The organism is Pseudanabaena sp. BC1403 (assembly GCF_002914585.1).
In the GTDB taxonomy this organism is placed as follows: Bacteria; Cyanobacteriota; Cyanobacteriia; order Pseudanabaenales; family Pseudanabaenaceae; genus Pseudanabaena.
Genome location: NZ_PDDM01000010.1, coordinates 1 through 57,671 on the forward strand (window position 1 = coordinate 1; position 57,671 = coordinate 57,671).

Below are 57,671 nucleotides of genomic sequence, written 5' to 3' on the forward strand. Positions count from 1 at the left end.
TTGAAAAGCGATACTAAATTGCTGTTTGAAGTTGAAGTACTTGAAGCTTATATGCTCTTGGGTATGGTGCAAGCTGCGATCGTCTCCCTTGATATCCCAGAAAATCTAGAAAAGTTTGGACGGAAATTTATTGGTGCATTTTGCGATCGCTATCGCATCATGTTTCCTGATTTAGTCAAAGTGTTTGAGCTTGGATGGACAGTCACCTGCACATCAGAAGAATTTAATGACCTGATTGACTCTGATGATGAAGAGCTAAGCGTTGAAGACTTCATGAATAGTGATGTTTTGATTTATGCTCCTGACTTCGTGATGCCTGAAACACCAACAGTTTGGGAGGACTAGACGACTCAGCAACGGACGCGGCGATTAATCACCGCGTCGTCTGCTGAGTGTGTCCAAAGCACTCGGTATAGAGAGACGGTTTATATATAGAAGAAAGCCTTGCTGCTTCACTGCTTCATAAACCGACTCTCTATCAACCTACAGAAAGAATTAAGCCTGAAGCGCTTCTGGGTGATTCCTAGGTCTATATCCACATAATCACTCGTACAACATGAATATCATCGGTCTAGACGTTGGTCGTAACAACGTCACAGCCTGTTTGCTGTCGGAATATCCCGAACAGCCGCTTAAGCATTTCCAGAATATCAAAAAAGACATTATCAAATGTCAAGCCGACTCAATTGGAGTTCAGAAATTACTCGAACTAAAACCTGATGCTGTGGTGATGGAACCAACAGGAATTTGGTATAGCAATTTCTGGAAACATCTCGCAGACTTTCACAAGATTCCGATCTATTGGATTGGTCATGGAGACCTTGCAGCACAACGCGGGGCTTATGGATTTAAGAATAAAACTGACCCTGAAGATGCATTTTGCTTAGCTCTAACCTACTTTGATGAGCGCTTTGTAGATATCCACGGGGACAAGCGATATTTGGACTTTGAGATAGGCAAAGTCTCACTTGTGCGCGATTGGTTCTTTGAATGCGAGCAGCTCGATAAACTGCTGAACTCATTGATTAATCAATGCAGGCAACGCTTAACAATGGAGTTTCCAGAAATTGCACAGATGCGCTCAAACGTATCCCCAAAATTAGGCTTTTCGCCTATGTGGGGATATGTAGCGGGAATATATGAATATGCCTATATCAAGAAACTACACGCTAAAAGCGTCGCCCGTGCGATCGGGATTGAGATTAGCGAATACACCAAACAACATGCCAAGAAAATTTGCGAACTCCAAAAACAACTCGATCAGAAAGAGCGCGATCTAGCCTTACTCATGCAATCCGATGAGTTCGCACCATACCTAAAAGTGTTTAAAAACTTTGGGTTCGGACTTCGCAACCAAGCGCTGCTGCTGTGTCAGTGCTACCCGTTTGACCGCTTCCTGCTAGACGGCAAACCATGGGTCACATATGATGAAGGCGTGAACAAACAGGGAATACCCACATCCCAGAAAAGACACCGATCGCTTAGAAGTTTCCAGTTGTTCCTGGGGTTAGGCTATACCGAAAAACAATCTGGCGATAAAAAGGTCAAAGCCCTTGGAGGGTCTGACATTACCAGAGCTAGCCTCTATGCATGGACATTAACATCAGTTCTACCAGAGAGGCGCGAGACATCGTGGCTAGGGAAGAAACTAAGTGAAGTTCATGACGATGGCTGGACGCTCAAAGGTTTGAAAGAAAGCAAGATTTCTGGAAAACAGAAGATCATCAGGATTTTATTCAAAGTTACCCGTATGCTGTTCTACGAGCTATATAGGGAAACCAAGTAATGATTTATGCGATCGCAACCCTGCGATCGCATATTTTGAAAGCCAAGAAATATACTAGAAAGAAGCAGTGACTTGCTCTGCATCTATATAGTTGATTCCGCCATGACTAGTCTATCGAAATTGTCTCTTGCTACTCCAGCAGTGCGCGATCGCCTCCAAACCTATCCCCTGAGCATCGCGCCGATGATGGATCGCACCGATCGCCATTATCGCTATTTCATGCGCCAAATCACGAGGCGGACTTTGCTATATACGGAAATGGTCACCAGTGCGGCGATTAAGCATGGCGATAAAGAATATCTGTTAGGCTTCTCTCCGATGGAAAATCCCCTCGCGTTGCAAGTGGGCGGCGACAATCCTCAAGACCTAGCCGAATGCGCGAGGCTTGCTGAATCGATGGGTTATGACGAAATTAATTTGAATGTGGGCTGTCCTAGCGATCGCGTTCAGAGTGGACATTTTGGGGCTTGCTTGATGAAAACCCCTGATCGCGTAGCGAAATGTATTGAAGCCATGATCGCCGCCGCCACAATTCCAGTTTCAGTTAAGCATCGCATCGGAGTCGATGATTTAGATCACTACGAAGATATGCAAAACTTTGTGCGGATTTTGTCAGAAGCAGGTTGTCAGCGCTTCTCAGTTCATGCAAGGAAAGCATGGCTACAGGGGCTAAGCCCCAAAGACAATCGCGAAGTTCCACCTTTGCGCTATGCCGATGTGCATCGCTTAAAGAAAGAATTTCCGCATTTATTTATTGAAATTAATGGTGGATTTACAACCCTTGAGCAAGCCCATGAACAGTTGCAATATGTCGATGCCGTGATGATTGGTCGTGCTGCCTATGACAATCCCTATCTATTTGCCATATGCGATCGCGAGTTTTTTGGCGAAGAGACTCCTATTCGTAGCCGTGTTGAAGTTGCCGAAGCGATGATTGAATATATTGATCAATGGACAGCCAAAGGATTGAGGTTACATAAAATCACTCGTCATATGCTTCAATTGTTTCATGGTCAAGCAGGCAGTCGGATCTGGAAACGAATTCTTACAGATAAATCTTGTGTTGTTGGAGCAGGTTCCGAAGTAATTCGTGAAGCGATCGCTGCGGTTAGTGGTTTATACTAAGTCACAAAAGTGTCGCCATACTTTTGTGACTTAAAAAGCAAACCTAAGAAGGGTTTTAGAAACACAAAATGGCTACGCCATTTTGTGTTTCGGTATTACTTCAGACCAAAACTCTGGATGTTTGGTGAGCGAAGGGGAATTGTAATTAGAACCTCAGTAAACTCGTTTAGTTCGCTATTAATCGCTAATGTGCCTTGATGTTGCTTAACGATAATGTCATGGGTAAGAGAAAGTCCAAGTCCAGTTCCTGCCCCTGGCGGCTTAGTTGTGAAGAAAGGATCAAGGACTTTAGAGCGGATCTGAGGGGCAAGACCACAGCCATTGTCACGGATGCAGATTGCCACTTTTTCTCCATCTAGTTGAGTGGAAACCGTGAGGCTAGGTTTGTATGTGTTAGGCCGCAATGTATCATCTTCATTTAACTGAATCTGTTTAGAGCGCATCGCATAATAGGCGTTATCGATTATATTAATGAAAGCTCTCATTAGGGTATTAGAAATTGCGTCAACTAGATCTAATTCTGGATCATAGTTGGTGTGAATAGAAACATTGAAGTTAATATCTTGCACCCGTTTGCTATGACAGGCAAGTTTCACAGCTTCATCAAGCAAAGTATTAAGTATTGTCGGCTGCATAGGAGCAGGTTCGCTACGGGAATGTTGCATCATACTATCAATGATCTCTGCCGCGCGGAGGCTATGCCGATGGATCGTAGCGGCATTCTCCTGTAAGTCGTTGATGAGAGCTTCGATCAAGGATGCAGTTTGTGGTTCTTGAGCCAAAAAAATTGGGCGCAGAGTCTCTAGCAGTTCTTGCGACAGTTCAATGGAGCCTTCAGCATAGTTCTTGACGAAATTGAGAGGGTTACGCATCTCGTGAGCGATGCCCGCAGTAAGCGTACCTAAAGAGGCAAGCTTTTCTTGAGCAATAATCCGTTCTTGAGCACTTTTGAGTTCATTAGTGCGTTCTTTTACTCGCTGCTCAAGAGTTTGAGAGTAGTCTTCGAGTTGATGATTAGCTTTCTCTAGCTTGCTATTCAATTGAGATAGTTCTTTTAAAAGCCGATCAAGCTCTAGTTCAGCTCGCTTGCGATCGCTGATATCAGTATGTGTTCCCAACATTCGTAATGGCTGGCCATTATCGTCCCATTCCACAATTTTGCCAAGAGAGAGAATCCATTTCCAGTCACCATTTTTAGTGCGATGACGAAACTCTACCTTGTAATGATGAAGCTTCCCATTAACATAATCTCGATAGACTTTTGTAACTGTTGCCAGATCATCTGGATGGAGTCGTTCAATCCACTTAGATCGAGTCTCTTGTAACTCCCCAGGGCTGTAGCCTAACATAGTGGAATATTCTGGACTGACAACGGTTACCCCAGTCTGAGGATTAAGATCATAGAGTCCTTGATTGGCTGCCGTTAAAGCAAGGCGTAAACGCTCTTCACTGTCTTGCAGCGATATCTCTGCTTCTCGACGCGCTGTCACATCTCGGTTACTAATCACCACACCTGTGATCGTGCCATCAACTTCAAAATAAGGAGAATAGGTTGCACTGACAAATCGATTACCCGCCTTCTTAAAATAAAACCAATCCCCGAAATCAATTGTTTCACCCGCAAGACATCGATCAAACCTTGGCTTGACAACGTTTTTAAATGTGTCATCACCCATAATATCTTGCATAGACAATCTAACAATCTCTTCCAATTGCCGCTCATTGTGCTCTAAATAGGTTTGATTTACCAAGCGATAAATGTAGTTATGGTCAACTAGCGCCATGCCAGCTGGAGCGATATCCACCATCCGTTTATATTGTCTCAAGACAATTTCAGCTTGTTTGCGATCAGTAATATCACGCGCGACTCCGACCATTCTTAATCCATTTTCATCATGGGTTTTAACAACTTTTCCATTTACTGCTATCCAACGCATTTCTCCATCATTGCGGTTAATGCGATATTCAATATTGTAAGGTGACTGTGTAGTAAAGCTATGATTGAGAGATTGAAACACTCGTTCACGATCTTCAAGATGAACTAGTTTTAAAAAGGCTTCGTAATCGCCAGAAAACGTCCCAGGCTCATAGCCAAAAATGGCTTCGGTCTTTGCCGACCAGAGCCATGTATCCAAGTTGCACTCCCAAGTTCCCATCTCCATCGCTTCGAGAGCCAATTGTAAACGCAGTTTCTCTGACTGAAGCTGTTGTTCTGAGCGTTTACGATCGCTAATATCTTGAATAATACCAATAAAATATTGCGGTTCTCCATTCAGGCTTCGCGAAAGCGAGACTGCCAAATTCGCCCAAACAATCTGCCCATCTTTGCGGATGTAACGCTTTTCCATCGTAAAGCTTTGTAGCTCTCCTTTGACTAAAAGCATAGCTTTTTCATCGTCTTTTGCAAGGTCATCAGGATGAGTTAATTCGGTAAAAGATTTAACTAGGAGTTCTTTTTCTGAATACCCCATAATGTCACATAATCTCTGATTGATTTGCATGTATTTCCCATCCAAGCTATTTTGGCAAATCCCAACAGCAGCTTGATCAAAAGTAGCTCGCAAACGTTCGTTAATCTCTCCTAAAGCTATTTCAGCTTGTTTGCGATCGCTAATATCTTCATAACAACCGAGAACTCCGATCACCTCTCCTTGAGAATTTGTTAAAGGGATCTTGCTAGTAAGAATCCAGATCTGTTCACCATTTAAATTGCTAGTGATTTGTTCATAGCCCAATTTTGGAATTTTAGTCTCTATGACTCTAGCGTCATCAGCACGATAGTGGTCTGCCCACGCGCTCCAAGGCATCTCAAAATCAGTTTTGCCGATAATTTGCTCCTCAGTGAGTTGATAGTCTTTAGCAAATGCTGGGTTACAACCTAAAAAACGTGACTGTCGATCTTTCCAAAAAACACGTTGGGGAATAGTATCGAGCACCAATTGCAGCATGTTACGAGATTCTTGCAAATCTTGAGTTCTTTCTTGTACATGCATTTCTAGGGTTGAATTCAATTGTTGTAGGTTTTCTAGGGTCTGTAATCTTTCTAATTCAGCCCCAGCCCTTGCTGCAAAAATTTTTAGTAATATCTCAGCGCGTTTGGGGTTAGCGATGGGCTTACGACTGAGAATATTAAGAACACCAATCAGTTCACCAAATTCATTTTTGAGTGCAAGACCCAGATAACTATCAGCTTTGGTTTGGACAAGAAATTCATCCAGTGGGAAACAGGCTTGAACATTTTTGGGACAGTAATATCTACCCTGCTGGATTGCTTCTGCGCATGGGGTATTCGCAATTTTATAGATTATATTTGGCTGAAATTGTTGGTCAGCATAGACTGCTAATGTTTCGAGACTTTCCCCGACCTTTTTGCTAATACAGATATGAGACACATCTAGAGCAATGGCAATTTTCTCTGCTAAACAGAAAAAGAAGTCTGCACCAGTTACCGAAGCTGTACCTTCCATCAAACTCTGTAGGGTTAGTTCTGACTGTTTGCGATCGCTAATATCCATTGCAATTCCAGCCGTTCCTATGAATTCATTGCGATCGCTAAAAACTGGCGTTTTAAATGTCTCAATCCATTGAATTGTTCCATCTGCTGTAATTAATTCTTCCTCAACCCGTTTTTGTTTGCCAGATCTCATCACCTCAAAATCATCTCTGCGATAGGATTCAGCTAATTCTTGATCCCAAACATCTAGATCTGTCAGTCCAACTAATTGTGAAGAATCATAACCACAGGATTGAGCAAATGAATCGTTAACTGCCAGAAATCGCCCATCTCGATCCTTTAACCAAGCAATATGTGGAATGTTATTCAGTAGTGAATAGACCTGACTGTTTCTTTGCAGTACGAGATTTTCTAAGTTAACATTTAATAACTCTAGTTGGTCGTTAGCTTGCTGTAGAGATACCTGCTGCTGGACAATCTTCTTTTCTTGTTCGTAGCACCGCACAGCTTCTGACACTGTCAATTTGAGATCGAATTCATTCCAAGGTTTTGATATAAAGCGATAGAGATCCCCCCGATTGACCACATTGGCTATAGCCTCTGCGCTTGCTTGACCAGTCAGCATGACTTTCAAGATCTTAGGATGTCGAGCATGAAGTTCAATCAAGAATTCATCTCCTTGCATATTCGGCATAATCTGATCAGAAATCACTAGGGGGATTTCTATGCCGTTAGATACTAGCTCCTCAACCAATGTTAATGCTTCATCTCCGCTTTCGGCGACCTCGATCTCATAGTCGGGGAAATAACGTATTAATTGATTTCTGAGGGTGCTCAGAACATTGTGTTCGTCATCCACGCAAAGGATTGTAATTTTGTTCATTGTTTCATCACCTTGCGGGGCTAGGGTGTACACACAAGTCTTGATAGCAGATTGACTGCGTAATTCTTACAAGTATAAATTGATTAAATCCTCTGAGCAATGCGTAACTTCGCCGAACGCGCTCTAGGATTTGCACGATTTTCTTCATCTGTAGCTATGATTACTTTTTTGGTGAGAACCTGTAAGCGCTCATCTTCACGAAATGTATGCTTAACAATGCGATCTTCCAAACTGTGGAAAGTAATTACGGCAATTTTACCACCTGTTTTTAGCCAATTAGGAGCTACAGCTAGCCATTTTTCGAGGCTTTCTAATTCACGATTTACAGCAATTCTTAGGGCTTGAAAAGTTCGCGTAGCGGGATGGATTCTGCCATGCCGATAACTAGCGGGAACGCAAGCAGAAATGGCATTGGCTAGTTCCAATGTGGTTTTAAAGGGACGCTTCTCCACAATTTGACGAGCAATTCGTCGAGAAAGCCTTTCTTCTCCCAGTTTAAAAAACATATCCGCAAGTTCAACTTCTTTATAGTGATTGATAATTTCCGCAGCAGTCAGAGTTTGACGATTATCCATCCGCATATCAAGATCTCCTGACTCTCGGAAGCTAAACCCTCGCTCGGCGACATCAAACTGTGTTGAACTTACACCCAAATCAGCAAGGATGCCATCAAATTTCAAATCTGACGAAGGTTTATATTCACAAAAGTTGCCACGCCAAAAGGTCACTTGATTTATATATTCGGCAAGTTTTTCGGTTGCTGCTGCGATCGCCATTTCATCGCGATCGATCGCAACTAAACGCACATTTTCTGCCCCTTGCAAAATTAACGAGCTATGTCCACCACCGCCAACTGTGCAATCGAGGTATATACCACCTGAAATAATCTCTAAACCTGCGATCGCTGGCTCGGCAAGTACGGGAACATGATGAAACTGAGCAGTCATATTTTTGAAGTTTGAATATATTACCTAAGAGGGGCGTGAAGCAGCCCCCTTAGTTTTGAGAGCAAAGCACCTAAATCGTTATCAATATGTATCTTGATAATCGCAATAAGGTAACCAAAGTCATTAATATAGTCTACTGTGCTGTTTATTTGCCGAATTTGTCACCATGAAACATACTCTCTCCGTTGTCGTCCAAGATGAGGCAGGCGTGCTGACCCGCATTGCTAGCTTGTTCGCCCGCCGAGGTTTTAATATCGAGAGCCTTGCGGTCGGGACTGCCGAGCAAGATGGATTTACGCGCATTACGATGGTGGTCTCTGGCGACGATCACACGATTGAGCAAATCACGAAGCAGTTGCATAAACTGATCAATGTGATCACAATTCTTGACTTTACCGATATTCCTTGTGTTGAGCGCGAACTAATGCTCGTTAAGGTAAATGCTGCGCCAAATGTGCGATCGGAAATTATTGAAATATCTCAGATTTTCCGCGCCCGTATTGTTGACGTAGCTGATGATTTCTTGACAATCGAAGTGGTCGGCGATCCTGGGAAGATGGTGGCTATTTTGAAGATGTTAAACAAGTTTGGCATTCGCGAAATTGCGCGTACTGGCAAAGTCTCGTTAACTCGCGAATCGGGGGTTAATACGGAATACCTGAAAATTTCCAAACATAGCCTAGGCAGCGCTATCTCTAATTTCTAATTTTTAGCGATCGCGCTTTACACAAACCTATAAATATTAAAAGCCTCGCAAAATAGCAAGGCTTTTAATATTTATAGGTCGGTCAACTTTTTGTCAGGTCTCGACTAAGAATATTACTCAAAAACGCTACGTTAATATAAAATCAATCACTAATCTTAAGTAATTACGAAATATAAAATTAGAATTTGTAGCGCGGCTCTGCCGCCCTACAAATTCTCTTATAGGAAATGACTCGTCTGAAATTATGGCTTTGTAATGGAGTGATTGATAGAAAGAGTTTCAAGGCTCTGACTATAATATGAAATATGAGAACTTAGTTCGCAAGGTAGGTAGACAGCAATGGTTCAAGCTATAGCTAAGACTGAATTGGTAACTTTTGCGGAATTTGCCGCATGGAAGCCAGAGAATAGACTTTATGAACTTCATGATGGAGTAATTGTTGAGATGCCACAACCTGTTGGAAAACATGAGCAAGTGAAGGGCTTTTTAACCATAGAACTTGCTTTTCTGGTTAGACAAGCAAATCTTCCTTACTTTTTGCCTAGTCAAGCTTTCGTGAAAGTACCTGAGGCTGAATCGGCTTATTTGCCTGATGTCTTAATTTTAAAGACTTCTAATTTAGTAAATGAGCAATTGTGGGAGAGTCAATCTACAGTCACTCAGGGAGCATCTGTTGTCATTGCGATCGAGGTGGTGAGTACTAATTGGCGGGTTGATTATTTCACTAAGGTTAAAGATTATGAGGAGATGGGGATTCCTGAATATTGGACTGTGGATTATTTGGGAATTGGCGGTCGGCGGTTTATTGGCAATCCTAAGCAGCCAACAATTTTAGTGCATGAGTTAGTTGAGGGGGAGTATCAAGTAACTGCTTTTAGAGGAGATGAGCGAGTTATATCGCCAACTTTTCCAGAATTGAATTTGACGGCTAATCAGATTTTTCAAGCGGGTAATTAACAGGGATATGAATCAACTTAACGATACGGATTTTGGGCAAAAGATTAAAGAGTTGATTGATAGCCTCAAGGGGATTTGTGCTGCCTATGGGTTAGGGAATGATGGGAATGAATTTAAAATCATTACTAAGGTATTTCTGTATAAGTTGATGAATGATAAGTTTGCTTATGAGGTGAAGCAAGCAATACCAAAGGCGATCGCACTAATGGACGGACAAGCTAGCATTAAATAAACCTAAATCAAAATAAAACCATGCAACTAATCGACATCACCCACGCCCAAACCCAACTTCCCCAACTCATGCAAATCGCCTTGCAAGGCGAAGAAATCATTATCACTCGTAACAATCAACCAATTCTCAAACTAAGTCAAATATCCTCCACACCAAAAAGAAGACACAGAGGTAGTGCCAAAGGACAAATCAAAATCGCGCCCGATTTTAATGCGCCCCTTGAAGATTTTCAGGAGTATATGACATGAAAATAATCCTTGACACACATACCTTTCTTTGGTTTATCAATGACAGCACTGAATTAAGCAACAGTGCAGCCGAGCTAATAGAATCCGATGTCGATTTATGGATTAGCATTGCTAGTCTCTGGGAAATTTCGATTAAAGTTAATCTCAATAAATTGGACTTACCCGATGACTATGAAAAATTTATTCCACATCAAATAGCCATAAATAACATCGAAATCTTACCTGTTAATCTTCAGCATTTAATAGTTCTGACAAAATTACCATTACATCATCGAGATCCATTTGATAGATTGCTAATCGCCCAAGCGATCGCTGAAGAAGTCCCCATTATTAGCATTGACAAAAAATTTGATTTATATGAAGTTGATCGCCAATGGTAAACAGAAACTAATCTAAATTGGCGATCGCTTGTTGATGAAGGTAGCGATCGGGCAAGTTAGAGTTAAGTAAAATCACTGCGATTCACACAATATTCATGTAGAGGCAAAGCATTCCTGCCACAATTTATTAATTTTGCGATCCACACAATACAGGAATGCTTTGCCCTCAACCTCACAACGCAGGGACAATTTATCTGTAAATAGCCAAGAGGGTTCAGCATTTGCGATTTAAAATTGTCGTGAGGAGTATCAAAATATTGGCGCAAATGCTAAACCCCTACAATCGCTACAATGGCAAATAGGGGGAAATAAGAATATGCGATCGCCTGTTGATGATGGTAGCGATCGCGCAATTCAGCGTTGAGTAAATATTTCTTTAACTGGAGAAAAAATATGACAGTTACTTTAATCAATCAAACTTACACATTTGACGAATATTTAGCAATGGAAGAACTTGCCATTGCTAAACATGAATATAAAAATGGAGAAATTATTAGCATGACAGGTGGCACAACAGACCATAACAAAATCGCCTTGAATTTTGCCGCAAACTTAAAATTTTCCCTCAAAAAACAAAACTATAATATCTTTATCGGTGATGTTAAGCTCTGGATTCCCGCTTACTCAGAAGCAACCTATCCTGATGTCATGCTGATTGAAGGTGAGCCAAATTATTACGGCACTAGCAAAACAACCATCACAAATCCCTCTTTGATTGTTGAAGTTCTATCAAAATCAACGCAAAATTATGATCAAAGCGAAAAGTTTTATTATTACCGCTCAATTCCTGAGTTCAAAGAATATATTTTAATTAGCCAATACCAATATTATGTAATGCAATTCAATAAAACAAATCAGGGTAAATGGATATTATCTGAATATCGAAATGATAATTCAGCATTATCTTTACAAACAGTGAAATTTGACATTTCTTTTGAAGAAATTTATGAAAATGTCAACCTCGGCTAATTTGAAAGTCAATAACTATTCCAGATCCGCGATCGCTTGTTGATGATGGTAGCGATCGCGCAAGTCAGCATTAAGTAAACTTTCCTTTACACAATTACCCTAGCTATGAGGATTTGACTTTTTACTTGTATAGGAGATTACCTGCCATAGTATGATGCTGTCAGCCCATAGCCAACGATTCCGTACAGTCATCACTATGCGTATCGCCATATTTACCGAGACATTTTTGCCAAAAATTGATGGCATCGTTACTCGCCTCAAATATACCGTCGAATATCTGGTCAAGCTCGGTAACCAAGTATTGGTGTTTTCGCCCGATGGTGGACTTAAAGAATACTGTGGCGCAAAGATTTATGGCGTATCAGCCTTTGACTTCCCGCTATATCCAGAACTAAAAGTAGCTCTCCCACGTCCTTCGATTGGCTATGCGCTAGAGGAGTTCAAACCCGATATTATTCATATTGTAAATCCTGCTATTTTGGGCATGGCAGGTTTATATTATGCCAAATCGATGAATTACCCGCTTATGGCTTCCTATCACACGCATTTACCCCAGTATTTGCAGCATTACGGATTGGGGTTTCTTGAGGGCGTGATGTGGGAATTGGTCAAAAATACTCACAATCAAGCAGCACTGAATCTTTGTACTTCGACAGTGATGATCGATGAATTGCGATCGCATGGTGTCGAGAGGCTTGATCTTTGGCAGCGCGGTGTTGATACCGTGCAGTTTCATCCGAGATTTAAAAGCGCGGAAATGCGATCGCGCCTCACCCAAGGGCATCCAGAAGAAGTTTTATTCCTGTATGTTGGTAGACTCTCCGCCGAGAAAGAGATTCAGCAAATTTTGCCAGTACTAGAAGCGATCCCCAATAGTCGTCTTGCTTTAGTGGGAAATGGCCCCTATCGGCAAGAACTGGAGAAGATTTTTGCGGATACTAAAACTAATTTTGTGGGCTATTTACGTGGGGATGATCTTGCCGCAGCTTTTGCCTCAAGTGACGCTTTTTTATTCCCATCGCGCACTGAGACTCTGGGCTTAGTTCTGCTCGAAGCAATGGCGGCTGGTTGTCCAGTTGTTGCCGCAAATTCAGGGGGAATTCCTGACATTGTCACCAATGGCATTAATGGATATTTATTTGAGCCTAATGACAGCAATGGCTTGACCTTAGCAACTCAAAATCTTTTGCAAAATCGTAATGAATATATGTGCATCGAAGCCCGTTTAGAAGCTGAAAAGTGGGGGTGGGATGCTGCCACGCGACAATTGCAAAATTATTATGAACAGACAATAGAGGCTTGTAAACCTGTTTTAAGTGTTTAAATACGCAAGAGTGCGCCCAACAGGGGCGCACTCTAAAAATGAACCCAAAAATTGTTACAGCGAGCATAGCCGCTGCAACAATTTTGGGGTTCATTTTTAAAGAAGTATTGCGATCGCGCTCTCAAGCGGTATTCCTTCACAGTACAATGGCGATCGCTATCATTCTGTCGTAAGCATAAATACTCTTTTGATTTCCCTTGAATCTGTCACCGAAATTTATAATAAGCCCTTGCTGTCTCTAGTTTTTGAGGCGCAATCAGTACATCGGCAATATCATCAAACTGATGCTGTACAGATGTGCACTCTATCAAATATCAAATCAGGTCGTTGTCCTGAAGATTGTAAATATTGCCCTCAAAGTGCTCGCTATCCGACAGGAGTAGAGGCTTATCCCCTTTTGCCACTAGATGAAGTGATTAGCCAAGCAAAAGAGGCAAAACAGCATGGGGCAACTCGTTTTTGCATGGGAGCTGCGTGGCGCAATGCACCTGATGGGGAGGAGTTTGAGCGGGTTTTGCAAATGGTCGAAGCCGTAGCAGGGATGGAAATGGAAGCCTGTGTAACGATGGGAATGTTGCGCCCAGATCAAGCTCAGCGCTTAGCCAAAGCAGGCTTGACAGCCTATAACCATAACCTCGATACTTCCGAAAGTTTCTATCCCGAAATTATCACGACACGTACCTATCGCGATCGCCTCGAAACGATTCAGCATGTCTCCGAAGCGGGTATTCAAGTTTGTTGTGGCGGCATCGTCGGCATGGGTGAGACTGACAGCGATCGCATCGATCTTTTGCATACATTAGCAAACCTTAATCCACAGCCTGAGTCAGTACCAATTAATGCATTATCTCCCGTTGCAGGAACTCCATTTGGGGATCTTGATGCGATCGATCCTTTGGTTTTAGTGCGGATGGTCGCAACCGCGAGAATCCTGATGCCCAAAGCAGTTGTGCGACTTTCCGCAGGACGCGATCGGCTCAGCGTTTCCGATCAAGCTCTCTGCTTTCTCGCAGGTGCAAATTCTATCTTCTCTAGTGAGAAACTACTCACTACTGCAAATCCAGACTGGCAAGATGATGCGGAGATGTTCCAGAAATTAGGTGTTAAACCGAAGGAATTCGCATAATAAGAAAGGCTCCCTTTGGGAGCCTTTCTTATTATGCGAATTCAGGTCGCCCTTGCGACATGAAATGCTTTTGTGAACTCATTTCAGGCTCTCCATCCTTAGGAACTCTCTGAATGTAGGTTCCATCTGCTTTAAGATCCCAAGCTTGGCGGTTATCAGCTAGGATAATTTCGAGAATCTGCTTAAGTTCTTTGATCAGAGAGCCTTCCTCAACAGGGGTAATCACCTCAACTCTTGCATCAAGGTTTCGGGGCATCCAGTCAGCACTACCAATATATACCTGCTCTTCGCCGCCATTACTAAAGTAAAAGATGCGTGAATGTTCTAGAAAGCGCCCGATCACGCTGATAACCCTGATGCGATCGCTTAATCCCTTGACCTTGGGACGGATACAGCAAATACCACGAATGATCAGATCGATATTTACACCGACTTGCGAAGCCTCATATAGAGCCGAGATAATCTCAGGATCAACTAATGAATTCATTTTGGCAATGATGTAGGAAGGATACCCCTGCTTTTGATGTTCGATTTCGCGATGGATCAGTTTCAGGAACTTCTCGCGCATGTTCACAGGCGCAACTAGAAGCTTGCGATAATCACGCTGACGCGAATAGCCAGTCAGGTAGTTAAACAAATCAGTCAAATCCGCGCCCAAATTATCATTACAGCTAAAAATACCAAGATCGCTATAAAATCTAGCTGTTTTTGGGTTGTAATTGCCAGTACCAATGTGAACATAACGAACTAAGCGATCGCCTTCTTGCCTTACCACTAGAGCCGTCTTAGTATGGGTTTTGAGATTCTTAAACCCATAGACCACATGCACTCCCGCATTTTCGAGCTTCTTCGCCCAGAGAATGTTATTCGCCTCGTCAAATCGAGCTTTTAGCTCCACTAATACCGCTACCTGCTTGCCATTCTCCGCCGCCCGAATCAAAGCATGGACAATTGGTGAATCTCCAGATGTGCGATATAGAGTTTGCTTAATTGCGAGTACATCATCATCATTTGCTGCATCTTCGATAAATCGCTGCACTGTTGTTGTGAACGACTGATAAGGATGATGGACTAAAAAATCACCTTCGCTGATGATGTCAAAAATGTTCTTGCCGTCTTCATCCCCTTGCTTCAATCGAGGATGAGTTACAGACTTCCAAGGCTTATCCTGATGCTCAGGCATTGGCAAAAAAGCGATCGCCATTAGCCCTCCTAAACCAATTAGCCCAGGGATATCATAAACATCTGCCTCGGTAATCCCTAATTGCTCAATCAACTCTTTACGAATTTCTGGCGGGATATCACTAGCGATTTCCATTCGCACGACTGAACCAAATTTCTGCTTGCGTAACTCTTCTTGCAGAGCCGAAATCAAGTCGTCTGCTTCTTCTTCTTCGATGTCAAGCTGAGCATCACGAGTAATCCGAAATGGATAATAACTTAGAATCTCCATTCCTGGAAATAATGCCTCAAGATTATGGGCAATCACTTGTTCCAAAGGTACAAAGGTATGCTCATCGGTCTCAGGGATTTTGACAAAGCGTGGCAATACATTTGGAACTTTGACCCGCGCAAAGTTTTTTTCCTTAGTGTCGCGATCGCGCACGATCACCACCAAATTGAGGCTGAGATTAGAAATGTAAGGGAATGGATGTGCAGGATCGACGGCTAATGGCGTAAGAACGGGAAATAGCTTATCTTGAAAATAGGTTTTGAGATATCGCTGATGTTTCTTATCGATATCCTTATAGTCTAAGAGCTTCACTCCGTGGTTATGTAATTCTGGACGTAGGATATTCTCAAAAAATTCATGCTGCATCGTGACCAATGGTACAAGAGCCTCACGAATTGCTTGTAACTGCTTTTCTGGATTAAGTCCATCATCGGAGATAATATCCAATTGCTCTGCAAATTTTTTCTTTACCCTAGCCACTCTAACCATAAAAAACTCATCAAGGTTAGTGCTAAAAATTGCAAAGAATTTAGCTCTTTCTAGTAATGATGTGCGCGAGTCAATCCCTTCGCTTAAAACTCTTTTATTAAAAGCAATCCAGCTTAGTTCACGATTAAAGAAATACATGGCACGATCAACTGACTTTTCATCTTGCTCGTCAATTTCTTCTGGGATAGATTCTGAGATTCCTATCGACTCAGTAATCGTTTCAATCATGTCAACTTCTAGATCTTTTTTGGCTAAATCTCTTTTTATTCTGGTCATAGGAGCAAAGATATCGGCTGTTGTAAAATCACTTGACTACTAGATTACCGAAGTATAGGTCATTACTATGTGAGCTTAAACACTTCTAAATAAAAAAAGAGCGGCACATAGTACCGCCCTTTTTTTCAAAACTTAGCCCAAAAGTGCTTCGATATCTTTACGTAGTGCTGCATCTTCAGGTGCAACGCTGGAAGGATAGTATTTCACGACTTTACCTTCTTTATCGACTAGAAACTTGTTAAAGTTCCACTGCACTTGGCTACCTGTGGTTTCAGTAAGATACTTATAGGTGTCAGCGATACCACTGCCACTTACCTTCACCTTGCTGAACATGTCAAAGGTGACATCGTAGGTGAGAGAGCAGAAGCTTTTGATTTCTGCTTCAGTCCCTGGCTCTTGTGCGCCGAAGTCATTACTAGGAAACCCGAGAATTTCAAAGCCTTTGTCTTTGTATTCACGATAAAGAGATTCTAGTCCCTTGTATTGTTTAGTGTAGCCACATTTAGAGGCAACGTTGACAACCAAGGCAACTTTGCCTTTGTACTGAGCGAGATCGACTGGTTGACCATCGATGTTAGTAATCTTGAAATCGTAAAGTGTGGACATATTTTCGTTTTTAGGGTTATTTGAGGATTATTTGCATCATCAGCAATTTTAGGATTTTCGGCACTACAGGTGTTGCAAATCCTAAAATTGCTGCATAGTTAAAAACTTAACTTAGCTTTTTATCGCGATCGCATGGCAAGTGTAATTATCCTGATTGGTGTACCCGCGAGCGGCAAATCTAGCCTCGCTGAGAAGATGTTGCGTGCTTCTAATCAGACTTCTCATCAGAATAGTAGCAGCCTCACCCATGGGCAAACCCAATTAATCAGCCCAGATCGCATTCGAGCATCACTCTATGGATCAGCCGCCAAACAGGGTGATTGGTCAGAAATTTGGCAACATGTACAGCAAGAATTTGCCAACGCCGCCAAATCGCAACAATCTGTAATATATGATGCCACAAACTATAAGCGCGAATATCGTAAAAATATTATTGACCTTGCCAAAGAGCATGGATTTAAGCCAATTACAGGAATTTGGCTAGATGTACCGCTCTGGATTTGTTTGTCACGAAATGATATGCGCGATCGCGTTGTCCCTGAAGATGTCGTAGTAGAAATGTATCGAACACTAGCCTATAGCCCACCTACCCTCAGCGAAGGATTCGATCGCATTTTGCTTCGCGATCAAAAGCTAGACAACGAGTGGATCGACTGAGCGAATAAAAGTTGGGCTTTGGGCAATGGCTCACTAAATTAGTGATATTAAGTTGCAATCTATAGCAATGATTGAGTTATACCAATTCATACAGCAATTTGCTTTCAAACCCGCCACAAATAAGAATATAAAACCCATTGCGGGGCTTCGCCCTGCGACCCTTCTTGTAGTGGGTTTGCTCGAATACTGCTGTAAAAGATTGCCGACACTTTTGTGAATTAAAAACTAAATCCAGTAAGGGTTTTAAAAACACAAAATGGCTTAGCCATTTTGTGTTTTGGTATTAGCGAGGGCAATCCTGAATCCAAAAGAGTAATGGCGGCGCGAAGCGCCGCCATTACTCTTTTGGATTTTGATTTGAGTAGCTCTATTTCGTGATTTCTTGTGGAGATAGAGGATCTTGGTGTTCAACATTCACTGAATTTAGTTCTTCTTGTATGGGCATGAAATGATATTTACCAGAACCAATATGCTGGGCTCTATAGATACCAGCATGACCTGAAGCAAGGTAGCTCATAGTACAGGCGATCGCGATAAATACTCCAGATTCCATACCAAAAAGTTCAATTCCCATTAACGTCGCTGCGATCGGAGTATTGGCAGCGCTACCAAAGACTGCCACAAACCCCATACTGGCTAATAAGGGTGCGGATAATGGCAAGATTAATGACAAAGCATTCCCCAAAGTCGCACCAATAAAAAATAGAGGAGTTACTTCACCACCTTTAAAACCTGCTCCCAATGTCAATGCCGTTAAACCAATTTTGGCTGCAAAATCCCAAGGTGTTAGCTGCATCTCAAAGGCATTCACGATTGTTGGAATCCCCAGCCCAATATATTTAGTCGAACCTATTGCCCAAACAATCAAAGCAACAATGACACCACCGATCGCAGGACGTAAAGGAGGATAAGATATTTTGGATTTAAATAGGTGACTAATTTTATGAGTTGTTTTCGCAAAAATCATCGCTGCGAGTCCGAAGGCTATACCCGCCAAAATTGCGTAAATTATCTCCATTAAATTTATAGCAGGAATCAACGAATCATGACGATATGCGGTATGGTGCAATCCTAAACTTAATGTAATGCGATCTCCGACGATGGCTGCAATTAGGCAAGGAAATAGAGCGTTATGATTAATCTTCCCAATTGCTAAAACCTCTAAGCCAAAGATTGTCCCTGCTAGTGGAGTCCCAAATACCGAAGAAAATCCAGCGCTAAGACCTGCCATTAATAAAATTTGGCGATCGCGTGGTTGGAATTTAAATATTTTTGTCAATTGATCAGCAAGGGAAGCTGAAATTTGTAGAGCTGTGCCCTCTCTACCTGCCGAGCCCCCAAATAGATGGGCTAGAGTAGTTCCTAATAACACCAAAGTAGCCATTCTCAAAGGAATAATATTCTTGGGATTGTGAATCTCTTCCAATAAAAGATTATTGCCACCTTCCACTGTTTTTCCATAGTTATGATAAAGCCAACCGCTCAGGAATCCTCCAAAAGGAAGTAAGGCTATTATCCATAAATTTGATTCTCTAAAATCAGTTGCCCATTCTAAAGAAGCAAGTAAGGCAGCAGAACCTATCCCTGAGAGAATTCCCACAGAGCAAGCAATAAGAAACCATGTGCTAAGTTGAGAAAAGACAATAAACTGTTTAAGCTTAAGAATGAGTTTCATAATGTCACGTTGAAGCTAAATCAATAAACGTGACTTGTAAAGGAAAGATCGATTAGGCATTTATATACTCCCACTCTCCCACTACAAGTCGGAATAAGTAGGAGCCATCAGCCTTTAAACGTTATAAAAATCTACAACGCAAAGCGGTTTTGGCAAGCTCCATTGCCATCCCTACTTTTATACCATGCTCTCACCAAAGTTTATAGGGTTTTGCAAATGACTGTACAAGTATAGCTACAGTCACTTGTCTTAGGAAAAATCAAAACCCAAGAATTGATGGCGGCACTCTGCGCCGCCATCAATTCTTGGGTTTTATGTCCTAGTAAACTTGGCGACAGCTATGCTTACTCATTTACAAAACAGAAACAATCATGTTAGGTATGGCAGGATTTTATCCTTGAGGTTACCTGCTAGAATTGCAGCAGTTTTCGATCAAATTAAATACAGCAAATCCCTAAAAGTGTTGCTTTGCAACACTTTTAGGGATTTGTTGGTTCAGGTTTGAGCGCAAAGTGTTGTAATTCTCAATTCGCGATCGCTAATGAAAAAAAAAGATGGGTGGTTTCATATTGCACTGCGGTGGAAAGGCTCAGTATTACCTGAAGTATTGCCGCGATCGCTAATGTGTGGATTGTTTGGCATTTTTATTTACATTCTTTATCTCTATCAGGTTAAAGTTTCCTTACCAGTTCTAGGTGTTATTATTCCCAATATCGTGTTAGGTTTGCTACTCGTATTCCGAACCAACACTGCCTATGAACGCTTTTGGGAAGGTCGCAAAGCATGGGGGATTCTAGTCAACACATCACGGAATTTATCTCGTCAAATCATAGTAGCAATTGTAGAAAAAGAACCAAGCGATCGCCTAGCCAAAATTGCTGCTGTCAAGCTATTGCCAGCCTTTGCGATCGCTCTAAAATTGCATTTGCGAGCAGAGCCAATCAATGCTGAACTCGAAGCGAATCTTTCAGTAAAACAATTTGAGCATCTCAAAACGATGCATCACCCACCTCTTGAAATAGCATTTTGGATTAGCAGCTATCTCCAAGATCAGTCCATCCAAGAAAAGCTTGATCGCTATCAACTAAACGACATGATTCAACTTTTGCACCAAATGGTGGACGTTATAGGCATTTGTGAACGTATTCTCAGAACTCCAATCCCTCTCGCTTATTCCATTCATCTGAAGCAATTATTAATGATTTATTCATTGTCACTTCCTTTTCAAATGGTTGATCAACTGCAATGGATGACAGGGCCAATTGTGGCGCTAATTAGCTTTACTCTATTAGGTATCGAAGAAATTGGTATTCAAATAGAAGATCCCTTTGGGCATGATGCCAATGATTTACCTTTAGATAATATCTGTAATACTATGATGCGAAATATTGAAGATTTATTGATGGTGAGCTGCAACAAATTCGATCCATAGTTTTGAATAAATAGCAATACTCTAATAGAATGAATTTATAGAGATCTGTCTTTAGTTAAACCTCAGATATATTGACTCCTCTATGTTGTAGTAATTTAAGCGATCGCAATAAAAGTAAAGAAATTTAGTGCAATTTGTGTGACTTAAATCATATATAGTTATTATTCTTAACATAAATAAATATTATCAATTTTAATCCTAATAATGCAAGCAATAAATACTGAGTGGACAACAACAGAGGAAGAAGTAGCTAAAAAAGCTTTTGATATTGCCTATAAGCGAGAGATAGGTGCTCTAATTGACTCGGTACGTTATCGAGCGAGCTCTTTAGCTGAGATCGAAGATATGTGGCGTTTGCACGATTTTTTGAGCGTTAAACGTCATGAAGTCGATGGTCGATACGACTATCGATTACCCACTTTGGTTTTTGTATTTGCGGGGTTGGTTAAAGATGGTTGGCTTAGCCTCAATGAACTTGAGGGCTTAAATGCTGATAAAATTGCCAAAATTGCGGCACTTACTTGTATGTAACAGCTTATATAAAGATAGATTATGCAAAGTATTACTCTTCTTTATATGGGTTTTATAAGCGTGAATTAGAGTCTACCTTTTAGAAGATTAACAACTATATCCACCGACATAATTATTAGAACAAATAATAAACCCCAAAAAATAAGTTAGCAATAAATGCTGACTTGTTTTTTGGGGTTTATTGTCTGAATCACTATGTTGAAATCTATACTGCAAGTAGCAATCACTACTGCTAACTCGAAAAGCTGTGATCACAAACAGCTAATTTAACCAAACCATAAACAGGTCAAATTAGATTCAATATCTATCCTTAGAGGTTTTGTAATTGTAAACACAATATGAGTACATATACTGAGGTGATTAAATAATCAAAGAATTTCTTAATTCTTATTGTTTATATAGCTTCTAATAAATCATCACTAATAGATATATTATTTCTAAAAATCGTAATATTTTTCTTAGTTATTTATTGGATTTAAGCTCACTATCTTAAAAATCTGTTCTCTCAAATGTCGGATTTGTCTTTCCTTCATGTAGAGGTACGACATCAAACTATTCAGTTGCACTCTCAACCCAATCCTATGACTTACACCATTAACTCAGCCAGAAGTATTTTCCCTAACACCTTAGCTGCTGACGTAGTGCCTGCAACTACTGCAAGATTTAATCAACTTAGCCCTGAAGACCAACTGGCTTGGATTTGGTTTACTTACCTTGAGATGGGTAAAACTGTGACAATCGCAGCGCCTGGAGCTGCAAGTATGCAGTTGGCTGAGTTGACTTTAAATGAAATCAAGAAAATGAGCTTTCAACAGCAAACTCAGGTCATGTGTGATTTAGCTAATCGTGCTGATACTCCAATTTGCCGTACCTATGCTATTTGGTCACAAAACATCAAACTAGGTTTTTGGTATCAACTTGGTGAGTGGATGGAAAAAGGAATTGTTGCTCCGATTCCTGAAGGTTATAAACTGTCAGCGAACGCTTCGGCTGTGTTAGAAACTCTGAAAGGTTTAGAGCCAGGACAACAAATTACGATTCTCCGTAATTCAGTTGTAGATATGGGCTATGACCCCAACAAATTGGGCGATTATACTCGTGTCGCTGAGCCTGTTTTAGCTCCACAAGAGGTGTCTAAGCGCACTCAAGTTAGCATCGAAGGTGTAGACAATCCTACTGTCTTGTCTTACATGAACAACTTGAATGCCAACGATTTTGATGCTCTAATTGCTCTATTTCTCCCAGACGGTGCTTTACAACCTCCTTTCCAAAGACCAATTGTTGGGAAAGATGCCGTGCTGAGATTTTTTAAAGAAGAATGTCAAAATCTGGTGCTCGTTCCAGAAAAAGGTGTTTCTGAACCAGCAGATGGTGGATATACCCAAATCAAGATTACGGGTAAAGTGCAAACTCCTTGGTTCGGCTCTGGTGTTGGCATGAATATCGCTTGGCGCTTTCTGCTCGATCCTAATAACAAGATTTTCTTTGTGGCGATCGACTTACTTGCATCTCCTAAAGAGTTGCTGAACTTCGCTCGTTAGTTTAGTTATAGCGATTTACGCTTTTGAAATCGGCGGCGCGATCGCACCGCCGATTTTATTTTTATCGTTTTAACTATTGCCTTTTGAGAATATGCAAATGTTTACCTCTCCACAAAAGGTATATCAAGGAGAAGATTGGATTGGATTATTAATAGCTGTAATTATTATTAGTCTATGGTTTCTCAGCCTATTTGAGCTTCTCGCTATTCAAATATCAGATACTTCTTGGTTCTGGTTAATTTTCTCTGTTTTGGGACGTACTTATCTCCATACGGGCTTATTTATCCTTGCCCATGATTCAATGCATGGTAATTTAATTCCAAATAACAGAATTCTCAATCACCTAATAGGACGAGTTGCAGTTACAGTTTATGGATTCCTGCCCTACGACCATTGCTGTACCAATCATTTTAATCATCATCGCTATCCATCTCAAAGTGGCGATCCTGATTTTTACGGTAGTGCTCCTAATCCAATATTTTGGTATTTCAAGTTCATTCGTGAATATTTTCCAATGCGATCGCTAATCATTTTCTTGGTGAATATGATAATAATTGCTTGGGGATTAACAACCATTTTCCATGTTGCATTCACAAATTTAATATTTTTTGTCCTTGTTCCACTTGTCTTGAGCTCTTTACAGTTGTTCTTTTTTGGTACTTATCTACCACATCACCAACTGTACGAAAATCCCTATTTCTCTCCACGCTTGCAAAGTAGTTACTACTCTAATCTATGGTCATTTTTTAGCTGTTACCATTTTGGTCATTACCATTGGGAGCATCATGAATATCCAAAAACTCCTTGGTATAAGCTTTATAAAATTAATGCCAAATAGAGAGGTCGCTTGGCGATCTCTCTATTTGGCATTAATTCCCGAGCAAACGAACCAATAAATTTCTTAAAAGCTCTGCAAAGCAGAACTTTTAAGAAATTTATTGGTTCGGGTTTGGGAGCGTTGCACTGTAAACAAAAAAGCATCGTGTCGCGATGCTTTTTTGTTTGATTATGATGTTTGAGCTTTGAGCCATGCCCAAGGCAAAGCAAGTAACTTGTTTGAACGAGGCACGAAGGCTCGACGCATAAATACTTCGTAATTATTATGTTCGATCGCCTTTAAAATATTTCGGTACAAAATTAGCGAAGACCAAACTGGCCATCTGGCATCCTTGCATAAAGCGGAAATACCATCTTCAGCATGTTGGTAAAACTCACGCGCTCTTTGAATTTGGAAACGCATTAGCTCAGTCCAGCGCTCATCAACCGTACCGCTTAATAAATCTTTTTCGGTATAGTCAAAATAATGCAGATCCTCAAGAGGTAGATAAATGCGTCCACGCTGAGCATCTTCGCCAATATCTCGCAAAATATTAGTTAGCTGCATTGCTATACCCAAAGCGATCGCCGCTTCGGTTGCCGTAGCAATTACCGATGGATCTTTAGTCTCAAAGCCCATGATTGCTGCTGACATTAAACCGACAGTGCCTGCGACGCGATAGCAGTATAAATGCAGATCGTCGAAAGTTTGGTAGCGATCATATTTGAGATCCATCCGCATTCCAGAGATCATGTCTTTGAAAGGCTGAATTGGCATCGGGTAATGCTTGACCGTATCGGCTAGAGCAATATCCGACGCATGGATCGGATCACCACGAAATGTCGCCTCTAACTGTTTCTCCCAGCTAAAAAGCGTTTCTGCATCTGTAGTTTCCGCTTGCATTCCATCAACAAGCTCATCGGTACGACGACACCAAGCATAGATAGCCCAAACTGCTCGTCGTTTTGCTTGTGACATCAGCATCGTGCCAAGATAAAAAGTCTTGGCATACTTAGCCGTGATGCAACGACAAATCTCGTAGGCTTCCTCAAGATTGACTGACTGACAAATTGCCATCGGTTTAGGCACTGACGACAGATGGATTTGACTGGTTTTCGTTAGAGGTTCGACCAAGGACTTTATTTCCAGAAGATTGACTTGCTTTGTGGATTTCCTGTGCTGTTAGCTTACCAGAAAGTACAGCCCCTTCCATACTGCCAAAAAATGGTTGCGCTGTATAGCTACCTGATAGAAAGAAATTAGCAATGGGTGTTGCTTGGGTAGGGCGAAATTTTTCGCGGTCAGGAATTGCAGTATAGATCGATCTTGGAGTCTTAACTACATGGGATTTTAGGACTTTAGCTGGACTTGGTAAATGCTGAGGAAACAGTTTTGCTAGTTCATTTAAGGTTGCATCAATAATTTCACTATTGGGGCGATCAATCCAATCAGCAGCAGGAGCAAAAACCAATTCCAGCATTGACTTGTCTGGATCTGCATACTCTTTGCAGGAGTTGCTCATATCAGAATAAACGCTGAGGAGTGGCGATCGCGAAAACAAGGTGTGATCAATATCTGTAAGCTTGCGATCAAACCAGAGTTGGACGCTGATTACGGGCACACCTTCTAAATGATTTAGTTGTTGAAAAAACGGCATCGATTGCCAAGCGATCGGCATGAAGTCTTTCATTACATCTACAGACATTGCTGACACATAAGCATCGGCAATGATTTCTTGATTTGGTGCGCCGTTAATTCCTCGAATTATGATTTTCTCGACATTTCCGTCTGCGTCCAGCACAATCTGTTTTAGTCCTGCGCTAGTATGCACTTCGCCCCCACGATCAATTACATAATCAGCGATCGGTTTACAGAGGCGCTCAGGTGGTGCGCCATCTAAATAAGCAATTCGTGAACCTTCTTTTTGTTGCAGAAACTTATTTAGAGCGCGTAGGGGAATTGTGGCTGAGATGACATCTGGGTCGATAAATTTAAGAGATTTGCAAACAGCAATGAAGATGTCAGTAGTGATGTCTTTACCAATACCATGCATTTCTAGCCATTCGCTAAACGTATATTTATCCATGGACGCTACATATTTGTCACCACGGACGATCGCAGGAATCAAGCCGATCGCAAATCGTATTTTTTGATTCCAACTGAGCATGTCGTTGTTGCGCAGAATCGAGATGATAATGTTGAAAGGCGCTGGAAGGTCAGGGACATCAAACCATGAAAGGACTCCTGGCTTTTCAGGCTGGTTAAAAATTAAAGCGTGGCGTTTCCATTGCAGACGGTCTAAAATGCCTAGTTCCCCCATAAGCTGCAACATATTTGGATAAGCTCCGAAAAAGTTATGTAGCCCTGTTTCGATCCAGTCTCCATCTTTATCTTTCCAAGCTGCAACTAAGCCGCCAAGAACATCATTGCGCTCTAGCAAAATCGGCTGATGTCCCAAATCGATTAAGTATTTGGCACAGGATAACCCTGCTAACCCTCCTCCAGCGATCGCAACCCGCATATTCTTTCTATACCTGTACGTTAAAATTTTTATGCTTAATTATCTCCATCTTACTTTGCAAAGCTTAATAATTCACTAGTTTTTGCTAGTAAAAGTTTGAGAGGATCTCGCTTTTGTTTTAAGTTAGGGTGGCGCTCACAAAATCATCTTGGCTAGTATGGTAAAAAGTCTCATTGATTCTCCTGAGATATCCCCCACTCCATCTCGAAAATTATGGATGGCAGCAATTAAGTTTCCAATGTATAGCGTGGCGATCGTCCCGATCGCTACGGGTACTGCTGTTGCTTATCGCGATACAGGAGCAATTAACTGGATTGTGTTTTGGGAATTTCTGATTTCCGCAGTTTTGATTTTAGTCTGGGAAAATCTCTGCAATGACGTGTTTGATGCCGAAACAGGTATCGATATCAATAAAGCTCATTCAGTTGTTAACTTGACAGGCAAGAAGAACTTAATATTTGCGATCGCAAATATTTGTTTACTCCTCGGTATCAGTGGCGTATTAGCGATTTCTTGGCTACAGCAAGATGTCGTTGTCGTTAGTGCGATCGCGCTTTGTTGTTTTCTTGGCTATATTTACCAAGGTCCCCCTTTTCGGTTGGGATATCAGGGATGGGGAGAAGTTTTATGCTTTTTTGCCTTTGGCCCGTTAGGAGTATCGGCAGCCTATTACAGTCAAACTAAATCTTGGTCAATCGGCTCAATTGCGGCGGCGATCATTGTCGGGATTATTACTAGTCTGATTTTATTTTGTTCACATTTCAATCAAGTTGACGATGATCTTGCCGCAGGTAAGCGATCTCCTGTTGTGCGTTTGGGGACTAAGCGAGCAGCACAGCTTTTACCTTGGGTTTGTAGTGTCATTTATGCCATTACGGTTATTGCGATCGTGCTAAACTTTTTCCCAATCTGGACTGCGATCGTGCTGATTAGCTTACCAATTGCATGGAAATTATGCTCATTTATCAGCGCAAACCATGAACGCGCCGAACTTTTACTCAACTATCGATTTATCGCTGTTGCCCTGCATTTTGTCGTTGGTTCATGCCTTAGTATCAGCTTGATTTTATGAAATTGTAATTCCCATGATTTTGCCGAATAGAATTTATCATTGCTCAGCTAGTACGGCGATCGCTGGTGGTGGAGTTAAAACCTATGTTGATGGTTTGTATGTGGCAATGCCAGATGCATTTGGTGCAGAGATCATTGCTAATCCTAGTGATTATGACCAAAGTAATTTCAAATTGCTGCATATCCATGAAACTAATGCGATCGCTCAGATAAATAATTCCTGTCCTGTCGTTTTTACTGCACATAATCATGATGTTTACTGCGCCAGTGGAACTAAATATCTGCCAGCTAGTAAATCTAGCTGCGATCGCCTATTAAATAGTTGGGGTTGTGCTTGGGGGCATTTTGTCGATGGATGTGGCAGTCGTCGCCCTGCAAAGATCCTTGCAAACATAGAACGTGCAAGTACCGAATTAAATGCTCTAAAAAAACTCGGTATTTTGACGATCGCTAATAGTGATTATGTGCGATCGCAGTTAATTGCCAATGGATTACCAGAATCGCAAGTGGTAACTTTACGTTGTGGTATTGCAGCAACTTCCTATAACCATGAACCATTAACCAGAACCGTCCATGCTCAAAAACGGATTCTTTTTGCAGGCAGAATAGTGCCAGATAAGGGATTAGATTGGTTACTAAAAACGATACCTATACTAGATCCTGACATTCATCTTGACATTGCAGGTGAAGGGTGGGCTATGCCTCAAGTTCGTCAGCTAGCGGAGGATTTACAAATTTGCGATCGCATTACTTGGCACGGCTGGTGTAAAAAAGAAAAGTTAGAGGATCTTTACCATCAAAGTTTTGCCGTGATTTTCCCTAGTGTATGGCCCGAACCTGCGGGTTTAGTGACGTTAGAATCATACGTAAGATTTCGACCTGTGATTGCTAGCGCTGTTGGGGGAATTCCTGAACATATACAGGATGGGAAAACTGGAATTTTAGTTACTCTAAATAATATTGAACAGTTGGCAACAGCGATTATGGACTTGTCAAATAATTTTGATAAAGCTCGTGAGATTGGTATAGCTGGCAATGCTTTGTTTCATTCAGAGTTTACTCTTGCTATACATGCTCAAAGACTGTCAAAAATTTATGACTTGGCGATCTCCAAATTTCATGAATCATAATAAAAGACTACTGAAGACAGTCTTTTATTAAAACTTAAGGAACCAATTTTTTGTGGAACGGCTTTGACGAGCCACAAAAAATTGGTTCCTTATTAAGTCGCAGCGTCCTAAGCTTGTTTAGATTCTGAGCCATCAATGATGCGCTGGAATAGGTAGCCTGTGCCACGCGCTGTCAAGATTAACTCAGGGTTACTAGGATCTTCTTCTAGCTTTGCACGTAGGCGCGAAATATGAACATCGACTACGCGAGTATCCACATGGCGCTCTGGTGTGTAACCCCAAACCTCTTGTAAGATTTCGGCTCTTGAGAAAGCTTCACCTGATCGCCCGACTAATAGCTCTAACAAACTAAACTCCATACCCGTTAAGCGAATACGCTCATCGGACTTATAGACTTGGCGCTTGTTGGTATCAATCTTGATCGTATTGATATGAATCACCCCAGAACTAGGGATGCCTGAGGTGCCATTACGATCAAAGCGTCGCAACACTGAACGAATTCGAGCTTCTAGTTCCTTTGGCGAAAAAGGCTTAACAACGTAATCATCTGCACCTAATTCAAGCCCTGTAATGCGATCGGCGACATCGCCTAACGCTGTCAGCATGATAATTGGAATATCAGATTCTTTGCGAAGCTCTTGACATACCCCGTAACCGTCGAGCTTTGGCATCATGACATCAAGAACCACCAAATCGGGATTCTCTTTATGAAAAACTTCGATCGCTTCTTCGCCATCTGCGGCGGTGACGACCTCGTAACCGATCATCGACAGACGTGTCTCCAAAATTCGACGAATACTAGCTTCGTCGTCTACAACTAGAATTTTTTCCTTATGGTTTTCCAAGCCAGTTTACACTCCACTATGTTGCTAGCTGCAATTCAGCAAAAATTTATGATTTTACATATTTATTTAGCTAAGTTTACAAGAAATCGGTCGTTACAATCCGAAAACAAAACTTAAAGTTTCAGAACAGCCTAAGCCTGAATTTTATATGGCTACCAAGTTTTTTTGCTGGAAGAGCGCTTCGTTAAATTTTGACATCACCAGATCTCATACTACAGAGAGCGTATTGCCATGTCTCTGCCTTCTCGGTTTTATGTATGTGATTGAGATAAAATTATATAAAGTTTTATGCAAAATGAGGATTTTTTCGATCATGACTGAACCAACTCAAGTACCACAGGCTACTGATCCGAAAATGGGATTTAACACTTATGCAGAAAGATTAAATGGTCGAGCTGCAATGGTCGGCTTCATCCTCGCTGTAGCGATCGAGTTTGCCACTGGTCAGGGTTTATTGGCATGGCTAGGTATCATTAATCCATAAAAGTCTGTGCAGCGCTTTGCGCTAAATTAAACAACACATAATTTTTTAAAAGGGTTGCAAAGCAAGCTTTTTTAAAAATTATGTGTTTCTCTGATTTCTACAAGTTTTAGTAAAATCTCTAATATGACATCTGGCAAAATCGAGAACTCTCTATACTGGACTGCGGCAATTTTGGGATTAGTGCTCGATCAAGCCTCTAAATATTTAGTCGTGCAATATCTCAAGGGATTAAAATCAGTTCCCTTGATTAATGGTGTTTTTCATTTTACTTATGCAACTAATACAGGGGCAGCATTTAGCCTGTTTAGTGGTCAGATTGATTGGCTTAAATGGGTATCAATGATTGTAAGTTTGGGACTAGTTGCTTTTGGGGTTTTTGGTAAAAATTTAAATCGATGGGAACAGATCGGCTATGGCTGTATTTTAGCGGGAGCCGCAGGTAATGGCATAGATCGCTTTGTGGCTGGTTATGTAGTTGACTTTATCGATATAAGGATTATTCGCTTTGCGATTTTCAATATTGCTGATGTCTCCATCAATGTTGGTTTAGCTTGTTTGGCGATCGCTGTTTTATTTGTCACTAAACCATCAAAGCAAAAAAAGCTAGAGTGATCACTTCGCGCTCACTCTAGAAATTTTTATTATAAAAATTAGTTGCGATGAAAGTCAGCCATAGGCTGACTTTCATCGCAACTAATTTTTTGGGTTAGAGCTTGAAGCGCTATATTTCTAATTAGAAGTTATTAAGAGACTTAGCAGCATGGCAAATTCCCCAAAAATTGTAGTCGTTACCAATGGCAAAGGGGGGGTAGGTAAAACAACAACAGCGATCGCCTTAGCAGGTATATTGGCGCAGGAAGCTAAAGTATTGGTTGTTGATGCTGATGTACAGGGAAGCTTGTCTTGGTGGGTCGGTCGTAGCGAAAATGGCATGGGTTTTGATATTGCCAAAGAAATCGATCCAACCCATTTAAGAAAATTGCCGAAACTTAGCAGTTACGATCTAGTATTGGTAGATACACCGCCTGCATTACATTCCCATGCACTAGCTACAGTTGTAGCGATCGCTGATTATTTGGTTTTGCCCAGTCCACCTGCTCCGATGGATTTAACTGCTCTCATCGATACTGTCAAAAGTACCGTAAGACCTGCTCAAGTCCCCCATCGAGTTCTGTTAACCCGTGTTGATCCTCGTTGCCTCAATGAAGCACTTGAGGCTCAAAATACTTTACAAGAAGTCGGAGTGCCTGTTTTTCATGCTTTTGTGAGAGCTTACAAAGCTCATGAGCGCGCTGCTCTAGATGGGAAATTAGTTACAGAATGGAAAGGTAAAAATGCTAGAGAAGCAGAAGCAGACTATAGACGTGTAGTTGATGAACTGAGGCGAGATATTTTAAGGTGATATTAGTTAAGAGTCCGCTAACGGCGGACTCTTAACTAATGCTAATAGCTGTTTTATAGAACTAAATAAAAAAATAATGTCAACTAAAAAGAAAGTCGGAATTTCAGATTTATTGCGTGATGAAGTTCAGAAAGAGACTGAAGCTCCAGCTAAGAACGATTCAACTGAACAAACTATCGAAGTAAAAGCAGAAACCGTTGCTGAGCCAGTCAGCAAAGCTTCTATTCGTCCTGAACTTAATGCTATAGCTAAACCTCCAAGTTTGGACGATCGCACAAAAGCAAAAGTTTCTGATCTAGAGTTATCACTCACTCAATCTCGACAAAGAGAAACTGAACTGTCGCAAACTATAGCTGATTTGCAAAAAGATTTGAAATTTAGCCATACTAATATCGAGCTTTTGCAAAAATCACTAGCAGCGATCGAGAGTCTCAAAAATGAATTAGATCAACAACTCGTGGAAGTCAAACGCGATAATTTGCGCTTAGCCGAAGCGAATATTCAACTTTCGGAGCAGATCAAGACTTTAGAATCAACCAAAGAATTAGCTCAGCCTCCTGTAGTTGAGTCTGCTAGTTCTTCACAAATGGTGTCGCAAACCCCACAAAACAATAGAGCAACTCCTCGCAAACAGCCTGTTGAACAGCCCTACCCCCATCGCGATCGCAATCCCTATGCGCGTCCAACTGGATCTAACGAACAATTACAACGCATAAATAATAAAAATATTGGTTGGATGGACTAAACCTCAAAAGTAAAGCGGGTGCTTTGAGCTGCTTTTACTTTTGGCAGAATAGTAATAGCTCAAACCCAAAAGCCAAAAGTAGATTTGTGCCGCAAATCTACTTTTGGCTTTTGGGTTAATTGTTGCAAAATAAATTAAATGTAACATTATGCCCAAATTTTAATCATATGCGCTAAACTATTGACCGTAAGGTAAAAGTATTTATCGGTTGTAGTAATTGTTTTCTGTACTGGCAGTTTTTTTCTGTTTCATCGTGACAAGCTTCTCTCCGACATCTCTATCTCTACATACTCATTGAATTCTTGGAGAAAGCATAATGTCTATTTACGTTGGTAACTTGTCCTATGAAGTTACTCAAGACCATTTAAAGCCAGTTTTTGAAGACTACGGCAAGGTCACACGTGTCCATTTCCCTACCGATCGCGAAACTGGTCGCGCTCGTGGCTTTGCATTCGTAGAAATGAGTGCTGATGCTGAGGAAGATGCAGCCATCACAGCGCTAGACGGTGCTGAGTGGATGGGTCGCGTACTCAAAGTCAACAAGGCTAAGCCTCGTGAAAATAATGATTCGTTTGGCGGTGGCAACAGAGGCGGCGGCGGCGGTGGTCGCGGCGGCTATAACAAGTCTGGCGGTGGCGGTGGTCGTTACTAAATCATTTTTTTAGGACGCTGTACGTTCTAAAAAAATATTAGTATTCAACTGCAAGCAAAAATAGAGGAGAAAACTTAGTTTTCTCCTCTATTTTGTTATGCTATGCAAAAGTATGCAGACTCAATGCAGGTTTGGCATGGATTTATTGCAACCATTAGGAATTGTTGTTCAGGGTTCTTTAAGCGACGGTTTAGAAGTTCGACTAAATGGCGAGATTTCCGTCGAAGATATGCGCGTCGGTAAGTTTCTGGTGGTGCATGGTCGGCATACACGCTTTTTTTGCATCCTCACCGATGTCACTCTAGGTACGGCTAGTCCCCGTATTCTCATGAATCCGCCTGATCCTGAGAATACTTTTTTAACCGAAATCTTGGCAGGTACGGGGACTTTTGGCACGATCAATTTAACGCCAATGTTAATGTTTGTTCCTTCAAATCCTTTTGACCTCATTACTCAGCGAGCCGCTAGTCAGAATAGCGATCGCGTTAAGAAAACTAAGCGTAAGAAATCACCAAGTTACGAAGCTGTTGAAGAAATAAATGATTTTCAACTCCTGCCTGTAAAGACGATCCCCAGCCATTTCTCGCAGGTGTTTGATGCGACTGAGCGGGATTTTCGGATTGTGTTTGGTTGGGAAGATGATCCCCATAAACGGAACTTTGCGATCGGGCAGCCAATTGATATGCCTGTGCCAATTTGTCTTGACCTCGATCGCTTTGTGGAGCGTAGTAACGGCATCTTTGGTAAGTCTGGAACTGGCAAATCTTTTTTGACGCGCCTTTTACTATCAGGAATTATCCGTAAGCAAGCGGCGGTGAATCTGATTTTTGACATGCATTCAGAATATGGGTGGGAAGCTGCCACGGAAGGTAAAAGATTTAGCACAGTTAAAGGTTTGCGGCAGCTATTTCCTGCACAGGTACAGATTTATACCCTCGATCCAGACTCGACGAAGCGACGGGGAGTGCGCGATGCACAGGAGCTTTACATCAGCTACGACCAAATCGATGTCGAAGATTTGATGCTAATTCGCGAAGAATTAAATCTCTCAGAAGCTAGTTTAGAAAATGCGATTATTCTGCGGAATGAATTTGGAAAGAGTTGGATTTCGCGATTACTTGCCATGACCAATTCGGAAATCCAAGAATTTTGCGAACAGAAAATGGGGAGTAAATCCTCGATTATGGCGCTCCAGCGTAAACTCACAAGGCTTGATGATCTTAAGTATTTACGCCCAACCTGTCCCGAAAACTACATTAAGCGCATTCTCGATTCGATCGCAGCAGGGAAACATATCGTGATCGAGTTTGGTTCGCAATCAAATCTACTTTCCTATATGTTGGCGACCAATATCATTACAAGGCGGATTCACCATTCTTATGTGCAACAGGCTGAGCGATTTTTGCAGACTAAAAATATTTGCGATCGCCCACAGCAGTTAACGATCACCATCGAAGAAGCCCATCGTTTTCTGGCTCCGAATACGGCTAGACAGACTATCTTTGGGACGATCGCCCGTGAAATGCGGAAATATTTTGTGACTTTGCTAATCGTCGATCAGCGTCCTTCAGGAATTGATAATGAGGTAATGTCGCAGATTGGAACCAGAATTACGGCTTTGCTCAATGATGAGAAAGATATTGATGCAATTTTTACAGGTGTAGCGGGCAGTGGCAATTTGCGAACGATTTTGTCAAAACTAGATTCTAAGCAGCAAGCTTTAGTTCTCGGTCATGCCGTGCCAATGCCTGTGGTGGTTCAAACTCGTCCCTATGATGAAACTTTCTATCGCGAGATCGGTGAAGTGCCTTGGGAAGAAATCTCTACGCCAGAGGTTTTGCGAGTTGCAGAGGCGGCTAAAGCAGATTTAGGATTTTGAGGTTAAAATTTATAAAACTTACGTAGTAGCCCTGCACTCAAGTGCGGGCTAAAAGCTCAAGTCTGCTGAAGCAGACTGAAGAATACTTCTAGATTAACCCGTTTCAAAGGGTTTGAGCTTTGAGCCTCGCACTCAAGTGCGAGGCTGGACAGCACTTCGCGCTACCAGCATTAATCCCAAAAGGAGATTCAAAAATGACTAGTATTTCTATCGAAAAAGTCATGTCAGAGACTCAGATAAGTTCAAAAATGACCCTAGAGCAGTTTTTGAACTTATCTGAAAATGATGAAAGTTATGAACTACTTGATGGAGAAGCAATAAAAAAAATGTCACCGAAGTTTTTTCACTCCCGATTAACCAGTGCTTTTTGGTCTGAGCTATCAGGTTTGTCTAATGGGATTGGACAAGTATCGATTGAATGGTCATTAATTCTCAAACGACGCGGTAAAGATTGGGTTCCTGTGCCTGATTTGCTCTATGTTTCTTACGATCGCCTTGCCGCAGACTGGCGTGAAGACGCACCCTGTCCTGTGTTGCCAGAGTTGGTAATTGAGATTGTATCGCCTGATCAAACATTTAACCAACTAGCTCAAAAAGCGACGGATTATTTGAGTGCAGGAGTGGAAAGAGTATGGGTCGTATATCCACCAATGCGAAGTATCACCGTGTTTTTTGGCCATCGCCCACCTGAGACTTATCAAGGCGATCTCTTGTTAGCCGATGAGTTATTCCCAAATTTAGCAGTCACATCAGAGCAGTTCTTTGTTAGAGCAGGGCTTTAGTTTTCGCAAATTGGGATTATTAGCGATCGCAGTCACATCAAAATCCATTTCTTGAATATTTGCTAATGCTTCATCAACAAAATAAACATCTTCATCCCGATAGATCTGAACTTTTCTTTGTTTAATAGGAACTATGGTCTTCCCCAATCTATTTCACGAATGACATGCTTAGATTGTTCTTGTGTAACAACGACAGTAACTGCTTCACCAAATCCATCACCGCTGATAGCCACATAAGCCCAGCCTATATCTAAAGCCTCTTTGATATACCAATCATCCTCAGCAGACATGACTTCCACAAAATCTGGGTCGCTACATCCATATCCGACCATATACTCAAACTTTTCTTTTAAGCTCAATGGAGTGAACTCAATTTGAAGCTGGGCTGAGAGCATATTAAAAGCGACATTATATTCACCCTCAACAAGTGCGTTTGCAAACGCAAATCCTACGATTCCCTGTGGGGTGTCTTTGGGTTCTAGTGACACTTTCAGTAACTCCTGTAGACTAAAGTTGAGATCGAGTGGTGGACATTTCTAATAAATTAACACAAAAAAATCACAATTCCATCTAATGCACTCCAATCGAGATCGCATTTTTAAGCATTTCAATATAGTTAAAACCTCAAGCAGTTTAGCGATCGCAAGCATCCAACAAAAATTTGACTGATCGCAGTTTGTTGATGATTGAGTTGCGATCGCAGTCACATAATGATCTATTTGCGATCGCATAAACATGCTCAGAAAATCGATTCTAATTACGATTTAGGCGAAACAATAGAAATTGTGTAAATTGGTTGTCGCTGAAATTGTCATCACTGACCAAAATAAGACTTGATGAACCATCGGCTAAACGAGGGCCGATCGCCATTCCTTCTAAATTATCTAATTTAATCCCAAGAGTTGCTAAATCTAATACTAGCTTTTTACGGATTGATCGCACATTGGGACTAGTCCGAAAACTTTTGATGGCTGAAGTATCATTAGCATCACCTGTAAAAATTTGCCAAATTTTGGCACTAAGTCCATTACCGCCATTAGAACGCTCAAGGGTGAGAAAGTGACCGCCGCGATCAAGGGCTACGATGTCATTGACCCCAATCTGATTAACGGGAGAGGTCATCGCTTCGACAGGATAGCGATGCTCGGCAACAATTAGCGGCGCGATGTTGCCAACTAAGTAATGCAAAAAACGGCTTTCAGATGGTTGTTGCTGATCGGATTGAGCATCTTGGGCAAGAGCATTTTCCGTAACTGTAAAGACGCGATAGGGATCACCAATAGAATCACGAATTATCGTGAGCGCTTCAAAACCAAGATTATCTCTTACCCCTTGTGGCTCTGCTTTAGAAAGATCGCTCCTGTTAGGATTTGGATCTTTTTTTGGCTCGAATAGATAGCGCTGAGGAATCGGTAAACTTCTGATCCATTTACCTGTCAATAGGTCGAACTCATCGATAAATGGAGGAATGCCTTTGCTAGTTACGCCTTCACTGGAAATTAGTACTGTGCGATCGCCTGTTAATGCTATGCCTTCTGGATCAACTTCACCATTAGGATAGGTGCTTCCTGTTTTGTCTTTGAGGAAATCTACGCCAATTACTTCCACTTTTTCAAGATTCGGCTGTTCTTTTTGGGGACTGAACTTCAGTTTGAGAGCATAAAATCTGGCAGGAGCAAATTCACTACGATCATCAGAAATTGCGTAGAAAATATCATCAATGCGATCATAAGCCAGTCCTGATAAACCACCAATGGGAGTATTCTCAAACTTCTGTTTTGGTAATTTATACTCATTGACAAAATCTAGCGATACATTCAGAAATGTGCGATCACTTGCTATTGCTGATGCATTATTAATGCTCAATATTGCCAAAAATGCTAAGCAAAATCCAATTAATAACTTCCAAAAGCTTTTCGGTAAGAACATATACTTATTCACAGGATTCACAACTAGGACGAGCTACCAGATTTTCGTATGGCTCGATCGCAAAAGAACGATCAGGTTCAGTGAGTAAATGGCGATCGCACAAATCAAAAAGCTCTTGCTTTGACTGTACTAACCGCATTCCTGCTAGAAACTGCCCTTCAGGATCAATGCCAGTGCCGATAAAGTTTAAAAACTTTTTTAGACAATTAACGTGGGATTTCTCTTTGAGATCATCTCGGTAAGTAATTGCAAATAGATGCTGAATATATTTATACACATCAGCAAGGGTAATCACTTGGACTGGGTTACCTGCAAAGCGATCGCGAATTTGTTGAAAAATCCAAGGATTACGAATTGCCGATCGACCAATCATCACTCCTGCCGCCCCAGTTTCTTGGAGAACCTGTTCGGCTTTGAGGTAAGAAGTTACATTGCCATTGGCTAACACAGGACAATTTACAGTCTGTACAGCTTTGCGGATCAAGTCATAATGCACTTCGCCGCGATATAGCTCTTTGACAGTGCGACCATGCAAACTCAGCATATCAATTTGATAGTGATTGATTAATTGCAATAGCTTTTCAAAATTATCAATCGAGTCAAACCCTACGCGCATTTTCACAGTGAAGAGTCCCGAAATTTGCGATCGCAACGCCGCAAAAATGCGCTCAATAGTTTCAGGCTCGCGCAATAACCCACCACCAACGTTTTTGCGATAAACTCGTGGCGCAGGACAGCCAAGATTAAGATCAATTCCTGCGATTGGGTATTTCGTAAGCTGCTGAGAAATCCGCAATATGTCAGGAATGCTTTCACCAATTAGTTGAGCAAATACAGGTCTACCTGTTGTATTCAGAGTGATTGACCTAAGAATCTTTTTATCGATATTGGAATTGGCATAGACTCGAAAGTATTCTGTCACATAATAATCAGGACAGCCATATTCGCTTAACATTTGCATGAACGCAAGATCGGTTACGTCTTGCATTGGGGCGAGTGCAGTCAGAGGTTGCCCTTTGATAATTTGTGATGGTAGAGCTTCTGGCAAAATATCTGACTATAATTTTTTAGGCGGTGTGCAGTGCCGTTTAAAAAAATTATAGCAATCATCATGAGCGATCGCCCTACTCCCTACAATAGTAAAAATACCCATGACGATAATTCTGTAAATTCTTTCCGCTACGAACAGGGATCGCTTTTTGGTGAAGGCATACAGCGAAATTCGCGTCTTTATGATAGTGGCGCGAGCTATGAAATGGGAAGTCAGTCATTACAGGTGTGGAAACAGGCGATCGCGAAGTATCAGAGTTTCATCACTACAATGATCCCCGCAGTCCAAACTTCTCTATTTGACTTGCCTTCTGCTCACTGCGATCCCCATGCGATTAATCCTTTTGCATTACCCATTCAACCTGCTGAGTTCTATCGCTTACCCAGTCGTGGCAGTGACGACGCTTGCATATACTTTGTGATCGACCTCACTAAAGAGTTGCAATCACCCGTGCTATTGTATATTGGTGAGACATGCAGATCTCACAAGCGATGGAAAGGAATTCATGATTGCAAACGGTATATCCTTAATTACCGCGATTTGCATAATACCCACAACCTTCAGACACAAGTTGTCATGACCTTTTGGTGGGACGCTCCTTCCTCATCACGTCCACGGCAACAACTTGAACGAAGCTTAATTGAAAAATGGCGATCGCCATTTAATAAAGAAAACTGGAGCTTTTGGGGAACTCCTTTCGTAAATTGACTCGTCTGTAATTACACATGCTCACATAACACTTAAAGCGAAAATATTATTATGTCTTCTCACAATTTGAATCCAAATCCCGATTCTAGCGAATTATGGTTTGCCAAGTTTTTTATCGGCAGCATGGTTTCGATCGCTTTGCTGACAGTAATTCTATCTTTTCTGCCTTCACCATCAGGCTTACGCAATTCCCCACAACTTAAAACCTCATTAATGAAATCATTGGTCATTACTGCTGCCGTTTAACTTGAAAGACGTGACCTTCAGCTTTTAACCTTCAAAAAAACAGCCTCAGTTTGTTCGGCGAGCTTGTCCCAAGCAAAGCTTTCTCTTAGATCAGCCTGAGCATTATTTACTAAGGCTTTTGCGTAATCAGGATTGTGTAGAATCTCGATTATGCCGTCAGCCAAAGAATCAGCATCATTAACGCGAGTTACTATGCCAGTGACTTTATGGCGAACTACTTCTGGCAATCCGCCCGTATCGGAAACTACAAGTGGAATTTTTGCAGCAAAACTTTCAAGAGCAACGATCCCAAATGGCTCGTATAAGCTGGGGAAAACTGCACAATTAGCGACCTTCTGAAATTTCCAAAAATCAGCGTCTGCCATAAAGCCTGTAAATAAAACTTTGTGATAGATACCTAGATCCCATGCTTGACGCTGGAGCAAGATCGAATAAGCATCGCCAGTACCGATAATTACCAAACGCACTTGATCATTCATCGCTGCGATTATCTTGGGCATAGCATTCAGCAAAATATAAATGCCTTTTTCGTAAGTAATCCGTCCAACAAAGTAGATGATTGCTTCTTCAGGCTTAGCGTATTGCGCCTTTAGAGCTTCAAGATCATATTGATGCTCTGCGGTAATATTTTGCCAACGCTCGACGCTCAGACCGTTATAGACCACATCAGTTTTCTCGGCAGGACAATCTAGCGCCCGCTGCAATTCGCCGCGCATATATTGAGAGCAAACAATCACTCGCTGTGATGCCTGAGTTAAGCGGATTTCTTTATGATGGATATATCTTTGAGTATCGTTATGAATCCCATTACATCTTCCATACTCAGTTGCATGGATCGTCGTAACTAGAGGGATCTGAAATTCGTTAGTAATCGCGATCGCGGATTCTTCTACTAACCAATCATGGGCATGGATTAAATCTATAGAATTATTTGACAAGAACTCTCTCGCAAAGTTCAGCATACTTACATTCATTTGTGCAACCCATTGAAAAAAGTCATTATTGACTCCAACGGAAATTCGGTACACATGAATTCCATCAACGGTCTCTACTGATGCCCCACCTTCGACTGCAACAGTGATTAAATGAACCTCATGACCGCGCCTAACAATTTCAGGATATAGCTCTGCTACGTGACGAGAAATTCCTCCAATGATGCGTGGTGGAAACTCCCAAGCTAGAGCGAGAATGCGCATGATATTTAAGTGATATTTGTATTAATAAAAATGATGATTAAGGCAGGAGCAAGAACTAAGTGATGAAGCTTACCTAACTATAGCAACTATGTATCTATAGAAATGTAGAGAAATGTAGAACTTTGTTGTTATCCAAATCGCAATACTTTTGTTAAAAGTATTGCAAAGCAGCACTTTTAACAAAAGTAAAGTATTGGTGTTCTTTTCAACGTAAAGCAGTGCAATACTAAGAAATGCCTCAAGATATGTTAATCTCACTGCATAATTTGTGATACTTTTCATGGCAACCGTGTGAATTGTGACAGGAGGCAGTTATGACAGAAAACAAATCTAAAGAAGTAATTGAGGGCGTTTCCAAGCAAGTTGGGCAAACTTGGACGAAAGTACAGCCGCAGTTGCAAGCGCTATTACTTAAACTTATTAAAAGTTTGCTGCCTGCACTACGTAACCTACAAACAAAGCTCACCAAGTCTAATTTGGTGACAAAAGAAGGTCAAGAGACAACTGCTACAACAAGTACAGAGAATCTTTCTAGCAACCCTACCCTAAATAAAGCTTTAAATATAGGAAAGGTCTTTTCGGCTAAGGCGATCGCATCTCTAATCGTCGCCTTAACAAAACTTCAACAAAGCCTTGAAGGGAAAGAAAGCACTTTGGATGCAACGGGTGAAGCGGCGGGCTTGCTTAATGCCTCCACCGAAGCCGACTCTCCGCTAGTGGCACAAGTCAAGCAGGAATTTGGTGTTGCTTGGAAATTTGTCAAGGAGCAAGTTACACCGAAAATTTTGTCGTTTTTACAAATGACAGTTGACAAGCTCGATCCGATTGCGACAAATGTTTGGCAAAAGACTTCGGCTAAGGCGGCAGCCACTCCTTCTTTGGTAAATTCTTGGGAAAAGCTCCAAGAAAATGATGCTTGGAAAAAGACGGTGACCGCAACTGCTCCCATTTGGCGATCGATTAGTGGGATTGCTGTGCAGGTTCCACTTTCCGATGAAGTTAAGCGTATTCTTGATAAGCGGGCTGGTACTATCGCTTTGGTCACTTTGTTTTCACTGCTGATCATTTTGAAGCCATCCCATGCTCACAGCCAAAATTTTACAAAAGTTGCAGCAACACCAGCACCGATTAATAAACCAGTAATCACTACTGCTAAGAAACAACCATCTGCCGTTAATAAAGACTTGGTGAAGCCAGAGCGTGGTGATGCGCCTCTAAATGCTGAACAAATTGCGATCGCGAAGATCCAAACTCAAGTTTCGGAAGTAGCGAACCAATATGGTGAATCTTTACTTGGTTCGGTACAGACTAACTTTAAGCGTGGACGCTTGATTGTGGCGCTTAATGATGGCTGGTATAAATTGGAGCCAAGCCAACAAACTCAATTGGTGACAGATTTACAAACGCGATCGCAGTCACTCAATTTCAAGAAGCTATTTGTTGCAGATGCCGAAAATCATTTGATTGCGCGTACCCCTGTAACTGGTAATGAAGTAGTGATTTTGAGACAGTAATTTGTAACTAAACCAAAGCCAAAAAATTATTGAGAATATTGCTTCGCAATATTCTCAATAATTTTTTGGCTTTTTATCTCAGCGCTTTGCGCTGTATCTCTTATGGCAGAAGCAAAAGATCAAAGACATCCTCAGTACACCAAAGATCGCCAAATAGTGAATGATTTACTGGCGCAGTCTGCGCCAAGTAACCGTGATCATGCTGATCTAGCCCGTTTAATCGTGCGTTATAAAGGATTCGTTGGGGCGAGAGATATTCAGGCTGATCTGTTCAAAGTTCTCAATAATTGGCAGTTAACGGAAGAAGACCTATTTACAAAAACTAGAGCGATCCATGCGATCGGCAAAGTCTATATGGCTCAGGATGAAGGGCAAGATGACTGGGCATAAAAAATAAAATATGGTGATTTTGTCACATCTTATTTTTTTGTGTCTAGTGTAGAGATCCTATAGTCAGTAGAAAAAATCTATAATTTTATTAAGGGATCACTTTAGATTACATAATCATGGAACGTCCAATGCTACAAATAGCCAGATCGCACCAAATAATTCTCGAATATTATTGATGCAAGTAATCCCAAAAGTACAAAACGGTGTAGACCTCTTTGTGAATTTGTAAAAGGGGTTTGATTGTAGACAGTGGGCAAAATAATGTTCTATTTATCGGCGCATTTACAATTAAGTAAAACCTATTCTGGACAAACTAAGCCTGAATTACGATCTCGAAATCTGAATTCATTAACAAAGCAATTGCTTGATCCATCAAAAGTTAAATTTGGTGATATTGATCAATCTATATACGCCATCTAGTATTTATATGCAATTAGATTCTTCTATCTTTGGACTTGCAGTAATCAATGTGTCAACGTTGAATATTTTAGAGAAATGTATTGGTAAGCAGGCTCTCACACAGATTATTGATACTTACTTAGAAGATTCGGAGCAGGCGATCGCAAAGATGCGACAAGCACTAGAGGATCTAGATTTTGTCCAAATCAGTTTTGAGAACCATGCATTTAAGGGTGGAAGCGGTACTTTAGGAGCCGATAGAATTGTGGCAATTTGCAAAGAATTAAGCGTTCTTTGTAAGTCAAATAGTCATACTAGTGAGGTAGAAAACATGAATATAGTGATACATCAATTGGATCTTGAGTTCGCCAAAGTGTCCGAATTTTTGCAACAAAAATTTCAGCCTACAACGCAAAGCGCTATAGTTATGGACAGAATCACAAGTAATATTTTGTAAGATTATCAAAGGCATCAGCTTATGTCAGGCGCAATCAAAAAATATCGATTAATTACCCGTAGTGACTTTGACGGTGTTGTTAGCGCCGTATTACTCAAAGAACTAGATATGATAGACGAGATCTTATTCGTTCATCCGAAAGATGTGCAAGATGGTAAGGTCGAGGTCTGCGATCGCGATATTTTGACTAACTTGCCATATATAGAGGGTGCATATTTAGTCTTTGATCACCATACGAGTGAGACAATGCGCATTTATGATACTCCAGAGAATCATATTATTGAGGGTGAAGCGCCATCGGCAGCAAGAGTTGTCTATAACTATTATGGAGGAAAATTAAAGTTTCCGCATGTCTCGCAAGCGATGATGCTAGCAGTAGATAAATGTGATTCAGCACAGTTTGATATTGATGATATTCTCCATCCACAAGGATGGGTACTATTAAGCTTTTTGATGGACTCACGGACAGGATTAGGAAGATTCCGTGAGTTTACGATTTCTAATTATGCTTTGATGATGGAATTGGTAGATGCTTTTCGGAGAATGACTATTGAAGAGATTATGGAACTTCCGAATGTTAAGGAGCGCGTAGAGCTATTTTTTGTGCAACAGGAGATATTTAAGAGACAAATTCAGAGCTGTGCAGAAGTCTACGATAAGCTAGTTATAGTCAACTTGCAGAATGAAGACACGATCTATGCTGGCAACCGCTTTATGGTATATGCCCTATATCCTGAGTGTAACATTTCTATTCATCAAATGTGGGGAAGGCAAAAGCAGAATTCTGTTTTTGCTGTCGGTAAGTCAGTTCTCAATCGTACCTGTCCGATTAATATTGGGGAGTTGATGTTGAGATATGAAGGTGGCGGACATGCTAATGCTGGTACTTGTCAAATTGATAATGAGCAAGCTGAAGAAGTTAAGCAGGAACTGATTGATGTTATTACAAGGAATAATGTAGTTCAATCTGCAATGTCCCTCGAATAGGAAATAACACCGTAAAATAGAGTGGCGGCGCTTCGCGCCGCCACTCTATTTTACGGTGTTGATTACTGATTTACGAAATTCTGTAATTTTGAGCGTAGCATGGCAAGGGCATTGGCGCGATGACTAATTTTAGCTTTGACTTCTGGTGGAATTTCCCCAAAGGTTTGCTGAAACTCTGGTATTAAGAAAATAGGATCATATCCAAATCCACCCTTCCCTCTCGGAGCATCGGAGATTGCACCTTTGCACAGCCCAACTGCATCAGCCACGATCGCACCATCTGGTGAAGCGATCGCGATCGCACAAACAAACTGAGCTTCCCGATTAACCTGATCCTTAAGTTCAGATAAAACCCGATTGATGCGATCGCTATCTGTATCGGCATACCTTGCTGAAAGTACTCCTGGAGCGCCATTAAGAGCCATTACTTCAAGCCCAGAGTCATCTGCGATTGCCCATTCTCCTGTAGAGATTGCGACTTGAGATGCTTTGAGATGAGCATTCTCAATAAAAGTTGCACCAGTTTCTTCGACATCAATGCTGTCAGGTTTAAGAATTAGAGTTATACCTAGGTCTGCTAAATAATCACGAAACTCTTTTATCTTGCCAGCATTACCACTGGCAATTACTAATTTTTCTAATTGAGTTGATGTATTAGACATTTGTTAAACCATTATGGTTATGGGGATCATAAAAATTACCATTTATGCGGCTTAAATTTATAATCATTGGCATTTTTTTAATTGAAGAAGGTGGTTTGCGCTATCTTCAATTGGGTTTCAGCGCTTTGCGATCTATGGTTTTAGTCCAAGGAAGAAATCAGATTGGAAGCGATCGCTAGTTTCGGAATACACAAACACTGCACCACCAAGTCGATCAATTGTCTTTTGGATCACTTCAGGTATTTCTGGTTTAGATACCTGATTCGGTTCATCAAGCGAAGCGAAGGTCTCCGAGAAGGATATATAGAACTTAGCTACTTGTTTGGCGATCGCATTAACATTGAGGTAAAAATAGCCAAAGTTTGGTTGTGGCATATCTGTGATCGCATCGCGAAACATCTCTGATTCAGCAAGAGCAGGTTTGGGAATTGGCACAAAAGCTGATGCTGTATTCGCTCCTAACGTCAGCATTAAAGTTTGACGATCGCGCCAACCATAGGCAAAAATGCTCTGGGTTTTACCGCTGACTCTCGTATCAGGAAACTCAAAGCTGGTAAGAACAGTAGTTCCAATCTGGCGCTTTTTGACTTGGATGAAATCTCTACTTAATTTAGAGATTTGTTGAGTTAATTTACCTAGAGTTGCATTGGCTACGTCAGGTTTCGATGTACGGATTAACGCTCCTATGGTTAGATCAACGCCCGTCTCTTGAAAAGGTGAGTGATCGCTGGGGAATACCACAACAGCATATTCTCCATCGATCCAAGAGATGATATCTTTCTCAATGTCGAGATCTAATCCAGAACCCACAATCAAAGGAGCGAGCATTCTCACACCTTCGACAAGAATCTTGTAGGTAGATTGCTGTTTAGACTCCTCAACAAACCATTGCCATTGACGATTGAGATTGCGACTAGTAATTGCTCCATACACATTTGATGGCAAGTACGATAGCAAGCGATCGCGTGTTGCCGTATCCTTGGGACTAGGGGATCTCACTTCCGAGAAATAACTATTACTCTGACTGCGAATACCCTGAGGTGTAACCCATGTAAACAGATCAAAACTACTGTACTGCGCCAAAGTATAATTCAATCCGTCGAGATATTCTTGACGGCTAAATCCTGGGATTTCCGATGTCTCTGGTAAGTCCGCCGCCAAAAGCTCGGAAATTTTACCTAGCTCTTTAAAATCGCCATAACCTGCAATCAGCGATCGATTCCACAGAGGATTGTTTAGCGATCGCAAAAAAAGTTGATTATCAGCTAGAGATGCCAACCTTTGCTCAGGAATCTCGGCAGATGTATCAATCATCTTCTGGATCATTTGCCGATCAGTCGTAATTACCGCAATTCCACTTGGCAGCTTGGCGATCGCAAATCGCTTGATGCTGAAGTTGGGAAAGCTAGGTACAATTGGCTCACTTTCATCAGATTCCTCTTCTTGATCATTGGTATTTGGAGGTATGTCTTGTTTTAGTCTTAGCAAAGATTGCAGTGAATTCCGCGAGTTCAATGTATGGGAAATAACTGGTTTCTTGTCCCCAACGGAATCCTCTTCTAATTGCCATTCTAGGATTTTGACATTTTGATATAGAGTTTCAGTGGGTTTCGGCAAATCAAGACTTTTTAACTTTTTAAGAAAAATCTCAAACTTCTTGTCATCAGCGACGGTCGATAAAGCTGTAAAAGTAAACTCGAATTTGTTGTCCGTATTACTAAAGAAAGCGATCGCAACTTCTTTTCCCAACCAAGGTTGAATATCTTTAGCAATAGAAATTGGAAGAGATTGACCCAAAAATGTCAATAATTTGTCAAATGCCGAAACTGGACTTATAGATTGCGGCATTCCTGAGATCTGCCAAGAGTTTGCATCTAGATCCACCAGCACTATGCCGATTGCATCTGCGGGAATCTGCTTCGCAAAATTAAGAGAGCGTTGTCTAAATTGGTTAGAGCTAGAACTCTGGTTTTCAGCAGGTATAGAGCTTTTTGAGATTTGACTAGATATCGGATTTGTGATCGGATTTGCGATCGCGGGTAATGCTGATGTACTAGCACTAATCGCTAAAATTGTGGCAAACAAACTCCTCACTTAATAAAACCTCTTTAAAGTAAATGACAAATATTTTGTAATTAGAAGTAGCGGCGCTTCGCGCCGCCACTTCTTAAGAAAGACAAGGGGCTGAAGCCCCTTGCTATGGAATTTAATTAATATTACAGCTAGCAATCTTCGCTAAAAGTGCTGCATACTGAGCTTGAAACTCTTTCGCTTTAGAGTCTTTGGACTGATGCCATGACGCTAACCAAAGCGGTGTAGGGAAATGCCCGTCAGGAGAAATCTGCTGAGGAGAAGCATTGGAAACAATCCAAGTTCCATTTTGTCGCCACCCCACTCGATCGCTAAAGGTTTGCCAACCTTTCATTGCCTTATCTTCTTCGATCACCGCCCCAAAGATCTTACTTACTTCATCGGCTGAAGTATTCTCAGAAGCAATTTTAGGTGCTTTTAAAGGAGCCGTCAGAGATACCGTCAGAGCTTCAGTTCTGCCTCCTAAACTAGCAGAGAGCAACTGTAATAACTGTGGTGATGCCTTAACTAGATGAGCTTTCTGAGCTAAAACTTGCTCCTGAGACTGTTTGATTTCCTTAATCAGAATTGGTGCGAGGGTACGAAATTGATTGTTAGGATTTGATACCGCAGCTCTTACTGATTCCATCAACTCAGTCCAAGGTGCTAGATCAAAGCGATCGCCTATTTGCTGTAATTGAGTACAAATTGTTTCCAAATTTTGGCGGCTGCGAGGACTATCAGGTTGCTTAAATAACTCCAGCATATTTCGCAACTTGAGCGGGACTTCCGACTGAAATGCCGACAACATTCCCTTAGTATCAATCTTTTTCTGTGTATCAAATGTATTTGCTTTGGCTGTTTTTCCTGAGATTAAATTTTGAAGATGGTTTTTGAGGTTTGCAAAGATTTGATCAGAACCAGCCATGACGTTATCAACTGCGTCCTTGGTTAGCCCATAAGGACTTTGCAAATGCTCGACAAGTTCTTGCAGCTTGTCAAATGCTTGTAAAAAGAGGGTCTGTAAATCTTGATCAACTTGAAAATTAGTATTTTCACGCATAACTTTGAAATAGTCTTCAAAGTTATGGGCAACATGTTGAATGCTACTAAATCCCAACATAGCTGCCCCGCCCTTAATTGAGTGAGCAGCTCGGAATATCTCATTGACTGCTTCAGAGTTGCCCATCAGCGTTTGCAAATTAAGCAGTCCTGATTCAATTGTCTGGAGATGTTCCTTTGCCTCCTCAATAAAATAGCCTGTAATCTGTTTTTGCTTATCCTGATCCATGACACTTACCCCTGATGATTTGCCTTGTGAGCTGATTGTGAAACTTCTATGTGAGACTGATAGATGTCGGGGAAACCAACTTATTGCGCTAAGCACTCCGACCTAAAACTATTTATCCCAAAATTGATGACATATAGATCTGATTCTGAGCGCTGAAGCCATAGCGACCATTACTATACTTGCGCCAGAGGTTATCTATGATCTGTAAGTCATCACAGGAAATTTTCTTGATCTCCTCTGCGGTTAACACAGAACCAATATTTTTACGCGCCGCCTGACACATAACGTTCCATGTTTCTTGATTCGCTTCTTGCCATTTACTATTAGATAGCAAAGCTTTTAACTTGGTGTAGTCAACGCCTGTATTCGAGTTGATTAGTTGGGATTGAGATTGAGTATGTGTATCATCATTGGCGATCGCCATTACTTTATTGGATCGCCGAAACCGTAAAGTCATTGCCCCACCGCTTTGACCATCACCTAATAAAATTGCTTCACCTGCATCCGTGAGCTTGATCGAAATTTCGACCTCATCGAGTGCTAACCCATTAGCTTGACTCGGAGCACTGTCCGTAGCGAGCTGCTGAACTAAACTAGCAAGTTTCTGAATGCTGTCTTTAATTTTAGTGGTGCTGACCGATTTAATCGATTCACCATTAGCGCGATCGCCATTTCCCAAAAATTCAATTAGTATTTCTTCGCTATCCATGACATCCTTGTTTGGGCTAATTGACCAGATATTTAAGGCAACCTCTGCGTAAATTTCAAGAAGAAATTGCCTCAGAATTGTGAATATCTGACTCTCTGTTTAAGTTGTTGGTTAAAGTGCTATCTAAAGTATTACTTATAGAATTATTTAAATTACTTAAATTATTGTCTTTATTGTTGGTCTTGTCATTAGCACCATTGCTAGAAATATTACTCGAACCATTACTAGAAATGTTAGTTATAGACGTATAAGTATTATTAGCAATAGGTACAGTCGATTTAGTCGCTGTAATTCTAGCAGCAATCGCCCGTTTTGTTAGTGCTGTATTATAAGCTGTTGTAATTGCTAGGCGATCAACCATCCCAATTACACGTTTGGGTTGATGGCGATCAACCACAGGCATCTGCCTCAAATCCCTAGTTGCCATGCGTTTCAGGGCTTCAGCAAGAGATTCGTCGGCAAATGTGCAAAGCACCTCACTAGTGCAAATATTCTGTACAGTCAATTCTTCAAACGGACGATCGCCTGTTGGGGTAGAAAGAATTCGCTTAATATCTTGAGTGGTGAGAATACCTTGCAAGTGGTTAATATCATCAAATACAAGGGCGCTGTGATGATATCCACTTGTAATAAATTGCGCGGCTTGTAGCAATGGCATTGAATATTTGACCGAGGCAGGATTGAGGGTCATGACTTCTGCGATTTTGATTTTTTCAAGGACTTCGATATCGGCGGGTAGACCAGACCATTGCATGATCATCCGATCTGCTGATTTTGATGTATCGATTTGATCAAGTACCCATGCGCAGAGACCAACGGCTGCCATCAGTGGTAAAACGATGCGATAGTCACGGGTCATTTCAAATAATAGCAACACCGATGTCAAGGGGGCGCGAACTGTTCCTGCTAAAACTGCCGCCATTCCGACAAGGGCGTAGGCTGGAGAAGCCGCGATCGGGATCGAGGCAGGCAAAAAATAAGCGATCGCCTGCCCATACAGGCTACCCAGCACAGCTCCTAAGAAAATCGATGGTGCAAATATCCCTCCAACAAAGCCACTAGCAGAACTAATCGCCGTCAGCAAAAGTTTAACTACCAACAAAATACTTAACAAAGGAATCGTGAAAGGAGTATCTTGCAGAATTGATTCCACCGTTTCATAACCAATCCCAATTACTTCAGGAAAAGTTAAGGCAATAATGCCAACACATAGTCCGCCAATCAGCAGCTTGAAGGGCATGGATAGGTTTTTCATGAATGGTGCGATCGCCCATTCTCCAGCAAAAAATTTCTTAGCTTGTTTAATCGATCGAGTAAACAAAAGTGCCACGACACTGGCTAGTACACCCAAACCGAGATATAGCGGTAACTCCCAATAGCTGCGCACCTCATAGACAGGCAAACTAAATGCTGGCCGCTCACCGAGGCTAATCTGAGAAACCAGCGCCGAAATTACTGAAGCAATAACGACAACACTGACATCCGAGTTGGGGCTAGATTTATTGGTGCGATAGGAATCACGTAGCAGTACCTCTAAAGCAAAAAATACACCTGCGATCGGTGCATTAAACCCTGCGGCTAGCCCTGCGGCTCCACCTGCTCCGATAAGCAACCGAATTCGTTCGCTAGAAAATTGCAGCATTTGACCGAGCAACGATCCAATATTGCTACCTAACTCAACACTTGGGCCCTCGGGACCAAGCGAAGCTCCCGCGCCCAGTGAAAGGGCCGCCGCCACAGTTTTTAGAGGAACCTGCGAATAGGATAATCCTAGTTCTCGATTAGAAGCTTTGGCTTCAGCTTGATCTAATTGATCTAATTTGAATCGTAAAAGGCTAACTACTAACGCTCCCATCATTGGGATAAAGATGATCGCCCAGTGCCACTGATTGCTAAGAACTATGGCTATTTTATGCCAATAGAATTCTTGGGTAAATAAAATGAGCTTACGAAATAGGGTTACCCCAGTACCACTGATTACGCCCACCGCGATCGCAGAAACAAGCATAACCGTCTCCGCAGAAGGCTGAAGACGGTTTAGAATGGTCACCAATAGGCGGGAAAGCGACATGGTGGAGAACTCTTGGAGAGGAGTGGTTAGGAGCTAAATCAATTCGGTGCATAACAGCATGGATTGAAACAATGCTTCAACCCATGCTGTTATGTTGGAGATTATTCAAGGTTTTCTACATCGATCTCTTCAGGAAATTCTTCTGAATTACTTTCTAATTCTAAATTAGATTCAGAAGTATTAGACAAGTCACGATCCCCCTCAGTGTTAACTACGGCAACTAAGTCGATTTGCTGGCGATAGTAATCTACCCCCTTGACCTGTACTTCCACACGATCGCCCAAACAATATTGACGACCACTGCGACGACCAACTAGCAGAGTCGAAGCCCTTGCCCTGCCCTTGCCGTTAATCAATGGGAACTCATACCAATCATCTTTAAGAGAACTGACATGGACTAAACCTTCAACTAATAGAGATTCAATTTCCACAAAGAATCCATAGGACTGGACACTAGTGATAATGCCATAGAAGTTTCCACCTGTATGCGATCGCATAAACTCAGCTTTCCGCAATCCATCAAGATCGGAAATTGACCGATGATATAAAGCATCAGCTTGGTTTAGCTTCGGTACAACAACTTCTAAATCTTCAATCAATTGACGTTCTGTCTCAGGCGGCAAAACACTCCAATTCACCTGTCCATGGGCGCTAGAACTGCGCAGATTTACGCCATCCTTAATTCTGATACTACGGCGATCGCGACCTTCTTCAAACACAGTATGCAAAATGCGCTGGATCAGCAAATCAGCATAATGGTTTTGGGGAAATACACCATGTACATAGGGTAGATCGATTAAGCCCAATCCAAAGTGCAGTGAAGGTGCAAGCACATATTCGCTAGTCTTAAACATAGACATCAACAGATATTTGAGAATATCGCGAGTCGCGTCTTGTTCAAGCTGACTCACCTGTCCCAAAATCCGATGCAAATCAGCAATCTGAATCTGATCAGGCGTTTCTAGCTGCGCCGAAATCCCCATACTCTCTAATAGCTTAGTCCAGTCGTCAACTTTCCCTTGATCGGGAGCGATTTGACGCAAATAGATGGTCGGAATAGATAGAGACTGTAGATGCGAAGCGATCGCTTTGTTTGCCAAGATCATTATTTCCGTAACATTTCCAGAGATCTGCAAAGTTAAAGGAACCACTGTCAAGCCACGTACACCCTCATCCGCTTCTTGAGAAGGAATCTGTGGTAATACCAGTCTAATTGCATTAGAGCGCTCTTGGAGAAAAGCACCCACCTTAGCAATTAGATGTACCAGCTCTTCCACTTCCGTATCAATTTCTTGGCTAGGCGCATCCTCATCGACTGCCACCTTCCCATCAAGAATTTGTTGCGCTCTCTGATAACTCAAGTTAGCCCGAACTAATATTGCCGAAGGCTGAATCTCAAACGAAAGCATATTCCCTTCGTGATCCAATTTAATCAACACTGACATCGTTAGATATTCAGGCTGGTTAAATACATTCATCTCAGGTAACATCGGCAAAATCGTATCACCTAAGAAAAATGAACGCAGACGCTTTTGGGCTTCTAAGTCCAAAGGCGAACCCGCCGTCACATAGGTTGCCACATCGGGAATATGCACACCCAATTCCCATCCACCCTCTATCTCTGCAAGCGAAATCGCGGCGGCATTACCAATTCTGACTGTCAGAGTCTTACGTAAATCGAGACGATGCTTGAGATCAGCTTTCCTTACGCCTCTCGGCAAACTTGCGGCCGCCGTAAGAGCCTTGGCGCTAAATCTTCTGGGCAAATTATGTTTGCAACATACCAGATCAATATCATTCGTGGACTCAGCATCATCGCCCAAAACCTGCAAAACCCGTCCCAATGGCAAATGATTGCCTAGTGAAAATCTCACCATTTCTAAATGTACAAGCTTGCCAACAGCCACATCCAAATCAGGCGTTTCTTCATCTGGCACTAGCTCGACTTCAAACAGTAAGCGATCATCTAGGGGCACAGCCCGATAACTATCGTCAGTTAATTTTACGGTCGAAAGCAAGGTCGGATTTGATCGCTCAAGGATCAAGCGTACTTCGCCTTCAGGCGATCGCCGTCGCACACCATCTTTAGTTACCCGCACTAGCACGCGATCGCCATTCCAAGCATTGCTAAGACGACTCTCTCGCACATATATATCTTCAGCACCCTCGACATCTTGGATCGCAAAGCAAAAACCTTTGCTTGAACATCTCAAGCGACCTTCTACCAATCCTTCTTCTTGGATGCGGCGATATCGACCCTTGTCTTTTTCGAGAATGCCAATTTTTTCGAGTGCATCAAGGGCAACTTGGAGCCGACGAACACTTTTGTTGTCATCACCGATCCCAAGTTTTTTTTCGATCGCCTTGGGCGTAACTAGCTTGTCATCAGAGAAATTGTCTAACAGTTGATTAATCGAGAATTCCATGAGGCGAAGGTCGAGAGATTGTTTAAGGTGAGCAAATTAGAGCAAACGAGGGGGTAACAAAATAGTAACCTACGAACACAAACTACAAGCGGATATCAACATCGCAAATCAGCGAAAATCAAGCTTTCGGCGATTAGAACAGACAGACAACGTCAAGAGATTCGACTTATCAAAACGAAACTGTGGAAGTTAATCTATCTTCTTAGAGACGATATTGATAGCTCTGCGATATGATTACAGAGTGAATACAGGATAGTGAAAATATGGATCGAAACGCATATTTCTGTTTATCCCGAAGTGCATTCCCCAAGAAATCTTAGATTATCTACGATTATCTCTGTAGGGAGTTTAGCTCTAGCTTTTTGCCATGCTTGTAGGGCTTAGGTAACTTACGAATTTGCAAAGTTAGCTTCTATAGTTTTCCCCTGCCAATCTTATTTTAGCCCAATTGCTCCAGCAAATATTTTGGATATTAATTTTATTCGGTTTAAAGATTCTGCGATCGCTGTGATCGCTAAATATTAACTAGAGCATTTCACCAATAGATTGTAGGTGGAGATTGTAGGTGGCGCAAAGATCCCCCAATAGTCTTTTAAGTTTAATGCCATGCAATCTATGACGTATTGAAATATCGTTTTAGCTACAAAGCATAGCAGATGTGTTCAGCAACACTTCACTTTTGACTGCTATTGTTGCTAAATTTGTTTTTGACAGATTTTTTACTGTTATGTTGTGAGGGAAAGTAATTCATATGTCTAAGTTTTCTAAGAAAAATTGCAGCTTAGTAATTTCAGCGGCAGTAGCTGCATCTGCTCTTATTGCTGGTGCTGCCAATGCTCAAGCTTCTAAAGAATCTGAAGTTGTTCGCTCCGTAGGTGCTGACACCCTTGTCGAACAAGTTCAGCTTCGTCCTAGTGCTGTTGCTCAAAATGTAACTTCAGTATCTCAACTAAGCGATGTTCGCCCCACTGACTGGGCTTTCACCGCATTGCAATCCTTGGTAGAGCGTTACGGTTGTATCGCTGGCTATCCTGACCGTACCTTCCGTGGCAAACAAGCAACCAGCCGTTACGAATTTGCCGCTGGTTTGAATGCTTGCTTGGACAAGATCAACGAAATCATCTCCGCAGGTTTGGCTGATAAGGTAAGCAAAGAAGACCTAGCTACTTTGCAAAAGCTTCAAGAAGAGTTTGCTGCTGAACTCGCAACTCTTCGTGGTCGTGTCGATGCTCTTGATGCTAAAGTCGCTAAGCTCGAAGCTCAACAATTCTCCACCACCACCAAGCTACGTGGCGAAGCTGTTTTCGGTCTTGTTGGTGGTTCTGATGGCGTTACCACAGCTACTAATCCTTCTAGCACTAATGTAGTTTTTAACTACCGTGCCCGTCTCAACTTCGACACCAGCTTCACTGGTAAGGATTTGTTGAGAACACGTCTACAAGCAAGCAACACTGCTAATTTCACCAACTTAGCAAATAGCAATAGTACCCGTTTAGCCTATGACGGTTTTGCTACTTCAGCTAATAGCTTTGAGCTTAACCGCTTGTATTACCGTTTTCCGATTGGTGGAAACGTTATTGCATATGTTGCACCTATCGGCGCTGTGCACGATATTCTTGATCCTTTGACCCCACTTCCAAATTCTGGCGATCAGTGGCTTAGCCGATTTAGTCGTTTCAACCCCTTGCTGCGTATTGCTTCTGGTGGTAACCCAGCAGTTGCAGGTTTTGACTTGAAATTTACAGATCAAGTAAGTTTCCAAGCAGCTTACAGTGCATCAAACGCTGCTGATCCTGTTGGACAAGGTGGTATAGCTGGTGGTAACACCAAGATTGCTGCTCAATTTGTGTTCAAGCCTGCTGAATCTTTAAAGCTCGGTGTTGGTTATGCCCGTGCATACACAGTTGGTAACAGTCTTGGATCTGGCTTAAACGTTGATTCTTTGGGTGGTGTTACCGCTCCTGGTGTTAGTGGTATTAACAGTGACACCGTTGTGGGTAGCTTGATTTGGGACATCACCAAGAAGTTCACATTTAATACATGGGGCTCCTACACTTTTGCTAATTCTACTGGTGTAACGACTGCTGGTACAACGTTCACTAGCTGGATGGCAGCTCTCTCTGCTAAAGATTTGTTCACTGAAGGTGATCTTGCTGCGCTTTCCTTCGGTCAGCCACTACTTAGAACTAGTGTTACTGGTTCTGCACAAGGTAGTACTGATACCCCTTATCACTTGGAAGCTTTCTACCGCTTCCGTGTTTCCAAGAACATCAGCATCACTCCTGGTGTTTTCTTCGTGTTTAACCAAAACAGCGCCAGCGCTAACGGCACTGCTACTGTTGGTGTAATCCGCACCACATTCTCCTTCTAGAATTTGGTTATACCCCAAAAAAGGGTAGCGAAAAAGAGGTTAGTATGGGCGGTGCTTCGCGCTACCATACTAACCTCAAGTTTTTTCCATCTTGTAGCATTGACCCAAAAAGTAAAAATGGAACTTTTCTTTTCCTTACTTTTAATCTTATTCTCTTAAATAAATAATTTTAATTAATAAACTAGTTAAAAAATTACATTTATAAATATTTTACATTCTCAAACAATTTCATCTATACCGTAGGTGATAGTTAATTTTTAAATAAATTCTTAATGTGTTTAGGAACACTTAACTTTACGCTGTGATTATTGGTACATTTATCAGTGATAGATGTACAATTTATTGCATTGTGAGGAATGGTATTCTTAATGTCTAATTTTTCTAAGAAAAATTGCGGCTTAGTGATTTCAGCGGCAGTAGCTGCATCTGCTCTTATTGCTGGTGCTGCCAATGCTCAAGCTTCTAAAGAATCTGAAGTTGTTCGCTCCGTAGGTGCTGACACCCTTGTCGAACAAGTTCAGTTGCGTCCTAGTGCTGTTGCTCAAAATGTTACTTCAGTATCTCAACTAAGCGATGTTCGCCCTACTGACTGGGCTTTCACCGCATTACAATCCTTGGTAGAGCGTTACGGTTGTATCGCTGGCTATCCTGACCGTACCTTCCGAGGCAAACAAGCAACCAGCCGTTACGAATTTGCTGCTGGTTTGAATGCTTGCTTGGACAAGATCAACGAAATCATCTCCGCAGGTTTGGCTGATAAGGTAAGCAAAGAAGACCTCGCCACCTTGCAAAAGCTTCAAGAAGAGTTTGCTGCTGAACTCGCAACCCTTCGTGGTCGTGTCGATGCTCTTGATGCTAAAGTCGCTAAGCTCGAAGCTCAACAATTCTCCACCACCACCAAGCTACGCGGCGAAGCAGTTATGGCTCTTGCGGGTGCAACCGATGGTGTTGGTGCTCCTTTTGACAAAACCAACACAATTTTTAGCTACCGTGTTCGCCTCAATCTAGATACCAGTTTTACTGGCAAGGATTTATTGAGAACCCGCTTACAAGCCAGCAATACTCCAAATATTGGGCCATCTCTAAACAATGGCACGAACTCTTGGAATGCTAACCGTTTGTCCTTTGAAAGTGGTAGATCGGACAATTCTTTTGAAGTCAACCGTTTGTACTACAGATTCCCTATTGGTGAAAGCATCACAGCTTACATTGCACCCATTGGCGCTCCCGAAGATGTTATCAGCCCGTTAAATCCTCTTGAAAGTGATAGCCAAGCTACAATTTCTAGATTTGGGAAATACAGCCCTTTGATTCGTATTGCATCTGGCGGTGGTGCTAGTGGATTGGCTATTGCTGGTTTGAAATTCAAGTTTAGCGATAAAGTTGACCTTGAGCTTGCATACACCGCATCAAATGCTGGTTCTGCAACTGGACAAGGTGGTTTATCTGGTGGTGATACCAAGATTGCAGCTCAATTTGTGTTTAAGCCTGCTGATGTATTAACTCTCGGCGTTGGTTATGCTAATGCCTATACTGTTGGAAACAGTCTTGGTTCTGGCTTAAACGTTGATTCAATTGGAGCCTCTGCTGCTAATGCTGCTGGGATTAGTGGTATCAGAAGCAACACTGTTGTAGGTAGTTTGGTTTGGGATATTACCAAGAAGTTTACCTTCAATACTTGGGGTGCTTGGACTTTTGCTGATACAACTGGCGCAACTACTGCATCAACAACCTTTACCAGCTGGATGGCTGCATTGTCTGGTAAAGACTTGTTCACCGAAGGTGATCTAGCTGCTATTATGTTTGGTCAACCCCTCCTTAGAACCAACGTTGGTGGCGTAGCGCAAGGTAGTGCAAATACTCCTTATCACTTGGAAGCTCTATATCGCTTCCGTGTTTCTAAGAATATCAGTATCACTCCTGGTGTGTTCTTCGTCTTTAACCAAAACAGCTCCAGTGCTAACGGCACTGCGACTGTTGGCGTAATTCGCACCACATTCTCCTTCTAAATTAATTAAAAAAGGGGCGCGTTGCGCCCCTTTTTATAACAAAACAAAAGAGAGCGCACT

52 protein-coding genes, 1 pseudogene and 1 riboswitch are annotated in these 57,671 nt (G+C 41.7%); of the genes and pseudogenes, 34 read left to right on the forward strand and 19 right to left on the reverse strand.

The features are described from left to right. From CQ839_RS25100 to dusA, 3 genes are all read left to right on the forward strand, one after another. Window positions 1–345, forward strand: a 345-nt coding sequence (locus CQ839_RS25100; protein ID WP_219817768.1) for a hypothetical protein, incomplete at its 5' end; no start/stop codon positions are given. A gap of 211 nt (window positions 346–556) precedes the next feature. Next, window positions 557–1,786: a hypothetical protein gene (locus CQ839_RS10680; RefSeq protein WP_103668268.1), complete on the forward strand. Its 1,230-nt coding sequence runs from the start codon at window positions 557–559 to the stop codon at window positions 1,784–1,786. Between the two features lie 102 nt (window positions 1,787–1,888). Beyond that, window positions 1,889–2,911 (forward strand): tRNA dihydrouridine(20/20a) synthase DusA, encoded by a 1,023-nt coding sequence (dusA, locus tag CQ839_RS10685; protein WP_103668269.1) that lies wholly within the window; start codon window positions 1,889–1,891, stop codon window positions 2,909–2,911. Window positions 2,912–3,006: 95 nt separating this feature from the next. On the opposite strand, the gene CQ839_RS10690 is transcribed toward dusA, so the two are convergent. Together CQ839_RS10690 and rsmH are read right to left on the reverse strand one after the other, a co-directional pair. Further along, window positions 3,007–7,248 carry a PAS domain S-box protein gene (locus tag CQ839_RS10690; protein WP_103668270.1) on the reverse strand — a complete coding sequence of 1,414 codons (4,242 nt, stop codon included), beginning with the start codon at window positions 7,246–7,248 and terminating at the stop codon, window positions 3,007–3,009. 83 nt (window positions 7,249–7,331) lie between these two features. After that, entirely contained in the window at window positions 7,332–8,195 is an 864-nt protein-coding gene (gene rsmH / locus CQ839_RS10695; RefSeq protein ID WP_103668271.1) for a 16S rRNA (cytosine(1402)-N(4))-methyltransferase RsmH, read from the reverse strand. A 166-nt stretch (window positions 8,196–8,361) separates the two neighbouring features. Here rsmH and ilvN point away from each other — a divergent pair, with 166 nt between their 5' ends. From ilvN to bioB, 9 genes and pseudogenes are all read left to right on the forward strand, one after another. Continuing rightward, window positions 8,362–8,901 (forward strand): acetolactate synthase small subunit, encoded by a 540-nt coding sequence (gene ilvN, locus CQ839_RS10700; protein ID WP_103668272.1) that lies wholly within the window; start codon window positions 8,362–8,364, stop codon window positions 8,899–8,901. Window positions 8,902–9,240: 339 nt separating this feature from the next. Beyond that, on the forward strand, window positions 9,241–9,858 hold the full coding sequence (locus CQ839_RS10705) for a Uma2 family endonuclease (RefSeq protein WP_103668273.1): 618 nt from the start codon (window positions 9,241–9,243) through the stop codon (window positions 9,856–9,858). Between the two features lie 7 nt (window positions 9,859–9,865). Beyond that, window positions 9,866–10,048 (forward strand): annotated as a pseudogene (locus tag CQ839_RS10710) (SAM-dependent DNA methyltransferase); the annotation flags it as partial. Between the two features lie 62 nt (window positions 10,049–10,110). Further along, window positions 10,111–10,338 carry a type II toxin-antitoxin system Phd/YefM family antitoxin gene (locus CQ839_RS10715; protein ID WP_103668274.1) on the forward strand — a complete coding sequence of 76 codons (228 nt, stop codon included), beginning with the start codon at window positions 10,111–10,113 and terminating at the stop codon, window positions 10,336–10,338. After that, window positions 10,335–10,718, forward strand: a complete 384-nt coding sequence (locus CQ839_RS10720; protein ID WP_103668275.1) for a type II toxin-antitoxin system VapC family toxin — start codon at window positions 10,335–10,337, stop codon at window positions 10,716–10,718. Before CQ839_RS10715 ends, CQ839_RS10720 begins: the two co-directional genes overlap by 4 nt. Window positions 10,719–11,111: 393 nt before the next feature. Further along, a complete protein-coding gene (locus CQ839_RS10725) occupies window positions 11,112–11,687 on the forward strand; it encodes a Uma2 family endonuclease (protein WP_103668276.1) in 576 nt (191 codons plus the stop codon). Between the two features lie 196 nt (window positions 11,688–11,883). Beyond that, window positions 11,884–13,011, forward strand: a complete 1,128-nt coding sequence (locus CQ839_RS10730) for a glycosyltransferase family 1 protein (protein ID WP_103668277.1) — start codon at window positions 11,884–11,886, stop codon at window positions 13,009–13,011. Between the two features lie 38 nt (window positions 13,012–13,049). Then, window positions 13,050–13,184 (forward strand): hypothetical protein, encoded by a 135-nt coding sequence (locus tag CQ839_RS25685; protein WP_258040697.1) that lies wholly within the window; start codon window positions 13,050–13,052, stop codon window positions 13,182–13,184. 14 nt (window positions 13,185–13,198) lie between these two features. Then, window positions 13,199–14,137, forward strand: a complete 939-nt coding sequence (gene bioB / locus CQ839_RS10735; RefSeq protein WP_103668278.1) for a biotin synthase BioB — start codon at window positions 13,199–13,201, stop codon at window positions 14,135–14,137. Between the two features lie 31 nt (window positions 14,138–14,168). Here the strand turns inward: bioB and ppk1 are convergent, their stop codons facing one another. Together ppk1 and CQ839_RS10745 are read right to left on the reverse strand one after the other, a co-directional pair. Continuing rightward, on the reverse strand, window positions 14,169–16,307 hold the full coding sequence (gene ppk1, locus CQ839_RS10740) for a polyphosphate kinase 1 (protein WP_374937741.1): 2,139 nt from the start codon (window positions 16,305–16,307) through the stop codon (window positions 14,169–14,171). 180 nt (window positions 16,308–16,487) lie between these two features. Then, complete coding sequence (locus tag CQ839_RS10745; protein WP_103668280.1) at window positions 16,488–16,961, reverse strand: glutathione peroxidase; 474 nt, start codon at window positions 16,959–16,961, stop codon at window positions 16,488–16,490. Window positions 16,962–17,093: 132 nt separating this feature from the next. Here CQ839_RS10745 and CQ839_RS10750 point away from each other — a divergent pair, with 132 nt between their 5' ends. Continuing rightward, complete coding sequence (locus CQ839_RS10750) at window positions 17,094–17,618, forward strand: AAA family ATPase (RefSeq protein ID WP_103668281.1); 525 nt, start codon at window positions 17,094–17,096, stop codon at window positions 17,616–17,618. Between the two features lie 367 nt (window positions 17,619–17,985). On the opposite strand, the gene CQ839_RS10755 is transcribed toward CQ839_RS10750, so the two are convergent. Next, entirely contained in the window at window positions 17,986–19,293 is a 1,308-nt protein-coding gene (locus tag CQ839_RS10755; protein WP_103668282.1) for a voltage-gated chloride channel family protein, read from the reverse strand. A gap of 91 nt (window positions 19,294–19,384) precedes the next feature. Next, window positions 19,385–19,469, reverse strand: a riboswitch (Fluoride riboswitch). A gap of 365 nt (window positions 19,470–19,834) precedes the next feature. On the opposite strand from CQ839_RS10755, the gene CQ839_RS10760 reads away from it, so the two are divergent. From CQ839_RS10760 to CQ839_RS10775, 4 genes are all read left to right on the forward strand, one after another. Then, window positions 19,835–20,725, forward strand: coding sequence for a bestrophin family protein (locus CQ839_RS10760; RefSeq protein ID WP_103668283.1), 891 nt, complete (start codon window positions 19,835–19,837; stop codon window positions 20,723–20,725). A gap of 204 nt (window positions 20,726–20,929) precedes the next feature. After that, on the forward strand, window positions 20,930–21,256 hold the full coding sequence (locus tag CQ839_RS10765; RefSeq protein ID WP_103668284.1) for a hypothetical protein: 327 nt from the start codon (window positions 20,930–20,932) through the stop codon (window positions 21,254–21,256). Between the two features lie 581 nt (window positions 21,257–21,837). Further along, window positions 21,838–22,797, forward strand: coding sequence for an orange carotenoid-binding protein (locus CQ839_RS10770; protein ID WP_103668393.1), 960 nt, complete (start codon window positions 21,838–21,840; stop codon window positions 22,795–22,797). Window positions 22,798–22,894: 97 nt separating this feature from the next. After that, window positions 22,895–23,635, forward strand: a complete 741-nt coding sequence (locus tag CQ839_RS10775; protein WP_181016174.1) for a fatty acid desaturase — start codon at window positions 22,895–22,897, stop codon at window positions 23,633–23,635. Between the two features lie 168 nt (window positions 23,636–23,803). Here the strand turns inward: CQ839_RS10775 and CQ839_RS10780 are convergent, their stop codons facing one another. After that, window positions 23,804–24,691 carry a phytoene synthase gene (locus CQ839_RS10780; RefSeq protein ID WP_103668286.1) on the reverse strand — a complete coding sequence of 296 codons (888 nt, stop codon included), beginning with the start codon at window positions 24,689–24,691 and terminating at the stop codon, window positions 23,804–23,806. Window positions 24,692–24,695: 4 nt separating this feature from the next. Then, entirely contained in the window at window positions 24,696–26,135 is a 1,440-nt protein-coding gene (pds, locus tag CQ839_RS10785) for a 15-cis-phytoene desaturase (RefSeq protein ID WP_103668287.1), read from the reverse strand. Between the two features lie 157 nt (window positions 26,136–26,292). On the opposite strand from pds, the gene menA reads away from it, so the two are divergent. Both menA and CQ839_RS10795 read left to right on the forward strand, forming a co-directional pair. Further along, window positions 26,293–27,207: a 2-carboxy-1,4-naphthoquinone phytyltransferase gene (menA, locus tag CQ839_RS10790; protein WP_103668288.1), complete on the forward strand. Its 915-nt coding sequence runs from the start codon at window positions 26,293–26,295 to the stop codon at window positions 27,205–27,207. A 13-nt stretch (window positions 27,208–27,220) separates the two neighbouring features. Further along, window positions 27,221–28,336, forward strand: a complete 1,116-nt coding sequence (locus CQ839_RS10795) for a glycosyltransferase family 4 protein (protein WP_103668289.1) — start codon at window positions 27,221–27,223, stop codon at window positions 28,334–28,336. A 107-nt stretch (window positions 28,337–28,443) separates the two neighbouring features. Here the strand turns inward: CQ839_RS10795 and rpaB are convergent, their stop codons facing one another. Next, window positions 28,444–29,181 (reverse strand): response regulator transcription factor RpaB, encoded by a 738-nt coding sequence (rpaB, locus tag CQ839_RS10800; RefSeq protein ID WP_103668290.1) that lies wholly within the window; start codon window positions 29,179–29,181, stop codon window positions 28,444–28,446. A 313-nt stretch (window positions 29,182–29,494) separates the two neighbouring features. Between rpaB and CQ839_RS25105 the strand changes: the two genes are divergently transcribed. From CQ839_RS25105 to CQ839_RS10835, 7 genes are all read left to right on the forward strand, one after another. Further along, window positions 29,495–29,665 (forward strand): hypothetical protein, encoded by a 171-nt coding sequence (locus CQ839_RS25105; protein ID WP_181016175.1) that lies wholly within the window; start codon window positions 29,495–29,497, stop codon window positions 29,663–29,665. 123 nt (window positions 29,666–29,788) lie between these two features. After that, the gene (lspA, locus tag CQ839_RS10810) at window positions 29,789–30,277 is read left to right on the forward strand and encodes a signal peptidase II (RefSeq protein ID WP_103668292.1); all 489 of its coding nucleotides are present in this window, start codon (window positions 29,789–29,791) and stop codon (window positions 30,275–30,277) included. 148 nt (window positions 30,278–30,425) lie between these two features. Continuing rightward, on the forward strand, window positions 30,426–31,067 hold the full coding sequence (locus CQ839_RS10815) for a ParA family protein (protein ID WP_103668293.1): 642 nt from the start codon (window positions 30,426–30,428) through the stop codon (window positions 31,065–31,067). 76 nt (window positions 31,068–31,143) lie between these two features. Continuing rightward, window positions 31,144–31,812: a hypothetical protein gene (locus CQ839_RS10820; RefSeq protein WP_103668294.1), complete on the forward strand. Its 669-nt coding sequence runs from the start codon at window positions 31,144–31,146 to the stop codon at window positions 31,810–31,812. A 316-nt stretch (window positions 31,813–32,128) separates the two neighbouring features. Beyond that, window positions 32,129–32,464 (forward strand): RNA-binding protein, encoded by a 336-nt coding sequence (locus tag CQ839_RS10825; RefSeq protein WP_103668295.1) that lies wholly within the window; start codon window positions 32,129–32,131, stop codon window positions 32,462–32,464. A 136-nt stretch (window positions 32,465–32,600) separates the two neighbouring features. After that, a complete protein-coding gene (locus CQ839_RS10830; protein WP_103668296.1) occupies window positions 32,601–34,343 on the forward strand; it encodes a helicase HerA domain-containing protein in 1,743 nt (580 codons plus the stop codon). Window positions 34,344–34,537: 194 nt separating this feature from the next. Further along, complete coding sequence (locus tag CQ839_RS10835; RefSeq protein ID WP_103668297.1) at window positions 34,538–35,125, forward strand: Uma2 family endonuclease; 588 nt, start codon at window positions 34,538–34,540, stop codon at window positions 35,123–35,125. Here CQ839_RS10835 and CQ839_RS24800 read toward each other — a convergent pair. The 4 genes from CQ839_RS24800 to CQ839_RS10855 all read right to left on the reverse strand — a co-directional run bounded on the left by CQ839_RS24800 (window position 35,093) and on the right by CQ839_RS10855 (window position 38,042). After that, window positions 35,093–35,272, reverse strand: coding sequence for a hypothetical protein (locus tag CQ839_RS24800; RefSeq protein WP_146048724.1), 180 nt, complete (start codon window positions 35,270–35,272; stop codon window positions 35,093–35,095). The genes CQ839_RS10835 and CQ839_RS24800 overlap by 33 nt on opposite strands. Next, window positions 35,257–35,613 carry a hypothetical protein gene (locus CQ839_RS10840; protein WP_103668298.1) on the reverse strand — a complete coding sequence of 119 codons (357 nt, stop codon included), beginning with the start codon at window positions 35,611–35,613 and terminating at the stop codon, window positions 35,257–35,259. Before CQ839_RS10840 ends, CQ839_RS24800 begins: the two co-directional genes overlap by 16 nt. 265 nt (window positions 35,614–35,878) lie before the next feature. Further along, window positions 35,879–37,054 carry an esterase-like activity of phytase family protein gene (locus tag CQ839_RS10850; protein ID WP_103668300.1) on the reverse strand — a complete coding sequence of 392 codons (1,176 nt, stop codon included), beginning with the start codon at window positions 37,052–37,054 and terminating at the stop codon, window positions 35,879–35,881. Window positions 37,055–37,058: 4 nt separating this feature from the next. Beyond that, the gene (locus tag CQ839_RS10855; protein WP_103668394.1) at window positions 37,059–38,042 is read right to left on the reverse strand and encodes a tRNA-dihydrouridine synthase family protein; all 984 of its coding nucleotides are present in this window, start codon (window positions 38,040–38,042) and stop codon (window positions 37,059–37,061) included. Between the two features lie 123 nt (window positions 38,043–38,165). Between CQ839_RS10855 and CQ839_RS10860 the strand changes: the two genes are divergently transcribed. Both CQ839_RS10860 and CQ839_RS24805 read left to right on the forward strand, forming a co-directional pair. Beyond that, window positions 38,166–38,813: a hypothetical protein gene (locus CQ839_RS10860; RefSeq protein ID WP_103668301.1), complete on the forward strand. Its 648-nt coding sequence runs from the start codon at window positions 38,166–38,168 to the stop codon at window positions 38,811–38,813. Window positions 38,814–38,864: 51 nt separating this feature from the next. Further along, on the forward strand, window positions 38,865–39,059 hold the full coding sequence (locus CQ839_RS24805) for a hypothetical protein (protein ID WP_146048725.1): 195 nt from the start codon (window positions 38,865–38,867) through the stop codon (window positions 39,057–39,059). A 17-nt stretch (window positions 39,060–39,076) separates the two neighbouring features. Here the strand turns inward: CQ839_RS24805 and CQ839_RS10865 are convergent, their stop codons facing one another. Then, complete coding sequence (locus CQ839_RS10865) at window positions 39,077–40,255, reverse strand: glycosyltransferase family 4 protein (RefSeq protein WP_103668302.1); 1,179 nt, start codon at window positions 40,253–40,255, stop codon at window positions 39,077–39,079. A gap of 314 nt (window positions 40,256–40,569) precedes the next feature. Here CQ839_RS10865 and CQ839_RS10870 point away from each other — a divergent pair, with 314 nt between their 5' ends. From CQ839_RS10870 to CQ839_RS10885, 4 genes are all read left to right on the forward strand, one after another. Next, on the forward strand, window positions 40,570–41,769 hold the full coding sequence (locus CQ839_RS10870) for a hypothetical protein (protein WP_103668303.1): 1,200 nt from the start codon (window positions 40,570–40,572) through the stop codon (window positions 41,767–41,769). Window positions 41,770–41,871: 102 nt separating this feature from the next. Further along, window positions 41,872–42,159 (forward strand): DUF3288 family protein, encoded by a 288-nt coding sequence (locus CQ839_RS10875; RefSeq protein WP_103668304.1) that lies wholly within the window; start codon window positions 41,872–41,874, stop codon window positions 42,157–42,159. Between the two features lie 427 nt (window positions 42,160–42,586). Continuing rightward, window positions 42,587–43,015 (forward strand): Hpt domain-containing protein, encoded by a 429-nt coding sequence (locus CQ839_RS10880; RefSeq protein ID WP_103668305.1) that lies wholly within the window; start codon window positions 42,587–42,589, stop codon window positions 43,013–43,015. Between the two features lie 21 nt (window positions 43,016–43,036). After that, window positions 43,037–44,002 (forward strand): exopolyphosphatase, encoded by a 966-nt coding sequence (locus CQ839_RS10885; protein ID WP_103668306.1) that lies wholly within the window; start codon window positions 43,037–43,039, stop codon window positions 44,000–44,002. A gap of 62 nt (window positions 44,003–44,064) precedes the next feature. Here CQ839_RS10885 and rdgB read toward each other — a convergent pair whose 3' ends face one another. The 6 genes from rdgB to CQ839_RS10915 all read right to left on the reverse strand — a co-directional run bounded on the left by rdgB (window position 44,065) and on the right by CQ839_RS10915 (window position 53,231). Next, window positions 44,065–44,664: an RdgB/HAM1 family non-canonical purine NTP pyrophosphatase gene (rdgB, locus tag CQ839_RS10890; protein WP_103668307.1), complete on the reverse strand. Its 600-nt coding sequence runs from the start codon at window positions 44,662–44,664 to the stop codon at window positions 44,065–44,067. A gap of 132 nt (window positions 44,665–44,796) precedes the next feature. After that, window positions 44,797–46,758 carry a DUF3352 domain-containing protein gene (locus CQ839_RS10895; protein ID WP_103668308.1) on the reverse strand — a complete coding sequence of 654 codons (1,962 nt, stop codon included), beginning with the start codon at window positions 46,756–46,758 and terminating at the stop codon, window positions 44,797–44,799. A gap of 112 nt (window positions 46,759–46,870) precedes the next feature. Beyond that, complete coding sequence (locus CQ839_RS10900) at window positions 46,871–48,025, reverse strand: Hpt domain-containing protein (RefSeq protein WP_103668309.1); 1,155 nt, start codon at window positions 48,023–48,025, stop codon at window positions 46,871–46,873. 112 nt (window positions 48,026–48,137) lie between these two features. Next, a complete protein-coding gene (locus tag CQ839_RS10905) occupies window positions 48,138–48,734 on the reverse strand; it encodes a GUN4 domain-containing protein (protein WP_103668310.1) in 597 nt (198 codons plus the stop codon). 55 nt (window positions 48,735–48,789) lie between these two features. Then, the gene (locus CQ839_RS10910) at window positions 48,790–50,805 is read right to left on the reverse strand and encodes a chloride channel protein (protein ID WP_103668311.1); all 2,016 of its coding nucleotides are present in this window, start codon (window positions 50,803–50,805) and stop codon (window positions 48,790–48,792) included. Between the two features lie 101 nt (window positions 50,806–50,906). Continuing rightward, complete coding sequence (locus tag CQ839_RS10915) at window positions 50,907–53,231, reverse strand: ribonuclease R family protein (protein ID WP_219817770.1); 2,325 nt, start codon at window positions 53,229–53,231, stop codon at window positions 50,907–50,909. Window positions 53,232–53,982: 751 nt separating this feature from the next. On the opposite strand from CQ839_RS10915, the gene CQ839_RS10920 reads away from it, so the two are divergent. Beyond that, a complete protein-coding gene (locus tag CQ839_RS10920; protein WP_103668312.1) occupies window positions 53,983–55,602 on the forward strand; it encodes an iron uptake porin in 1,620 nt (539 codons plus the stop codon). Window positions 55,603–55,970: 368 nt separating this feature from the next. Continuing rightward, entirely contained in the window at window positions 55,971–57,611 is a 1,641-nt protein-coding gene (locus CQ839_RS10925) for an iron uptake porin (protein ID WP_103668313.1), read from the forward strand. Window positions 57,612–57,671 lie beyond the last annotated feature (60 nt).

Excerpts from the sequence above, each read along its gene's own strand:
- CQ839_RS25685 (WP_258040697.1), top strand. The coding sequence starts at position 13,050 with ATGAACCCAAAAATTGTTACAGCGAGCATAGCCGCTGCAACAATTTTG.
- rsmH (WP_103668271.1), bottom strand. The coding sequence starts at position 8,195 with ATGACTGCTCAGTTTCATCATGTTCCCGTACTTGCCGAGCCAGCGATC.
- CQ839_RS10750 (WP_103668281.1), top strand. The coding sequence starts at position 17,094 with ATGGCAAGTGTAATTATCCTGATTGGTGTACCCGCGAGCGGCAAATCT.
- CQ839_RS10915 (WP_219817770.1), bottom strand. The coding sequence starts at position 53,231 with ATGGAATTCTCGATTAATCAACTGTTAGACAATTTCTCTGATGACAAG.
- CQ839_RS10885 (WP_103668306.1), top strand. The coding sequence starts at position 43,037 with ATGTCAGGCGCAATCAAAAAATATCGATTAATTACCCGTAGTGACTTT.
- CQ839_RS10875 (WP_103668304.1), top strand. The coding sequence starts at position 41,872 with ATGGCAGAAGCAAAAGATCAAAGACATCCTCAGTACACCAAAGATCGC.
- CQ839_RS10795 (WP_103668289.1), top strand. The coding sequence starts at position 27,221 with ATGATTTTGCCGAATAGAATTTATCATTGCTCAGCTAGTACGGCGATC.
- CQ839_RS10830 (WP_103668296.1), top strand. The coding sequence starts at position 32,601 with ATGGATTTATTGCAACCATTAGGAATTGTTGTTCAGGGTTCTTTAAGC.
- pds (WP_103668287.1), bottom strand. The coding sequence starts at position 26,135 with ATGCGGGTTGCGATCGCTGGAGGAGGGTTAGCAGGGTTATCCTGTGCC.
- CQ839_RS10835 (WP_103668297.1), top strand. The coding sequence starts at position 34,538 with ATGACTAGTATTTCTATCGAAAAAGTCATGTCAGAGACTCAGATAAGT.
- CQ839_RS10850 (WP_103668300.1), bottom strand. The coding sequence starts at position 37,054 with ATGTTCTTACCGAAAAGCTTTTGGAAGTTATTAATTGGATTTTGCTTA.
- ilvN (WP_103668272.1), top strand. The coding sequence starts at position 8,362 with ATGAAACATACTCTCTCCGTTGTCGTCCAAGATGAGGCAGGCGTGCTG.
- CQ839_RS10780 (WP_103668286.1), bottom strand. The coding sequence starts at position 24,691 with ATGGCAATTTGTCAGTCAGTCAATCTTGAGGAAGCCTACGAGATTTGT.
- CQ839_RS24805 (WP_146048725.1), top strand. The coding sequence starts at position 38,865 with ATGTCTTCTCACAATTTGAATCCAAATCCCGATTCTAGCGAATTATGG.
- CQ839_RS10820 (WP_103668294.1), top strand. The coding sequence starts at position 31,144 with ATGTCAACTAAAAAGAAAGTCGGAATTTCAGATTTATTGCGTGATGAA.
- lspA (WP_103668292.1), top strand. The coding sequence starts at position 29,789 with ATGACATCTGGCAAAATCGAGAACTCTCTATACTGGACTGCGGCAATT.
- rdgB (WP_103668307.1), bottom strand. The coding sequence starts at position 44,664 with ATGTCTAATACATCAACTCAATTAGAAAAATTAGTAATTGCCAGTGGT.
- CQ839_RS10705 (WP_103668273.1), top strand. The coding sequence starts at position 9,241 with ATGGTTCAAGCTATAGCTAAGACTGAATTGGTAACTTTTGCGGAATTT.
- CQ839_RS10870 (WP_103668303.1), top strand. The coding sequence starts at position 40,570 with ATGACAGAAAACAAATCTAAAGAAGTAATTGAGGGCGTTTCCAAGCAA.
- CQ839_RS10825 (WP_103668295.1), top strand. The coding sequence starts at position 32,129 with ATGTCTATTTACGTTGGTAACTTGTCCTATGAAGTTACTCAAGACCAT.
- CQ839_RS10910 (WP_103668311.1), bottom strand. The coding sequence starts at position 50,805 with ATGTCGCTTTCCCGCCTATTGGTGACCATTCTAAACCGTCTTCAGCCT.
- CQ839_RS10730 (WP_103668277.1), top strand. The coding sequence starts at position 11,884 with ATGCGTATCGCCATATTTACCGAGACATTTTTGCCAAAAATTGATGGC.
- CQ839_RS10755 (WP_103668282.1), bottom strand. The coding sequence starts at position 19,293 with ATGAAACTCATTCTTAAGCTTAAACAGTTTATTGTCTTTTCTCAACTT.
- CQ839_RS10860 (WP_103668301.1), top strand. The coding sequence starts at position 38,166 with ATGAGCGATCGCCCTACTCCCTACAATAGTAAAAATACCCATGACGAT.
- CQ839_RS10855 (WP_103668394.1), bottom strand. The coding sequence starts at position 38,042 with ATGCAAGACGTAACCGATCTTGCGTTCATGCAAATGTTAAGCGAATAT.
- menA (WP_103668288.1), top strand. The coding sequence starts at position 26,293 with ATGGTAAAAAGTCTCATTGATTCTCCTGAGATATCCCCCACTCCATCT.
- CQ839_RS25105 (WP_181016175.1), top strand. The coding sequence starts at position 29,495 with ATGACTGAACCAACTCAAGTACCACAGGCTACTGATCCGAAAATGGGA.
- ppk1 (WP_374937741.1), bottom strand. The coding sequence starts at position 16,307 with ATGATTGAAACGATTACTGAGTCGATAGGAATCTCAGAATCTATCCCA.
- CQ839_RS10775 (WP_181016174.1), top strand. The coding sequence starts at position 22,895 with ATGTTTACCTCTCCACAAAAGGTATATCAAGGAGAAGATTGGATTGGA.
- CQ839_RS10745 (WP_103668280.1), bottom strand. The coding sequence starts at position 16,961 with ATGTCCACACTTTACGATTTCAAGATTACTAACATCGATGGTCAACCA.
- CQ839_RS10725 (WP_103668276.1), top strand. The coding sequence starts at position 11,112 with ATGACAGTTACTTTAATCAATCAAACTTACACATTTGACGAATATTTA.
- CQ839_RS10690 (WP_103668270.1), bottom strand. The coding sequence starts at position 7,248 with ATGAACAAAATTACAATCCTTTGCGTGGATGACGAACACAATGTTCTG.
- CQ839_RS10900 (WP_103668309.1), bottom strand. The coding sequence starts at position 48,025 with ATGGATCAGGATAAGCAAAAACAGATTACAGGCTATTTTATTGAGGAG.
- CQ839_RS10865 (WP_103668302.1), bottom strand. The coding sequence starts at position 40,255 with ATGCGCATTCTCGCTCTAGCTTGGGAGTTTCCACCACGCATCATTGGA.
- CQ839_RS10720 (WP_103668275.1), top strand. The coding sequence starts at position 10,335 with ATGAAAATAATCCTTGACACACATACCTTTCTTTGGTTTATCAATGAC.
- CQ839_RS10680 (WP_103668268.1), top strand. The coding sequence starts at position 557 with ATGAATATCATCGGTCTAGACGTTGGTCGTAACAACGTCACAGCCTGT.
- CQ839_RS10905 (WP_103668310.1), bottom strand. The coding sequence starts at position 48,734 with ATGGATAGCGAAGAAATACTAATTGAATTTTTGGGAAATGGCGATCGC.
- CQ839_RS10815 (WP_103668293.1), top strand. The coding sequence starts at position 30,426 with ATGGCAAATTCCCCAAAAATTGTAGTCGTTACCAATGGCAAAGGGGGG.
- CQ839_RS10920 (WP_103668312.1), top strand. The coding sequence starts at position 53,983 with ATGTCTAAGTTTTCTAAGAAAAATTGCAGCTTAGTAATTTCAGCGGCA.
- CQ839_RS10880 (WP_103668305.1), top strand. The coding sequence starts at position 42,587 with ATGCAATTAGATTCTTCTATCTTTGGACTTGCAGTAATCAATGTGTCA.
- CQ839_RS10760 (WP_103668283.1), top strand. The coding sequence starts at position 19,835 with ATGAAAAAAAAAGATGGGTGGTTTCATATTGCACTGCGGTGGAAAGGC.
- dusA (WP_103668269.1), top strand. The coding sequence starts at position 1,889 with ATGACTAGTCTATCGAAATTGTCTCTTGCTACTCCAGCAGTGCGCGAT.
- CQ839_RS10770 (WP_103668393.1), top strand. The coding sequence starts at position 21,838 with ATGACTTACACCATTAACTCAGCCAGAAGTATTTTCCCTAACACCTTA.
- CQ839_RS10715 (WP_103668274.1), top strand. The coding sequence starts at position 10,111 with ATGCAACTAATCGACATCACCCACGCCCAAACCCAACTTCCCCAACTC.
- CQ839_RS10765 (WP_103668284.1), top strand. The coding sequence starts at position 20,930 with ATGCAAGCAATAAATACTGAGTGGACAACAACAGAGGAAGAAGTAGCT.
- CQ839_RS10925 (WP_103668313.1), top strand. The coding sequence starts at position 55,971 with ATGTCTAATTTTTCTAAGAAAAATTGCGGCTTAGTGATTTCAGCGGCA.